This is a genomic window from Rhizobium sp. YAF28, assembly GCF_052113285.1.
GTDB lineage: Bacteria > Pseudomonadota > Alphaproteobacteria > Rhizobiales > Rhizobiaceae > Rhizobium.
On sequence record NZ_JBFRCX010000006.1, the window covers coordinates 279,684 to 332,410 of the forward strand.

The window sequence follows — 52,727 nt, forward strand, 5'->3', positions numbered from 1 at the left end:
TCCTGATCAATCCACCAGGATATGAACTCGGCAACCCAGCTATCCGCATCAGGATTGCAAGTCGCTCGAACGTAAGGCCGGACGCCGCACATGGAGCGGTTTCGGCTGAGCATGTACCAGAACTGCTTGGCGCTGAAATGCGTCAGCTCATCGAAGCAGATCAGCGGGATCTGCGACCCCTGCCAGTTATAAATCGTCTTCTCGTGCTCAAGGTGGGCGAAGGAGACCCCTGCCCCGGATGGAAAGGTCCAGCTCAGGTCTGGCGCCGATCGCGGTGATGCGCTCAGGTGCGGATAGAGCTTTTCACTTTCGTCCCAGAGACCGCCCTCGTTTCTGACCTGCGTCAGGTTCCGACGGAAGAAGACCGCACCGAAGGCTGGATTGCCGACATGCCGCAGCGGCTCCATGAGGAGCGCCCATGTCTTCCCGCCGCCAGCAGCACCGCCATAGATCGCGATATCAGCCGGAGAAGAGAGAAAGGTCGTTTGCGGTCCCGCTTGCGGCCGGATGACTGTCTGGGCTGCCGCGCCCGTCTCAACTCCTGCCATTATCGGGCAACTGGAAGATCGTCACCGGCGAAACGGGAACCGGCAAGTCCTTTCCATCCTTACCTGTCAGCTCGCGCCGATTGGTGTAGCTGCCGCCGACTTCTTCGGCCGCCTGTTTGAGCAGCGAGGAGGCCAGCACCATGTTGCCCTGGTTTTCGGCCTTGTCTGCCATGCGCTGAAGAGCGCGGAGACGGACGGCGCGATGACTGATGGCGATCGATGCAGTGTCTTCGAGGAACGTTTTGCGGGTTTCCTCGAAAAGCGCCTTCCATCTTGCAGCCAGGTTGCGGCCAGCCTTCTTGGTCGGATCATAGCACTCGATCGCCTGGGGACTGAGAGCTGCGCCGTAATCCTTCTTGAGAGCAGCAGCGACGACCGTGGGCGTATCAAAGCACGCCAGCGCCTGCACCACATAGGTTTGTTGCTCCCGAGTAAGCTTTGCTTTTGCCATCGACCTATCAGGATGCTTTCAAGATACGGATTCAAATCAAATGAGGATTGATTCGATGTGGTATTGGGCTTGGGTCGCGTCGACGTGGCTTTCGATCATCGCAGCGTTCGCGGCAGCCTTATTCTGGGCAAAATCGTCAGCCGTGAAAACGCCCCATCGGAGCACGGGGGCGGTCGGCTTGGGGCAGACAGCAGATGCTCTACGCACCCAAAGCATTTTTAGCGGCCGCGGCGCGGCGTGCGCGGCGTTCGCTGCAATTTTCCAAGGCATAGCCACGCTCCTAGATTTCATCGGCTGGAACGTCCTTTAAACGACACGTAACTGGCATGTGCCGCACACATGGCCGATGCTAGCCTTGGATATCTCGGGCGGCCGGTTTGCCGCATCAACGAGCGCGCGGACGTTAGCCGCGTCTGCCCCGTAGCGACGGACGACGCCGACGAACTCTTCGACATCGTGCCCCCGTAAGCCGAAGGCTGGCGAACCATCCCGTCGGAACTTGGGAGCGCCGAACGCATCCTGCTCTTGCCCCGCGTGATAGAGCTCGTGCTCGACCAGCGCGCAGAACTCGGCGTCCGAGCATGTCGATGCATAGTGAGCATCGAAGGTGAGCAGGAAGTGCGGCACGGCACCAAACCACTGCTGCAGCTGCAACTCGATCCGCGAGCGCGACCATTTACCGGCCGGAGGCAATCCCATCTCGCACTGGCCGATGATGCGGCGACCGGCTCTACCGTTGGGGACGTTTGTCCACAGAGCACCGATCGAGGCGAAGCGGAGATGCCGGTGATCCTCATTCACGAGTTCTGCGTTTTCATCGATGAAGGATGACCGAGCCCACTCGACGAGATCGAAGGCGGGCTCGAAACGGATGCTAGTGTCTTCAAGCATGTCCTCTGGCGGAATGGGCCTGGCTGGAAGATCAACCATTGGATGCTCTTGCACTCGATCGCTCGTTGTGCGTTTTTGATGTCACACACACGAGGAGGGGAAATTGAAAATAACCGCGAATGGGTACCTTCGAAACGTTGTCGGCGACCATGTTGTTACAGACAAGCCTCTTGAGGACAGTGTCTTTCACCCTGTCGACGGTGGCATCGAAATAGTAGTTTCGAGGACAAACAAGATTGCACTTAGCGGCAACTTTACACTTCACATTAGGTTATCGACGGCAGAAGTGCACCAAGCAATGCACTGCGCTACCATCAAGAGACTTGAGAACAGAATTAAGCAACTTGAGGCGAAGATCACGAAGAAGTAACTGCCCGCCAGATCCCATCTCCCAGCGGCTAATACGACTGGCAGGCGGTAAGGAAAGCGGCAGCCATGCACGAGATGGCAATGCAAAAGAGAACGACGATCACAGCTCGCTCCATCTAACTCTCCCATTGGGCCACTGACTTGCGTTTGCCTTGGTCTCATGCGTTCCTTCACGCCGACGATTTCAGCGGGGAAGGACATTCGATGGGGCTCTGGGAATGGGTAGCGGGGCTAGCGCCAGCGCAAGCAACTGTTTTTGGAACGGCGATAGGGGCGACATTAGGCTTTATCAGCTTAACAGGCGGCGCACTGTTCAATGCCAAACTGAACCGTGATCGCGATGACCGTCTAAATGAACTGGAGAGGTTGGCGCTCCTGCGTTCTTTGGCGACGGAAATAAGGCTGATCAGAAATCTGCTAGCATACCAAATTAAGGAGTATCAAAGTCCAGCTGCGCAAGGCCAGACGTGGCGGTCATCAGTGAGCCCGAAACTATTTTCGCTTTTATATCCAGCAAACCTGTCCAAGCTGCTAGGGCTCCCACATGACGCGCTAACTCAAATTATTATCTTCCACGCCGCAATCGACGAGTACGAATACAATCTGAAAGCCGATGGAGCCGAGTTTCCAGATAACTCGCCACTTACGACCAGATCGTTCAACTTTCCTCTATCCGTGACGCCGCAGATTATCGCTCGAGCCAACACGCTTAGGAGTGGCGCCGATAGCGCACTGTTACATTTGGAGGTGGCGGTATCCGAGCTCGAAAAGCGGCTCAAAAAGAGACCTGAAACCAGCAAGCTGGTATCCAAGCTCGATTGATCAAACGCTTTGGCCCATCAGACTGTGCTTCGCCAGACCGTATTATTTCAACCGGAAGCCGTCCGATCTCAATTTTTGGCAGCGTTCTTTTTGTGCGATTGGCGGTGATGACCAATCCGGGGCCCGGCGAGTATTCCCTCTTAGAGAGGTCCGCGATCAGAACAGCCCAAATCACCTTGGGCTGGATATTACGCAACACGATCTACGGTTTCAAGGCCCTCGTAGGCTTCCAACGCCTCCAATTGCAGCAACATCCCCATGACTTTGCTCTGCATCTCAGGTTTCATGTCCTTGATGGTGAGAAGAGCTTGATCTTTGAGGTTGATGCGATTGCCCCTGCCCTTGGGTAGTATCTTGCGAAGGTTGCCGCGGAGCTGCATCGCCTGGCTGGCGGTCTCCTTCTGAATGCGGGTGATCCGTTCGCGTCGGAACTCCTGCCTGCGCGTCAGCTCTTCGGCTGCGATGACGGCAAGATCGTCTCCGCTGAACCGGATCGGCCCGAACTCTGACCGTAGGAAGCAGACGACGCCATCGACATCGCGCACTTTCTCGAAGTTCATGTTTTCGAGGTTCACGAAGGCATAGCCGACAAGCAGCGGTAGACGGCGCTGGATGATCTTGCGGTTGCGGTGGTGAATGCCTTCGTACCAATAGGCCGGCATATAGACGCTGATGCCCTCGTTTCGAAGGTTGCGCTCGATGATGCTTTCGCCGACGCGATGGATCGGAGCGTCATCGATATGGCGGGCCATGCGTTGCGTGCCGGGGGCAGCTCGGATTGCGTACCAGTCGCGGCCGGCGAGCTTCTTTCGCCTTTGCGCGACGATATCGCTAAAGTCTCGCAGGTCTTGCTCTGTCAGTTTAATCGCCGCCATTTTCATTTCCTCTCGTGAGCCGCCGCTCGGTTATCGAAATTTCGGGTGGGTGATCGCCGAGAGGATCATGTCCATGGCGATCATCTTGTTGATGTGCTGGGATCTGCCGATGTCGACGTAGGCGTGAATACCGCTCGGCAGATGCGTGATGCGGACGCCTGGGCATGTTCCGACGTGCTGCCCGCCGCGATGGTGGATGCCGGGGATGGGATAGACCTCGACCTTGATGTCTTCGGCGGGGATTTCGGTCACGCTGGGCTCCCCTTGTCCCACCAGTTGCCGAAATGAACGCGGCCGCCGGTGCACTGCCAACCGTTCTTTCGAAGATGGGCGAGGAGCCTTTTCGCCTCACCGCGCTTCATGCGGAAAGCGTCCCAGCACCAATTCCCGACCCAGTAGGAGTGGCCGACGATCTTAAAATTACGGCGGTGGATGCGGATGAAGTCTTCACCGACAGTAAACTTCACTTCCCGCATGCCGTTGGTCTCAAGATCGTTCTCGGCATAAGCGGCAGCAGCAACCCTACCGGCAAACGAACCGTCATCGCCATCGTTGCAGGCGAAATGGATCGAGGCGTACTTCTTCATCGCGCCGCCTCCATGATCGCCTGCGCAGCTGCTGCGGCTTTCTCCTTGTCGTGGTAGCCGAGCTGCAGCTTTCGCGATTTCAGGCACCACAGGCACATTGCCTCGTGCGTCTCGCCAATCTCGCCAGACACGCACTTCCTGATGTATTTCGACTTCTTGACCTCATAGGAGCCGCAGACGCAGCGAACGACCCACCGCCGGTTTTCCTGCGTCGAGAACGCAGCCAAGCCAAGAACGGACAGCCGACCGACCTTGACGCCGGTCAGGTCTCGGTAGCTTGGGTCTTTCAACTCCCTCGGGGTTGCCGCCCTGAGTTGGATTGGAAGGTCAGAATGGTGGGCATCGTTCGGTGTGAACTCGAAGTGCTCGCCGCGGGATGCCACCCGGCCGGCAACCTTGTCGGAAGGGTAAAGCGGGGCAACGCAGTCGAGATCGACACGGGCGAAGCGGGTCATGCCTCACCGCCTTTCATGAAGCCGTGAGCCCAGCCCTGGGTGTAATCGCAGAAGGGGCAGACCCAGCCGCGTACGGTCGGCACGAGCGCGCCGACATCGCCGAAGAGATTTCGGTGATTGCCATCTCCACGGTTGGCGCAGGTGAAGGGGTGGAAGGTGCCGGCAGTCTGGTGCTTCGCGAGGTTAACCACCTCATCGGCAGAGAAGACGCTGCTCATGCCTCACCCCGCTTTGCTTCGACCCTGCGGACAGAATGCAGCATCGTTGTATGGTCACGGCCTCCGAACAGGCGACCGAGAGCCGGGAAACTCATGCCGAACTTGTGGTGCAGCTCCCAGATCAATTGCTGCCTCACCTGGACGGTCGGGCGGCGCCTGTCAGGTCCGATCATGTCGCGATAGAGAACATCAAGCTCTCTGCACCGGTCCTTGAGATAGGCGAACGGCCGGTTCCCGACGCGGTCCCGCCATTCGACGAGGTGCGCGTCGAAGTGGATGTCCTTCACCAGCCACAGAGGAACCTTCTTGGTCACGAACCTGCCAGCCGCTTCGATGACGACGGGCTCCGGCGGAACGACCACCGGATTGAAGCAGCGCTGATGCACCGCCGCATAGTGGGCTCGCATCTCGGCTGCGCTGGTGAACTGTCTGGCTGCGATCATCGTTTGAAACTCCGGTTCGAACGCTCGATTTCCTGGGCTAGGTATTCGGCTCGCGACTGCGTGGTTTGCAGGTGAGCGATGCCGTTCGGCTTTGGAGGCGGCTTGTCGGGCGGCTTTGCCGGCTGGTCCTTCCAGCGGTCGTCGGAAAGCCACTTGACCGGTGAGCACCACTGGCGGTCGTCGGTCTTGGCCGCATAGGCCCGGACACCGGCCATGATCTCGTCGAGGCTGGCGCGCTTGATGGCTTGGGAGAAGGCTTTCTCCGCCGATGGCCTGCCGGTCTTGTTTGGGAAACCATCCCAGAAGATTTCGAAATCCGGCCCGCGCGCGTCTTCCGAACGAAGAGAGGAAGATTGGTTATCGGTAAAAGGTGGCACGCCCGTATCACTGCATTTGCTCTGCACATGCATTGCATTTGCATCTGATGTCTGGGTTTTCCCCTTCGAATAACGGGACTCTGCGGCGGCACGGCGCTTCTCGATGATCTCGTCAGCCTTCGAAAGCTCGGCATCGATGCGCTTGTGTGTCCAGCCGGCGCCGAAGAGCATGGCGAGCATGTCCCGGCTCTCCTCCCACTGCTCTGGTGAAAGCTTGGCGATGCGAGCGATGATGCGCTCGTTCTCCGGCAAGCACCCGTTCTGCCAATAGTGCATGATCAGCAGGAGGTAGGCGCCATGCTCGGTCGCCGTCAGGTGCCCGGTATCGGCGAGATAGTCGCCTATGTGGAGCGGCATCCATGCGCGGTTACTCATGCCGGCCTCCGGCGATACTCGACGCGCTTCTGATACCGGCGGTCCATTGCCTCGTTAATGAGGCGGTCAGCTTCCGGAGGAGTGATGCCGAGGGCTTCGGCGATACGCTCGACGTCAGGACCGAACTTGGTGAAGGCTTCGAGGAAGGTCATAGTCGGACACCCCGGCCTTTAGTCGCATACGCACCAGGGACCTCAGTCCGATTGCCGGAACGAGTGGATTGGCTGCGAATTTCTTCCGCGGTGAATACCTCTGAGGTGAAAAGATGAGCGACGATCTGTGGGACAAGCCAATCGAATTGATGATCGAAAACTCCGATCATTTCCGGAGCGTTGGCAGCACGCGGGATGCTATGGCGTGTCTGATGACCTCTTGGCCCACAAAAGGAGGGAAGTCCTTTTCGGCTGCTCGGCGAGCCTGTCTGGCCTCGATCGATGGGAAGGTCGCCAGAGAAAAAGCAAAGCTCGCCTTCATTCGCGCGGCTGAGGAAGCCGGCATCCTTAGGCGTTGATCGGGCTTCAGCATCCATTGACATCATGCGGCCACCTCGCGGAGATCAAGGCCGGCCTTCGTCAAGCCGTAGCCTGCGCCGCATGGAACCCCTTCATCTGTCCAAGAAACCCGATGAAATTCGACAAGACCTTTGCGAGCGAGGCCGCGCACCGCACGGCGCACCTTCTTCGGATCAAGCCCGGCGCGTGACGCGACCGTTTTAAATCCGAGGATGCTGAAATCCTCCTGGCAATCTTTCCATGCCTTGAAGGCTTGCGCCTCATATCCCGCGAGCTTCATGCGGCCACCTCGTCGAACTTACTCGCCTCGTTGCCGAAAGAGTGCCAGCCGGCGCGGCTTTCCCGAGCGAAGACGTCAGCGCGGCGCGCATGCGGCATGACGCGATCGCAAAGCGAGTAGAACTCGTCAGGCTTGCGGCTGTGCTCGCGAGCAATACCGTCGAAGATGGTCTGGGGGATTGCTGCCTGCTTCGGATTGCCGAGCGTGGCGACGACGATCACCTCGCCGGTCGTTCGGACACGGTAGCCCGTGCCCATTCGGATCTTGCCGGCGGGTGTCGTTTTGCGCCAAACGAGAAGGGATTTGTACTCGAAGCCCCACGCCTTGACGCACTGGATAGCCAATGGAAGCTGTGGAGCTGTCGCCCAGCAATAAAGAAGGCAATCCATGCTAGCGAGCTTTCCGACCGGAAGCGCCAGGATAGTCGCATCGTTCATCAGCTCATATTTCGCCAGCGCTGATTTCTTCGCCCCCTCCTTGCTGTAGAGGTCGAATCCCCACGGCGGATCAATGACGATATGCTCGTAGTGAAGAGGAAGGAGCGGGTCGAAAAACCAGGTCATGCCGCCTGCCCTTTCCGCTCGATCGCCTTCAGGTACGCCGCCTTGATCTCTTCAAATCTGGCGATGTCGTATTCCTTGGTTTCGATCTCGTGCTGAGGACGAGGACGCTTTGAGCCCTTGCCGTGATCGTCTAGCCAGGTCATGGCGGAGGCGATGCGGCGATCTAGCCAGGCGATCATTTCGGAGGGATCGGTCATGCAGCCTCCAACTGAAACTGCTCGAAGGCATATCCGCCCCACTGATCGGCCATCGCCGACGCCATGCCGGGAAAGAAGCGACTGCGCTCCTTGCCTCGATCGGCACTGGGCGACATGCGCCAGACCCGGTTCCAAGTCTTCCAGTTGTCGCTATCCTTCTCGGGCTCGCGTAGGCGACTGGTTTCCTGAAGCGATGGAAGATTTTTGAGATACCAGCCCGTTCCCTTGTATTCCGGGTGGCCGAACCAAAACGGCTGGACGATCCGGGGACGCGGAAGGTCCTTCGGCATCCGGGCTTTGGCGAGATCGTGCATTTCCGGATTTTCGATGGCCACGCGATCGATCGGCGCCCGCCAACACGAGACGAAGAGGTCAACGCCGTCTTCGAACTCGGCCTTCATGCTTTCCCAAGTGCGACCGTTTGGCAGCTTTTTCGGAGGGGTCATGTTCCCGGGACCGGACAGCCAGCGGCGGCCAGAGCGGCAAAGCCGCGTGCACGGTGGGTGAGCTACGATGAGGAGATCCCAGCCGTCGGCGAGGAAGTCGCGTACGTCACCTCGAATATGTCGGTTGCTGCCGTTCTCTGCCGGGAGAAGGTCACAAGACCATGCATCATGACCACGATCGAGAAAAGCGTTCCGGACCGTTCCGGTGAACTCGCATCCCACGAGAACGCGAAGCGATCGGGTGGCGCTGGTCCGTGGGAGAATGAGGGGAAGCGAGTGCTGCATCATTTTTCGTCCGTCAATTCGGGGCACACCCACTCGGCCAGGCCGGCTGCCTTATCTCGAAGCCACATCGCCAGAGCGTGCCGCCGATCGAAGCTGAGCCATCTGACGAAGACGCTCGGTCTTGGCTTTGTATTCGGCATGGCTGTCCCTCGCGTTCCTTAGTGCCTCTGCCGTCTCGTAAAGCTCGACCATCTGGAAGTGCCTCACGGTACGGCTCTCGTTGTTCCACCACCCCCGCAGGCGGCGTTCTGTCCATTGATTTTCCGGGTCTTCGCGGTGGGGAAATCGCGCCCGCAATTCCCGGCAGGCAGTGCGGAACATGTCGCCGATGTGGCGCCTCGCCCCGATCTCCGCGATCAAGAAATTCGCTGTTGCTACGTCATCCATCTGCCTACTCACGCCCTGTTTTAGTTTCCCCGAATTTCCGGGTGACTTTTCCGACATGTGGTTCTCGCCCTGTGCAAAGTTGCTCTTGTCGAAGGAGCACACGAATGCGCAGGACCGATATTGATGACGACGGGGCTGATATCCTGGCAGGGACATCCGTCCCGTCGTCTGGTCCGCCGCTCGGGCCAACCGTCATTCCATTCCGCAGAGCCGACACATCCGCCGCGTCAGTCGGCTCTGCTGCAGCTGGCGATCCGCCGTCGTCACCTGCGTCTTTCGAAAGTCTTGGTTCCGCCACTCAAGCCGTCGTCATGCGACTGGCGAATAAGCGGATCCGCATAAGGGTGACTGGTCCCGGCGCCTTGGGAGGTGAAGACCGGGACCAGTCGTGACGATCCGAGGGGGTGAGACCGTCAGTTCGTGTTTGCTGGATGTCGGCGACGGAACGGGACAACGATACGGTTCCCATCTTCGTCGCAGTGGGGCGCCGTGCCGGCTAAGTGCCTGTAGATGGCGTAGATGCCGAAGAGGTAGATCGCGCCGAAAACCACGATGCTCATGCTGCGCTCCTGAAGTTGGCTTCTGCTTCCTTGAGATTTCGCCCCGATGCAGACTTCCCGGTCTCGGCATCGACGATGATGACCGTGCCGTCCTCGGTGAAGGTGATGGAGCGATACCGACGTGCCTGAATGTCTTTCAGAGCCGACACGATCTTTTGAGCGGAGGGCGTCATGTGCGCGCCTCCGGAAACTCATGCTTGGTGATCATGAATGGCTGAAGGCCGTTGGCGACGAGAACACGATCGATCTCGCGGATGGCCTGGACGCGGGTGAGGCGCTTCGGCCTGCCCTTCTCGTCAATCTTCCTGACGATGTAGAAGGATTTGTCCGTCTTCAGCTCGTAGCCGAAGCTCCTGAACAGATCCCGCAGATAGAGCCATTCACTGCTATGGCCGCGCTTGAAGGTGCGGACCTCGCCGCCCTTTGCCGTGAAGTCGATGATCATCGACGTCAGTTCGGAGCGGGATGGGCCGGGTTGCTGTTTGTGGTTGGTGAAGTTCATGCCGCCACCTCAGCCTGCTTGGACGCACGGATGCAGGAGGCACAATGCGTGCTTCCATAGCCGCCGCAGTGTTCTCCAGGGTTCCGGCAGAGTGGACGAAGAGGTTTGTGGGCAGGAGCAGGTTTGACGAGAGCCCCTGCCCTCTGTGCGGCTTCACTCTGCGCGTTTACATGACCGCCTCCTGCGTTGGCGTCGGCGTTCCCGTCGAGGCTATGGCCTTCTCTGCGATCCTCATTTGGATCGATCTCGGAATTGGTGTTGGTGGCTCGCTCCGATTCAGCGTTGCTATGAAGCGACTTGACGTCGCGCCGGCCTGGAACGGGGTTCGATCCCGTTTCCATTTTTACGCCGCTATCATCGGAGCTTGGTATGCCCGGGTCGCCACCGGAACCCGCCGGATCCGCGGGCCGGCTTCCATTCGAGACGGGGATGCCTTCTGCATAAGCGCCAGCATCCCCTACCGGTGCAGCGGCCGCAGCCGACTGCTCTTTGCCTCCGGTTCGGCAATCGTCAGCAAAGCCGACCATCGAGGCGCGCTGACGCTCGCTGTCCTCAGAGGTCCTACTAGCCGGATCATCAGAAACTGCGGCGCTCTCGTCCGCAGCCCCCTCCTCGACGTTCGCTCGGGATTCTTCCGCCTCTTCCTGCTCGATAAGGATATCGACAGCAGCGATCAGCGCGGCGCGACCGGCTTCGGTCTGCATGCCGTCGACGACCTGCTTGGCGAGGCGTGGGTTGATGTCTTCGAGGATTTCGCCGGTTTCCGGATCGTGGGCCTCGGGTGCATGCGTGTGCGTAGCAACTGGCGTGCCAGATGCGCGCTGATATGCATGCAGGTACGTGTCGAAGATGCTTTCGGCTTCCGCAACCGCGCCTGCACCTTGCTTCAATTCCCTTCTCAGATGGGCGACGAGCTTGCCCATGATGGTCTTGTCGTAGCCTTCGGCCTTGGCCTCGGCATAGATTTCCCGGATATCGTCGCCGATCGTGTCCTGCTCTTCCTTCAAGCGAAGGACGCGGTCGATATAGGCTTTGAGTTGCTTGTCGGCGCTCATGCTGCGGTCTCCGAAGCTTCGACGCCTCGAACGGCGCAGTTTGCCGCATGCAGTTCTTCAGCGCTCGTGTCCGTTAGGGACATGAGGAGCGTCCAATGGCGATCAGGGATACCGGTGATCGACCACTTGTATATGGCGTCGATCTTAAGAGGCCACTTGCTCTTCTCACTCAGGCTCGCCGCGCTGATACGGCGGGCCCCGCCGCAGTCTTTGACAATCTCGGGGATGGTTCGGAACGTGCTCATTCCTCATCTGTACAGGATTTTAAATCCAACTTCAATGGATGATAAATCCAAAACGGATAAAAAATCCCAAAGTATGATCGCGGCATGAAATGGTGGGAAAGACTTCAGCAGGAAATGGACGCGCTCGGCTGGAACAAGGCCGAGCTGTCGAAGCGTTCCGGCGTCTCTTACGATAGCATCAACAAATATCTCAGAGGCGAGACAGATAACCCGCGGGGGAATGTGATCGACAAGCTGGCTGACGCGATCGGCAGGTCGCGTGTCTGGCTTCGAGATGGCGTCGTTCTCGAACCCCAGTCTGAAGTGTCCCCATCATTGGCGAAGTGGGTGCAGGCTCGGAAAGTCGGCATCGTATCCGCTAGTCTGTTCCGGGAAGTCGATGAGTTCGACCAATCGGAGCCGGAAGAGATCACAGTCCCGCGTGACGAGAAATTTCCTGACGCACGCCAGCTGACATTCGACGTCGAAGGCGACAGCATGAATGACCTGCGCCCTCGCCCGATTATGCCAGGCGATACTGTGGTCGCGACAGCTTATGAGGATATCGCGGGCCGCGTCGTGCTTCGCGATGGAATGGTCGTCGTCGTGCAGCGGACCCGCGACGGCGGCCATATGCGCGAATGGTCAGTAAAGCAGATCGAGATCTATGAGGACCGGACTGAGTTCCATCCTCGGTCCAACAATCCAAAGCACAAGCCGATTGTCGTTCAGCGCCAATTCGACGCTGACGACGGTGTGACTGTCGAGATCATAGGGCTCGTCCGTATGGTCCTCAATACGATGCCAGGATTCTAGGCGGCGAAACTCCGCCTACCCTTAAGATCGAACTCATTGCATGCGTTCGCTATATCCTGCAGGAGCCAGCGTGCCGGCTGGTCGCACATGTAGCTCTTGCCGTCATCACCCACGAAATTCATGATCGGCAGGACGCAGAATGTTTCGTCATCTCCGACGGGGGCGAACGGACCGACTTTGAAGTCGTAGCCTGGGAACCGGTGAGACAGATAATTCTCCAGTCGGTCCTTCGCAGCCGCTACGGCCGCCCGCCACGCAAACGGCGGCACGATGATAAAACTCAACACTTCTCTACTCATTCAATCCTCCCACCACTAATTGCAAAAAGCTTGCCGATCGAGCTTTCACAGTGTGCGCAGAAGAACTGGACGTGATCCAAATATCCTTCCTGCGCGAGGTCGCACATGTCGTTCGGAACATAGGTGTCCGAAGGCACCTCCAGAACCTGTGAACCCTCCCGAAGGCAGTTCTCGCACCGGATATGCAGCCGCATCGGCGACTGCGATCTAACTGCTGCTAACCCCATAAACGTTCTCCTTTCGTTCCCATGAAGCCAGAACGATCGGAGTGAGTCGAGTCGATTCGTTAATATGGAAAATAAATCCAATTCCCGCTTGACTGGATTTTAAGTTGGATTTATTCTCCAACCATCAACGAAACGCCACGGCGACGAGGATGGACGAGATGAGCAACGCAGATCTGACGGCGACCGCCCTCCGCGAAAACATCAAGTGCCTGAATGAAGTGATCGGCAAAGTCCGGTCGCTGCATCAGTCCGGCAAGGGCGCTCCGAAGTCTGCCGCCCGGTACGTCGAATACCTCCGCGCAGCTCACGATCTCCGCGAGAAGGCCGAAGGGTTGGACCTGACAGGCTCGCTCGTCGAGGCTATGGCCCCGATCCCCTTCCGTGACCAGCTTGTCGGCCACACCGCAGAGCAGCGCCGCCGCATCGAGTGGAAAGGCGTGTTCGCCTTCCTCGGCCCGGTTGCCCGTGCCTTCATCACCAAGATTGCAGCCTGAGGAGTGAGGGCATGACTTATCCAGAAGCAATCCGTGCCTTGAACAATCTGGCCTATGACGCGGCCAAAGCCTGCCCGACCGAAGAGGAGAAGCGTCAGCTTCGGCAGATTTGCTTTCAGCTCGACGCGCTCGTCGAGGCTCTGCCGAGCCGCACCGCTGATTTCCGCGGCGAGGTTCCGGCGCTTCAGTCCGCTCTCGTTCAGGGGGCTCGGATCTGATGGCCGACGTCAACATCATCCCTCGCATCTCCTGCGACAACTGTGGCCTGACGGTCGACAAGCAGGCGGAGTTTCCGAGCGCAAATAAGAAGTTCCAGAAGCCTCGCGATTGGGGCTCGCTGAAGATCGAAGGCTCTCGCTCCACCGATAGCTACGGCGGCAAGGACCGGCTGGACTTCACCGACCTTTGCCCGAAGTGCGCAACAGCGGCGCTTGAGGCTGCAGCTACCGTTCTCAAGACGACGCGGGGCGAAGAGTGATGACCGACATCCAAGCCCGCCTCGCTGAAATCAACGCCCGCGCCGAGCCTGTCCTCGAAGGATACACCCGCCTTCACGCTGCGGTCAGCAAGGCAATCACCCTCATCCTCACCTTGGCCGCCGTCGGCGTCCTCACCTTCGTCTCTTTCGCGCCGACCGAGCAGCAGCTCAAGGCGGACGCGCTTTCCAACCAGGAGCAACTGACATGGCAGAAGTGAACGTTTGGCTTTGGTGGCAGAACGCCCTCGCCGGCAATATCGGCCCGATCCACGACGGCGATCCTCAGCAGGGTTATTACCGCACCCGCTTCAAGGACAAGCCGTGGGAGCCGGTCGCCATCTGGTTTGAGGATGGCAAGTGGCACGCGATGCGCGGCGATCATCAGGTCGATGCTTCTGACATCTGGACATGGTGCTGCCGCAACCCGATCAGCTACGAGGCCTATAACAAGGCTATCGAAGGCGCTGGCTGGGATGACGAGCCGGAAACTCCTGCCATCGGCCACAACCTGCCGACCGACCCCTTCGAAGCCCTGCAGGTCGAGTTTGCCGCCGAGCGCGAACAGGCCGAAGCCTTTATGAAGAAGCCGATCACGACGCAGGCGGAAGCCGACCGGGCCGCGATCTGGTCGAAGCGCCTATCGACGATCGCGAAGAAGGCGACCGACCTGCATAAAGTCGAAAAGCAGCCTCACCTCGACGCCGGCCGATCGGTCGACGACAAATGGCGCGCCCTCAAGGATGAGCCGGACGCGATCAGCAAGAAGCTCAAGCGCCATATGGACGCCTTCCTGCAGGAGGAAGCGCGCAAAGAGCGCGAGCGCCAGGCAGCCGCCCGTGCCGAAGCCGATCGCATCCAGCACGAAGCCGACGCAGCCCGTGTCGCAGCCGAGCAGGCAGCCGCGAAGAACGACAACAACGCCGCTTCCGATGCGGCGGCCGAGGCTGAGCGCCTAGCCCAACAGGCGGCAGCAGCGGAGCGGGATGCTCAGGCCCGCAACGCCTCGGCAGGCCGGACCGGTGCAAAGGTATCGCTCCGCACCTTCGTCTTTGCCGAAATTACTGACTTCGACGCACTCCTCATGGCGTTGAAGGACCGGGCAGAGATCAAGGAAGTCGTCGAGACCCTTGCCAACCGTGCGGCGCGTTCCGGCGTCGAACTGGCCGGCATGGCGATCCGCAGCGAGCAGAGGGCGGCCTAATGACCGAAGCAACATCACTCCTCGTCGCCGCTATCAAGTTCAAGTGGCAGAAGGACGAGAAAACCTACGACTACTTCATTCCGACCGGACTGACCGTCAACGTCGGCGACAAGGTCGTCGTCGAGACCGCGCGTGGCGAAACCACGGTCGAGGTCGTGGCGATCAAGGCCGCATCCGAGATGGCGCAGAAGAAGATTGTTCGCGTCGTCGAGCGGGAAGCCGAAGGAGAAAAGGCATGAACAGTCATGTCCCAACTCTCACCGGCGGCGGCAATGTCCTCGCCATCGTGCCTCAGACCTTCGAGGAGACTATGCGCATCGGTCGAGCCGTGGTCGCCTCTGGCCTCGCTCCGGCAGCGCTCATCGGCAAACTAGAAGGCGAACCAGCCGCAGCGGCCGTAGCCGTCGCTATCATGTCCGGCGCCGAGCTTGGCCTCAAGCCTATGGTCAGCCTTCGCAGCTTCACCGTCATCAACGGTCGGCCTGCTCTTTACGGCGATGGCCTGATCAACGTCGTGCGCATGTCCGGCAAGGTCGCCTATCTCCGGACCGGCTGCGAAGAGCGAGGCGGCAAGATGGTCGGTTTCTGCGAGGCCAAGCGCCTCGATACCGGCGAAGACAAGCGCGTCGAGTTCTCCCAGGCTGACGCCAAGCGCGCTGGCCTCTGGCAGACCAAGGCTGTCGTCACGAAGTGGAACAAGTGGGACAAGAAGAACGAGGAGAAGCCGAACGATAGCCCATGGTACCGCTTCCCGCAGCGCATGCTGGCATGGCGCGCGGCTGGCTATTGCCTTCGCGAACTCTTCGGCGACGTTCTTGGCGGTATCCGAGACGAGTTCGAAGTGGGCGAGATCGCCGAAGCCGAAGCTATGCGCGACATCACGCCACCGGCTGAATCGGTCGAGAGCAAGCCAACTCCTCCCAAGCCTCCGAAGCCGCCTGCTCCGCCGTCCGCCAAGACGATCGAGGCCGATCCGGTGACTGAACAGCCAGCCAGCGAGAGCGAGTTTGTTCTCGGTGATTTCCTCGACGAGATCGAAACGGCTTTGGGCGGCGCGAAGGACGAGGCCGACGTCGAGGAGATCTGGAACGACTTCGACGCGCCTGCCGTGCTTGAGACGGAAGGCCACGCCGACATGATCGACGCAGCCTTCGCGATCAAGACGCGCCGGCTCGCTCAGCTTTCGCTAGCGTGGGCACCAACAACCGTATCGTCGATACCGACCAAGCCCGCGACATGCTGGTGAAGTACATCATGGGCAAGACGATGCCCTTCACCTGCTCCATAACCGATGGCAAGCACCGGACCAGCGACCAGAACCGGCTCCAGCGCCAGTGGGTGTTGGAGATCTCGGCGCAGCTCGCCGACCAGTCGCCCGAAGAGGTTCGCGGCTACTGCAAGCTCCATTTCGGCGTGCCGATCCTCCGGAACGAGAACGACGTGTTCAAGGCGGAATATGACGCCGTGATCATGCCGCTGCCCTACGAGCACAAGCTGAAGCTGATGATGGTGCCGTTTGATTTCGGGGTCACCCGCATCATGACGACGCGCCAGAAGACGACCTATCTCGACGCCGTGCACCGGCACTTCTCCGAGCAGGGTCTCATCCTCACCAATCCAGAAGATTTGAAGCGGAGAGCGGCATGATCCGCCCCTTCCTCATCTGCGATCTACGCCCCGAGTGGAGCTGGCGCCCATACGTGACGTTCTGGCGCCCGAACAACGCCAATTATGCCTATCCGCTCGTTTGGTCCGGTGACTACACCGAAGCCGAGGTCATGAAGGGCGGCAGTTATTACACGACGGTCGAGAGCGGGATCTTGATCCGCTTCCCGGTCCTGCGCTCGCTCGTCGAGCCGATGGCGGTCGCGCCGGAGCGCGGCCACATCGATGGCGATACCGGCCCTGTCGTTCTTCAGAATCCCGCAACCTGCGCGAAGTTGAGAGAGCTTGCCTATAACCCGGCGATCTTGGCCTTCGCCAATGCGGAGTTGGCATCATGATCGACTGGCAGAAGACTGCTTCTCATGTCGTCGGCGAGGTTCACCGGAACCTGCCGGCAGATGCCGACCTCGCCACCCGCAAGAAAGCCTTGCGTGCCGCTCGCCCTTGGGAGTTCGCCTCGACAAGCTGGGGCAAGAAGGTCTGGGCGAAGCACTCCCGAAAGTACCTCGAAAAGTTCGGCCTGCCGCCTCTGAAGGCGAAGGCCGTTGAAGGCCACATGTCGCCGCTTGAGCGGCTGATGGCGAAGGGAAAGGCAGGTGAAGCGTGAGCAACGCCCTCTATGGAAAGTGCCCGGCCTGCTCGCAGGTGTTCCTCGTCGCCAAGCTTCCAATGCCATTGGGCAAGGCCGCGAAGCTCATGAAGCGGGCCGCCTGCTCATCGTGCGGGGAGACGAAAGGCATCAAGCTTCCGAACGCTGATGAGGTTCGCGCCTTCGAGACGGGAGGTGCAGCATAATGGTTGCTTTCAATTTTGCCGAAGAATTCTCCGGCCCGGTTGAGCGGCGCGTAAAACGCCAGACCATCCGCCAGACCCGCCGCGCGAATGTCGGCGATCGCATCCAGCTTTACACCGGCCAGCGCACGCCGCATTGCCGGAAGCTGACGGAAGACGACCCGATCTGCACTCGCGTCACCTACGTCGCCATCCGGACCAGTGGCATCACCTTGGGGAACGTCGAAGGTCTTCACCGAGACCGGGATGAGTTCGCCCGCCTAGATGGGTTCGTCGACTACGCCGCGATGCTCCGCTGGTTTCAGCAGCGCTACGGCGCCGGCGAGTTCGTCGGATATCTGCATCAATGGGAGTGGCAACCATGAGAACCGCAGCCGAATACCTCCGGTCCAAGCCCCACGCCCGCGCCAGCACCCTCGCCAATCGGGAGAAGGTCGCCGAGAAGCTGGACCAATTAAAGCGCGAGACCGCCTCCGGCAACCGACCGACACGCAAGTCGATCATCGAGCGCTTTATGCCGTGGTTCAGCGGGAGGCGCACATGAGCCGTTCCGTCCCTGAGTGGATAGCCAAGCACGACGATCAGAAAGTGCCCGATCGTGTCCGCCAGCGCGTGTTCGATGCTCATGACGGCATCTGCCACCTCACAGGCCGCAAGATCGCTACGGGCGAAGCCTGGGAGCTTGAGCACATTCACTCGCTCATCCTCGGTGGGCAACACCGCGAAAGCAATCTGGCGCCAGCCTTGAAGGAACCTCACAAGGCAAAGACCGCCATGGAAATGGGCGTCAAGGCGAAGATCGCCCGAGTGCGCAAGAAGCACCTCGGCATCAAGGCCGGCCCGTCTCGTCTTTCCAACAACCGTTTCAAAAAGCTGATGTCCGGCGAGGTCGTCGACCGGCGCACTGGGGAGATCATAAGCCGATGAAAAACCCGAACCCGGTCAATCTCCAAACGAGCGCAGAGATCCGCAAGGCCGGCTGGCAGGCGGAATGCCGCGATGCCGACGGCCACCTTTGCCGAACTCACGTTCCGTTCGAAACAGACGAGGAAATCGTCTGGCTGGTCCGCGAAGCGCTCGATCACGGCGAGACGGTCACTATCTGGCCGCTGTCCGCAACCCCAACGGCTGGCCTTTCGCGTTCGCCAAACGTTCAAGTTGCGCCGCAACCCCCTAATGTAGATCAACTAGATGGAGAACAAACAGGGCCGGCCGCACTCGCAGAACATGTGCTGAATGGCAAGTTTGCGTTCGGCGCGAGAGTGCGCAAGACAAAGGGCACTTCGTGGCACGGTCGCGTCGTCGGCTTTTACAGCACGGAGCTGACGCCAATCGGCTACGCAGTGGAGAGTGAACGCGAGCCCGGATCTGTCCAGATCTATCCGGAAGCCGCCCTTGCCAACGCAACCGACCTGGGCGGGAGACGAGCGCCGTTTCCACGCGACCTCTCGTCTCCCTGCGCTGTGGGTAACGAAACCCCGTTCTCAGCGCCCGGTAATGATGAGCGGCCACCCGCAGAATACTATCCGCAAAATGTCGGGGATAATGAAATTTCTTCCACCCGTTCAGCCGCCGAACGCTGCCGTTCCGATGGTCGCAGCACCCCCGCTCCCTCGAAGGGGATGGTGGGGAGCGCGCCTGTGGAAAACCCCTGTGGAAACCGGGGAGACAATGACTAAGCACGCTGAAATCCCCACTGGCTGCTGGCCTGCTGTCCTCAGGGACGAGCACGCGGCCGCCTATGCCGGCGAGAAGACGGTTGACGCCTTCTTGAGCCGCGTGGGAAAAATATGGCCGAAGCCGTTCATTGACACCGGCACAGGCAAAGGGAAGTTCAGGGCGTGGCGGAAGATCGATCTGGACAGGGCGATCGACCCAGGAAGCGTAAGCGGCGTGCCGGAGGCATACTAATGGTGCCTGTGGAAATGCCGCGGTACACGTCGTTCAAGACGCTCGCCAGTGGCTCGACCGGCTATTACTGGACCTGCCCTAGCCTCTACCGGAAAGCCGGCTGCCCCTACCTGAGCGCAGCTTTGGGCGAGAACCTTCCGCAAAATGAATTGATCGCCGCAGCGAACGTGTGGAACGACCGCCTTGATGCCTGGAAAGCAGAACGAAACCCGATGGCGCCGGCCGAGCCGCTGTCAACGTACGGCACTGTCGAATGGCTCCAGAACGCCTACCTGAAGCACGATTCGTTCCTTCAGCGCGTGGCCGAGTTCAGTCGCCCAGACTATAAGCGCGTCCTCGATCGCGTGTGCGATACGAAGATCAAGCGGGAATCAACCGGCGAAGAGCTGCGCGTCGGTGACATCAAGATCATAAATATCGCCGTCAGCACGGCAGAGAAGGTCTACCAAGCGTTTTCGGGCGACGGAGGCAATCGGACAGGGGAAAAAGTCGTCACCTACTGTAAGGCGATGTGGAAGCGAATCCAGCCACATCATCCGGAGCTATTTAGAGCCGACACGCCGAATCCCTGGGAAGGCGTCACCCTCAAGAGGCGGAAGAAGCAGACCAAGGGTCATGTCGACCGGGCGACTGTCTATGCTTTCGCCAACGGCGCGATCGCAAACGGTCGCGGGGAATTGGCCGCGGCTGCCGTGCTGGCCTTCGAGTGGCTCATGCGCCCCTCCTCGATCGGCGCGGGCTATGCGCCGTGGACCGGCTACCGCGCTTCCGATCACCCCGACAAGATTCGCCTGAAGCACCGGAAGACAGACGAGCTCGCCCTGCACCCGCTCGAATATCTCGACGAGGAGACGGGAGAACTCGTCAAGCTTTATGAAGACGCAGAGAAGATCCTCGCCCACACGCCGCGCTACGGCACCTCTATTGTCTGCAAAAAGAACGGGGTGCTGTTCGGTGACGGGACCTACCTCGCCCACGAGGTTCGGGAGATGGCCGACAAGCTTCGCGACGATGGCGAATCAATCCCGGTCGGCTTCAGCCTGGATAAGTGCAGGCATGGCGGGATGACGGAATTGGAAGAGAGCGGGCTGACCGAAGGACAGGGTCGAGTGCTGTCGAAGCACAAGACGGCGGCCGCATATCGTGGATATGCGAAGGAGACGGAAAAGCGCGTCCTGGAGGCCACGAAGAAGCGTTTCGGCCATTCTGAACAGCCGAAAATTGCGAACAAAAACAATGATGGTAAAGAAGAGAAAAAGGCGTGATTTCGACGCTCTTATTCAGAACGGCCATTGATTCTATTGCATTTATCAGGGATTTGCAGTCCTCTGCGTCACCACTCCGCCACGAGGCCTCACAGGCTGTCATGTTAGCCGTGGCGAGCGTTTAGAATGATCGTAAGGAAATCGCAAGAGGGCTTTCCAAAAACATTTCCTGCAATTTCAAACTCCGGCCACATCCAGCGCATATAGAACAAGGGCCGATCCAGTCTCGAAGGGCGCCGCGACAGCCGCACGCATAGCTGATGATAAAAGACCCATTCTGCTGGAAATTCGCGCTCGGTTGAACAACAATTAGGCTAACAGCTGCTCAGACAGGCCTCCAGGCTATCCGAATTGCACAATAGGCATATCTCAATGAGTTTAGCCTATCACTTATATTCATCCAGGAGGTGCGATCTGCGATCGCAACAACGCCCTCACTTCCATTATATTAGATAAATCGAAATATCACCTCAAACATTAGTAACGAATTCTTAACTTGACTTTCAGAATCGTCATTCCATGCTGCCTGTGGGAGAGACAGGAGCAGAGATGAATTGGGTGCCGTTGAATTCCAAACAGATCCGCGCCGTATCCTACGATCCAGAAACCCAGGTTCTTCATGCCAAATTCGCCGGCCGCCGCCCAGTCCGGCATGTCGGAGTGCCGTCGCATATCTATGACAATCTCGTCGAAACCAGCGATCCGGAATTTTACTATAAATATTACCTCGAGCCTTCGCGTATTCAGACCGGCTGGTGGCGGAAAGCCAACCTCAGCCCCAATGCGGTGAAGCTGCTGATCATTCTCGTCGGCACACTCGTGATTACGGCGACGGCGCTTGAGGAAAATGGCGAACTGCCAATCCACCTGTCGGAGATCACAGAGTCGGGCACGACCTCTCCCGCCTCTGGCGAAAGGCCCGCCGTCTTTCCGCAGTGATGGTGCCCACCACCGCGCAACCGCAGTGCGCCGATCTACCGGCAGGCAGTTCAATCAGCGCCCGTCGTCGGCATGGTCGGTTATGGCTTCCTTGGCGACTTCACGCAGGGCGCTTTCGGCGATGCCACCAGACCGCGACGCGTCGCCGCCATCTGCGTGCTATCGGCAGGTCGTGGGATAAGACGAGGAAGCCCAGCGGCAGCATCCAGAACCCGAGGACAGGCAAAAAGCCCAGAATGCCGCCGAAAATGAGCAGCGCTCCGGTCGTCATGCGTGCGATGCGCGAGCGCGGCATCGGCACCCGCAGCGAGCCGAGAACCAGCTTGCCATCCTTGTGATCGATCCCGAAACGTTTTTCTCCGGCCTTTTTCGGCCCATTTTTCCTGCTAGTCATCCACAAAAGATGGGCTCAAGCGCCGCGAATACAAGCTGATTTCATTTTTTTGAAAAAACTGCTTGGCAAATCGGGAAAGCATTTGTATTACCCCGCTCACGCCGCGGCCAAGCGGTGATCCCTGGTAGCTCAGCGGTAGAGCATTCGACTGTTAATCGACAGGTCGCCGGTTCGAATCCGGCCCGGGGAGCCATATTTGAAGATAAGCGCCTGTTTTCGTTGAATATTCCGAAGCAGGCGCTTTCTTCCCCACTTCCCCTCCCCACTTTTGAAACACGTTTTCTTAGGTTCGACTCCTGTGGATAACCGCACCTCACAAACAGTTTGCCCTCCGGCTGGTGAGACCGAAGGGCGCGCTTGTGGTGGCCTTGGTAATTTGGTCTGGCCGTCGGCACTGCGGAAGATGCCAACGGCCAGCGTCAGCCGACCGCCATCGGCTGATAGGAGCCGGCGACTGCCGTTGTGAAGCAACAGCCGCCGGCCAGCCGGCAAGAGTGTTCAAGCTCTTGCCGCTTACCCGTGCCTGCTCAGAGGCGACGGGATGGAAACTATAGGCAGCGCGATGGGTCGTCGCTGATTTCCTGCGCGAATACGCGCAATGGCTTGCAGCGGGCGCCGACGATCTGGATAGCGTACTCGTCTTCGCAGCCCACGACCTGCATGCGGCCAGATATGATGGCCTCTTCGCCAGTGCAGACCAAAAACACGGTTTGCCCAATTTCAAAATCGAACTCGTATGCGGGGTTGAAGAAGCGTCTTCTTCTTCCGATGAGCGAACGCGGCAGGCTGTTTCTGTCGATTTTGTTCATGGCGGCTAGCATGGGCTGGATCCTCGTTATCTGTGGGGTCAACGAAAATAACCCTAGCGGTTATCATTGAAACCGTCAAGCAAAAAAATAACCCTGGAGTCTATTTTCATTGCCTTTACGGCTGCTACAATGTATCTAAGGGCGTGATTACAAACGCACAAATTCGGGCCGCCCGGGCCCTTCTTGGCTGGAAGCAAACCGAGCTTGCCACTGCCGCGAGGCTGTCGGAGATGAGCGTTAAGAACATTGAGCGTGGCGACACGGATCCCCGCGTCAGCACACTTCACGCTATAAAGTCTGCGCTCGAAACTGCCGGCATCCGTTTCATCGATGGAAACTACTCCGGTTCTGGTGGGCCCGGCGTTCGGCTTGCCGCTCCGACTGGAGCATCGATCGACGTCAATGAATCGCAGACCGTGCAATACGAAGAACACTTGACGAACGATGCGCCTCCTGGCGCCGGTGGTTGAAGTCTGGGAGTCGTACATTGAACAGCATTCCGGACCTCTTAGCTTCCGCTAGAACTGTTCACGACCGTTATAAAGCCGGCCAAATGGAGCGCGAGACCGTGCGGGAATGGATCGGCAGACTTGGCACTTACGATGGCCCGACTGGCGAGCGAGTTAGGGCAGCCGTAGAGTGGTTTCGCATCAACAACGGCGAGCCGATCTCAGAGGAAATCAGGCATGGGGACGTCCAGCGAATCGCCGCGATATTTCGAGGTTGATGCATGTCCAACACCGACACAGCCACGCTCCTTGAAGACGCCGCCAATCGGATCGCGGATATATCGAGGCCAGATCTTCAGATCATGCTGCGCCGGGCAGCGCTTAGGCTGCGAAACGCCGCAGCCGTATCCATGGACGACGATATCGAAGAAGCGTTGCGCGATCTTGCCGGCGAGTTCGGTCTAACGCGCAATGACACCATCCGTTTCATCGTCCGCGAATGGTTGGAGAAGAACACGTATTTGCCGGTTCACGATCTTGATGAAGATGGCGACGTCGATGGCAACGCATAGCTGTCTTGACCGGACTAATTTGCTTCAATAGCTTCTAACTGCGGCCCACCAATCCGCAAAGGCTCTCCCGCCTACCCACCACATAAAGAGGATCAATAAGCTTTCGGCATCCGTGCCGGTGGCGATATCTTCTCATTTGTGGATGTGCCAATGGCTCCAACCATTCCGCTCGATACCATTTACACCGCGGCCGAGGCGGCTGAACGCTTGCGACTTACCAATCGTGGCGTCATCAAATTGGCCAAGGAGTACGGACTGTGCTCGCGACGAGGACGCGACTACCTCTTCTCAGAGGCCGACCTTTTGGGGCTATGGGAGGTTCTCCGCGAACCCGCGAAATCGCAAAAGCCCGCGCCTGCAAAGGCGTACATCTCTGATTTCAGGCTTTACGAATCTCTCCAGAAGCTGACCGCAAAGAAAAAAGGCCCGGGCCGCAAAAGATGGGAGGCGACCAATGAGAAAAATCGAGTTCTGCGAGAGGCGACGAAGGCAGAGCTGAAAAAGTGGGAAGGCTTGGAACCGCTCGATCATTCAAATCGTGATCCGGAGTACTGGACGGCGGAGCGCAGGGAACGTCGGCGAATTGAGAGCTTAGCGAAGAAGAAAGGTTGGATGGTGCGAACGTGACCGACCTCCTGGACAACCTTCGCACTCCGCAACAGATCGCCGAGCGCATCACGGAGTCGACCGGCGTCCGCATCACGGCCCGAACCGTGTGGGAGAAAGCTAAACGCCTCGGCGTCGCCAAGAAGATTGGCCGATCAATGTTGGTCTCCGTGGAGGACATTCCGCGGCTACTGAAGGAAGAAACCAATGCCGATAAGCGAGAAGTGATCGTGAAGAGCGCAGTCGTGACAAGCGATCAGGCGTTAGCGATGCTTCGAAAGGCCCGGCGTGCGCACGCTAGAGCCAGCAAATGACGACAACCCCTCGCCTCAAAGGCCTCACCAAGGTCCGCAAGACGTTAGCCGACGGTCAAACCGTCTATTATTGCTATCCATGGCGCAGCAAGGGTGCTCATCTTCTGAAGCACAAGGACGGATCGCCGATACAGCCCGACGACCCGGCTTTGCCTGCAGCCTTCATCGCCGCACACGAACAGCGACGAACCCCAACGCCAACGACAATGGCAGGCTTAATCACGGCTTTCCGCGGCTCTTCAGACTTCAAATCGAAGGCGGCCCGTAGCCGGCGGGAATACGACCGCTATCTCGACGATGTACGCGCCATGTTTGGCGATCTCACGTTTCCTGAACTGGAGTCGAAGGTCACTCGAGGAAAGCTTAAATCCTGGCGGGATGGCTATGCAGAGCATCCTCGTGCCGCTGACTATGCGTGGACCACTCTTGCGCGCGTTCTGTCGTTTGGCAAAGACCGCGGACTGCTGTCGACCAACATCGCTGAGCGCGGCGGTAGGCTTTATAGCGCCGATCGCCGTGAAAACATTTGGAGCGAAGGCGACGTTGAGAAGTTCAATACCGTCGCATCGCCGGCGCTTCGTCTGGCCATCACGATGGCGTTGGCCACCGGCCAACGAAAAGGAGATCTGCTAGCGGTCAAGTGGAGCGCCTACGATGGTGAAGTCATCCGCTTTAAGCAGAGCAAGACGGCGGCGAGGCTCGTCATCCCGGCGACCGTTGCACTACGGACTGCACTAGACAAGGCGCCACGGCCCGCTGAAACGATCCTCGTGAATTCGAAAGGCACATCATGGAGGTCAGCCGGCTTCGACACCAGTTGGCGCCGGGCTTGCGCAGCGGCCGGCATCGAAGGATTGACTTTCCACGATCTGCGCGGAACCGTCGTCACGCGTCTGGCCATTGCGGGCTGTACGGCGGCCGAAATCGGCGCGATCACCGGACATTCAATGCGGGATGTAGCGCAGATCCTGGATGCTCATTATCTCGGCGCCAAGGAGCAACTGGCAAGACGCGCTATTGAGAAGCTGGAGGCAATCGCAGTAGTGGATGAGGACTAACTCCAGCGAGTCGACCTGTGTCCACCCAACGTTGGAGCTCGGGTTAATTGTGATCTCTTTGGTGGAACGCCTATAATCTGACTGTTCAGCTTTAGGAAAGATGAATGCTCAACGATTATCAGCGCCGGTTCCTTGCACTCTTGGTCGAGCACGAAGCGCGCTTTCTTGTCATCGGTGGCCAGGCCCGGGAACATTATACCGACACCCATACTCGCGACCTAGATATTTTGATCGATATCGAACCACCGACCGACAATGTGGAAAGAGCCCTGCAAGAATGGAAGCGGCGCTATCCGATCCACACCATGCTGGATCTGGAACCTCCGTTGGCCCTGCGACCGATGGTGCAGATGCAGTTCCCAGACGATGTATGCGCTTACCAAGACGACAATGGCAATGTGAGAGAGATAGAGCCGAAGGATGGCGTGGACGTTTTGACATCCCTTCCCGGCTTTCGGTTCGCTGACCTCTATGCTCGTGGCAATGACGTAGATATCGGCGGCATTTTCGTTCGCATCTTATGCGAACCCGACGTCACGCAGACGACCAAGCGAGGAAAGTTCTACTTCGCCCGATAAACCGCTTCGTTATCCCAATCTATCCGTAGCCCCTTATAGGAAGTATGCCGCATCTTTTCGTCATGCGGCGAGGCGTCTTCGAGCTCAGGGATGAGTGTCGTCTATTGACGGTGGACCTTACGACTCCAGATCCGCCCCATGAGCAAGATCCCATCGCCAAAAGTATCCGAGAACCATCCGGATCGTTTTCTACAATGCCAGGATGCGATGCACGTGGCCTTCAAAGAGCTGATCGAAAACGCCGTAGAGGCGGGATGGCGCCCTCAGGAAGCTCTAGTCTCCCTCATCGAACTTGCCGACAATGAAGCGCTGATGATGGAAGCGAATGCCGAGGTCGAGGCGGCGTTGAAAATCCTGAAGCGTAAGGGTCTGTTCTAGGAATCAGATGCGCTTGACTCCTGCAAAAACGAGAACATAATAAGAACACCTTGCAAGGTGAGCGGGCCGCGCAGCCGCCTCCTAGTTTCGACACCGAAGAGCGCTGCGCGGCCTGCCTTTGAAGAACTGCACCACTTCGAACATAGGACGACGGCTATGAGCAATCTGCCGAGCGACATTTCATGCGAAGAGTATGAAGATCCGACGGGCACCTACTGGACGCCACCAGAACCTTTGACGATCGACCAGATCCATCCCGACATTCGTGCGGTTCTGGTCGGGGCTTTAGGCCGCCGCGGTCCCGCTTTGCTCGTGACAACAGAAGGGCATGGAAAGTTTGAATTCTATACAGCCGGTACTGTCGACATGGCATCTTGCGTTCCAGTAGGAAGCTTCACCATCGCGATCGACAGAGAGACTAATCGAGCGTGCGGCGTATGCCATCGCGACGGAGAGATCGGCATTACCGAGCCGATGAAATTCACGTTCAGGGGTGACATCGATCTCGCTTTTGCCGACTTCTATTGCCTGGCCAAGGACGAAGGCCACGTGTCTTGATGCCGCTCTCCGCCAATTCAGCCTGACACGTGTATCAGCCGAAATACAAATGGCGAGAAACGTGGCCTGGCGAAGGCAAACAGGATTTTTGCGGCTATGAAGGGGATGACCTCGTCGGCCGCGTTCGGCTCGACACCACGACCTCTGGCAAAGAGCACTTATGGCGCTGGAACGGTGGCTTTGCCTCATGGGTGCTGCAACGGATCATGCCGCAACAAGGATGGGCGGACACCGCACGAGAGGCGTGCCGACTGGCTGAAGAGCACTATCAGAGGCTTAAAGAAAGAAATGGGCGGTGAACCGGAACAAACGGGGCGCCACTGTAGTTTGACATGGGATCGTGCGGCGAGACTGTCTCCAACAGTGCCCTCTATGGCCATCGCTGTGCTATCCAATCCCTGTGAACTCCCCCCAGAAAAACTAGCCCGCTTCGGCGGGCTCTTTTTTTCCACGGGTGTCAGGCTGCATTTCTCCGACATTTTACGGATATCATTCGCCCTGGCCGAAAGCGCCAAATAAACTGGCGTCTGACTTTGGTCCGATTGCACACCGTGGTTCGTCCGCTAGTTTCTGTCCCGCTGATGACGCGAACTCAGCACGAAAAGGGTGTCTCTCCCTGACCGGGAGGCACCCTTTTCAATTCGCCACTAAGAGATCCGACCGAGCGGGGAAACCCGATCTTTCGTCATTTTGCGACCTCCCCTCGCACTGCCAGCGCCGCGCTGTTCTTCTCTCCTCGCGTATAGGAGGGCATTTCACATTGCAGCGCAGATCTACAGCGCATACCGAGGTGCGGCCCGATCAGCACAGGGATCATGCCTCTGCCTTACCCCATCATAACGTGTCAGTCCCAACATACTATTTTCAGTTGTCTCTCGCTAGCTTTCGCGCGATAATGCGTTTGGAGACACGTTACCCATAAGCGTGGGGTTCAGACATGAACGATAGAAACTCCGTTACAGACCGTGTGATCGATGGCCTTGTGCCGTCGAGCTTTTTCTAGGTCTGGCGACCGTCGTTGCGCTGGCAGCAGCAGTCGTATCAACGATTGGTCATGTTGCGGGTTTTGGCCATGAGGTGAGCGTGACCGCCACGCTGTATGCGACCTCGGGTGTCTTGCTGCTCTTTACTTTTTTGACATTCCTAGCGTCAATCGAAGTACAGCATTTCACCTCAGATTGATCATGGTAGCGCGCGCCCGGCGATGAGGTAGGGATCAGCATTTTGGCTGTTGCCAACTACAGGTATTCTGATATGGGTTCGGCGCCACCTTCGTTTTCCTGCGGAGGTTAGCGAGTGTGGCTGGGATCGGGAAGAATACCGACCTTCCCGTTCCTTTATGCCTCCTAATGATGACCGCAGAGACGAGTCATCATCAGGAAGTTCCGCAGCGCTCCTGGATTGAGCGACATCTCTCCTACTGGTCGATCGTGCGGGTGTACTGGAACGTTCACATTAGAGCTTTGCGGTGCAACTTGGACGTTCCAAGAACATTTGCGGAACTACACCAGGAGACGATGGAGGGCGGCGACAGCTCAGCTGATGATGCTCGATCCGGTTGGGGTTACCGTCTTGCCGGCTTAAACCGAAAAAAGGCACGCTACCGGTCAAATGGAAGCGGCTGGGCGGTCGCATGTGATGAACGGCAGGTCCTCCGCGGCCGTGACGGCTCCGACCTGCCATGCAGCACCGATCGCGAGATGTGGGCCAACGGTTACAGTGTTCGTATAAGCGATGAAGGAAAAGGTCGAGCGTCTGCTATTTGGAATGAAATTCGCTTCGCAGGACATATGAACGGCGACCTCGGAGAACTCAGGCAGGAAGGTAACTGCTGGATCAATAAACGCGTTCGAATGTGCGTAAATGAATAAAGCCTCGGATAGGTTACAGCATGGGGATCGTCGCAGATTTGCGGGTGATGTAGCTACTACATCAGGTGATTCTTAATGGCGAATTTTCGGAAACGTTAGTTCCAACTATTTCGCAAAGTGGGACTGCGCGGTCCAGTAAATCAATGTGCTTATTACTACCACCGATAATAGTAAATTCCGCCCGCGGGAGGCAACGGAAAGCGATGCTGCAATCTCACGACCCAATAACTACCGTAATTCCCAATAGTTAAGGTAAAAAGAATTTTAACCAAGAGAGGCGAGCCAATTGGCGCGCAGCTTCGGGCATGTTCGGGCGCTTTAATGCAGCTTTTTGTTGAATAAAGCTTACGGCACCCTTGTGCGGGAGCGAATTTTTTGAAACAGATAAACTTAAGGTTAAGAAAACAACTGCTCACGTTTGAGGTGGGGGCTCTCGCAAGTTTCGGTGATTAGCAGTTGCGTCGACCGGATGCCGCTGGGGGCAGGGATTGACGTTGGTGGCCCGCGAACTCGGACTGCTTAGGTAGAAAAGGACTCTTTGGCGAGTGAGCCGCAGCAAAGCAGACAATAGTCTCAAAAATAGCTGAAGACTTGTCTTTCTTGGTTTATCATCACGATATGACGTCATCTAAAGGGAAGAATATGCATTCAGCAGCTAAATATCTTAATGTAGATGGCTTCGTTGGTGCCGCGATAATATTGTTGTTTCCATTTTTATTTCTCATAATTCAAGAAACTAGAGAAATTATATTTTATAAAAAAAATAATTGGAATTTCGATTTAGACAGTAATATTGGATCCAAGATGTATAAGGGAGAGTCGACCGATGAGAGGGATCTTGTTACAAACAGATCTAGGGTCTTGTATGGTAGGCCGTTTCTTATTGTATTGTTTTTGGTGCTGCTGATTTCGCTTTCGACAATTCTCTTGTCGAAGTAAATTTCATCTTATCTGAACAGGTGATAATATGGACATTAAGAGCTTGTTGAGTGATCAGGAATATACGAATTCAAGTTGGGGATTTTCAGCCAAAGGGCAATTCGTGCATGCCTACAACGGGCGATGGGGGGCTGTTTCGGTTACGGCCTCCTTTCCCGTTTCAAAGATTGGCTGGCCTAGTTCAGTGCAAGTTACAGCGGGCAATTTCGGCGCACTCGGACTGTTCGATCCCGAAACAGGCGCCCCAAAGGGGTTCGGGATTGGTTTCGCTCGCACAGAAACCAATGCGACTGGCTATATCTCAGGCTTCGCTGGCCCTGTGCTGAGTGGGGACGGGCTGGGTTTAACCACCAGAGTATCGTTTGGAGGGCACCTGCGTTATAATGGAACAAATATTCGCGCCTTGGGCTACAGCATCTCCGTCTCGCAAACCGTCATTTCTGGTGACCCCGTCAATGAACCGTTTTTCTATGGCGCTGCCGCAAACCCTACATCGGTGTGGAGCCCGGAAGTGCTTCATACCCGCCCCAACCCGCAATGGGCGTATGATGCTACATCACTTCAACAGAAATTTGCGGACACCCTCGTTGATTGGACTGGATGGGATACCCCCAAGGAGCAGATGCATCCCGAGGATTGGGGTGGATTTCAGATAGCACCGGCACTCGCGGTTTCCCAGAGGGCCCCACTGTCAATTGAAGCACGGGATGAGCGCGCGGCGGCCGTACTTGCGGCCGACTTGAGATCCGCGCTGTCAATTGAAGCACGGGATGAACGCGCCGCTAACTTTACACCGAGGCCCATACCCCGCGTTTCAGAGGCGCCCAACATCCAGACACAACGGCGGGAGCAGTTGTCGGTTCGACAATCCGGTGGTTATTCACAAACCCCGTCGAGATCAAATGGTGGCCTTTCCCCAACTGAGCGAGATGAGCGCAATTCGACGACAAGGTCCCGGAGCACTCCGCAGACTTATGCGGGTCAGGAGCGCGCTCCTTCAAAATCTTCTTCGTCCCGAGGAAACATCCAGGACCAGCGTCGCGAACAGGCTGAGACGCGCTCGTCTCGGAGACCTGTTCTCCTCGATTTGAGCGGCACCGGGTTAAGCGTCGAGACATTGTCAACCTCCTCCAAATTCCTGGATCTCAACGGCGATGGCTACCAACATCGTACCGCCTGGGCGGGAGCCGGCACCGGTGTCCTTGTTCTTGACGCCGACAGTGACGGTAAGATCAGCCGGTCAAGCGAATTCGCCTTTAGTGAATGGGATTCTACGGCGACGAGCGATCTTGAGGCGCTGAAACATATCTTCGACACTAACGGCAACGGCAAGCTCGACGCGGGCGACGCGCAATGGTCAAAGTTCCGGGTGGAAGTCAACGGGCAGTTGGTAACCCTAGACAGTCTCGGCATTACCTCGATCGACCTAACGCCGACCGGCAGTGGTCAGACGTTCGAAGATGGGTCCACCATCACCGGAACAACCACGTTCACCCGCGCCGATGGCACAACAGGTACCGTCGGCGACGCCAGGCTGGCGAACGATAACGATGCCTATATCGTCAAGACGACCAGCACCACAAAGGCTGACAATTCGATCGAGAAGACGATCCTCGCCTACAATTCCGACGGCAGCCTCGCCTTCCGCAACGTCGTAACCACAAGCGCCGATGGGAAAAGTATCCAGACGCAGTTCGACGATGACGGCAACGGCACGTTCGATCGCTCGCAGAACAATGTCCTTGTTGTCGATGCTGCCGGTGTGCGGACGAAGACCGTTTCGAACTTTAATACCGACGGATCGCTTGCGGATCGCACCACGACGGTCACCAGCGCCGATCATCTGACGGTGACGACCACCCTGGACGATGACGGCGACGGCGTTGCCGATCAAAGGCAAACCTACGTCCGCAATGCTGACGGATCGAATACGACCACGACCGAGAAACTCAGCATCAACGGCACGGTCATCATGAGGACCAAGGTCGACACCAGCGCCAACGGCTTGACGAAGACCACGTCCGTCGACGTGGATGCTAACGGCACGGTTGAGGACATCATCACCGAGACGACCGTAGTCGGCAGCGATGGCTCCCGAACCAAGACCGTCGATGACAAGAGCTCGGCCGGCAAGCTTCTCAGCCGCACGATTACCGTTACCAGCGCCGATAACAAGACCAGTACGGTGACGGAAGATGAAGACGGCAATGGCACCGTTGATACGAAGAGGGTGTCACTGACGACGACAGGATCGTCGGGCGACATCTCGGTTGCGACCTCCGTCTATAACGGCAACGGCACGCTCCGAGGCAAGGAGGTCATGACGACATCGGCCGACGGGCGCTCCACAACGACCTCATCCGACCAGACCGGCGACGGTATCTATGACCTGGTCGAAAGCGACGTCACTGTGGTCGGCACGAACGGAGCGGTAACGCAGACGGTTCAACAAACAGCTGCTAATGACAGCCTGCTTTCGAAGGTCGTGACGACCAGAAGCGCCGACGGCAAGACGATAACCGAAACCGCCGATACCGACGGCGATGGCGTCGCCGACCACCTAACAGCATTCAGTACCAATGCCGCCGGCTATAAGAATCAGGTCGTCAGCGTTCTGAATGCGGACGGCTCTCTCGTTTCCAAGGTGTCAAGCCTCGCGTCTCCCGACGGACTCGCACAAACGATAGACACTGATGCAGACGGGGACGGCACGGCCGAGCTCCTCTATGTCGCTTCAACCACGGCCAATGCCGACGGCGGCAAGACCGAGACATCTTATTCGAAGAGCGCAAACAGCACTCTTCTGAACAAGACGATCACTATCACCTCGGCCGACAGCCTCACGCAGACGGTCACGACCGACAGCAACGGCGACGGGGTCATCGATCTGCGCAGCAGCGATACGCTCAGCCTGCTCGCCGATGGCACGCGCACGGAGACGGTGAAGACCACAAGCGGCGACGGAACGTTGTTCAGCCAAGTCTATACCGTCACTGCCGCAAACCGCCAAGTAACGACGGTCAACACCGACGCCAATGGCGACGGGGTCTATGACAAGATTGTCAGCAGCACCAAATATGTCGGCGGCAACACGGATTCCTACACCCGTAATTTCGCGGCCGATGGTACCGTGATCAGCAAGACGGCGACGGCTGTCACTGCGAGCGGCCTCGCCACTCTGACGAGCAGCGACCTGAATAACGATGGCATCATGGACAGTGTGGTCCAAGACCTCACGTCCTTTTGGTCCAACGGAACCAGGACGGATTCCCACTATGTGAAATCCAGCAATAACACCGTGCTTAGCCTGGACTCTATAGAGACCAGCGGCAACAAGCTTTCCATCCTGACCAAGCGCGATTTGAATGGCGACAGCACCTTCGATATTCTCATTCAGGACACCACCGTGCTCGGAACCGATGGTTCTCGCACGCAGACGGTGACGACGAAGAGCGCTGACAGCACTCTCTCCAGCCAGACCAGAACCGTGACTAGCGGCAATGGCCTGCAGGTGCGCAGCGACGTTGACGCCAATGGCGACGGCAGCTTCGAACGCAGCACGCTGTCGACCAAGACGCTCAACAGCGACGGTTCGACGACGCAGACGAATACTGTCACCGCGGCCGATGCGAGCCTAATCGGCAAGTCGGTCACCACGGTCAGCGCCGACGGCAAGTCCAGCCAGGCGACATTTGATATCGATGGCGATGGCTCCAACGATCGCAAGGAGACAGTGTCTGTCGCGACAAACGGCCTGCTGACCGACACCGTCGAAACCTACAAGGCGGACGGAACGCTGGCGAGCCGCGCGGTTTCGACGGTGTCAGCAAATGGCCTCACCATGACAACCAAATCCGATCTCGATGGCAACGGCACCTTCGAGGAGTCGACGTCGAGCACGCGTACTGTCGGCGTAAATGGCGCAACGACCGAGGTCTTCTCCCGCTTCGACGCCAACAATGCGCTCGTCGAGAAGACGACAATAGTCACCTCGGCGGATGGAAAGACAAAGTCGACGAGCTGGGCGGATGCGAGCGGCGCTACGAAGCGTTCGATGACCGATGCGATCGTCCTAGCCCAGAATGGTTCGACGACGGAAACGCTGTCCTACCTGAAGGCCGATGGGTCGCTTGAAAGCAAGACAATCACGACGACCGACGCCCATGGTGTCTTGAAGACGACGACCAAGGACGTCGACGGCAACGGCGTCATCGATCAACGCATCACCGAGACGATCGCCAGCAACGGCTCCAAGCAGCAGAAATTCCAGGATCTGACTTCGACTGGCACCGTCAAGAGTTCGGCGACGATAACGACTTCGGCCAGCGGCTTCAGCACCACCGCGGACTATGACACCAACGGCGACGGCACCGTCGATAGGCGGATCGCATCCGCCCTCGCGATTGCCGCTACCGGCGTGCGCACGACCGTCGTCCAGGAATCGGTTGCCGGTACGGGCGGGCTGGCGCTTGCCAATAAGCTGACAACGACAGTCTCCGGCAATGGCCTGCAGATCCAGACAGACTTCGACAAGGGTGGCGATGGCACCATCGATCAGTCGCGCAGCGATACGACGACCCTGAACTCCGATGGATCGCGTGCACAGGACGTGAAAACCCTCAGCGGCACCACCCTCACCAGCCGCTATATGACGACGACCAGCGCCAACGGCCTGACGGTCAACCAGCAGTGGGATCCTTCCGGGACGGGCACCTACTCGCAAACCTCTGACGACGTTACCGCGCTGAATGCCGACGGAACCAAGGTGCGCACCGTAACCAACCTCAGAGCGGACGGTTCGGTCATCTCCAAGTCGGTGACCACGGTCGACAAAACCGGCAATGTTGTTCGTACGACCGATACGCGCCCAGCCTTCGGTGACAAGGGGACGAAGACGGAGACGACGCTGCTTGCCGATGGGGCGACACGCGTTACCGTTACCAGCACCGACGCGAACAATGTCCTCACCGACAAGACGGTTATGCTCACCAGCGCGGACAAGGCGCGTGTAACGATCGAGCGCGATATCAACGGCGATGGCACGGTCGATCAGCGCCAGCAGACAACGACCGCCAATACCGGCGTCCAGACGTCCGTCATCACCGATCTCAAAGCAGACGGCACGCTTGCCGACAAGACTACCACGACGGTTTCGGCGGACGGTCGCCAGACAACTATCGTCTGGGACTACGACGGCAACGGCACCAACGAACGCCAGCGGATCATAAACGATACGATCCGCGCCGACGGCGGTCGCACGACGGTCAGCACTGACACCGATCTTGTGACCAATAAGGTGGCGGCCGTCACGACGACCGAGTTGTCGTCCGACGGCCAGATGACAACAACGACTAAGGATGTCAACGGCGACAATATCGTCGACCAAACCGAGACGGTCACCAAGGATCTCTTCGGCAATACAAGGAGCGTTGTAAGCAACAACACGACTGCCCGCAACGCCTCCTATCTCTCCTCCGGCGGCGTTTACTGGAAGCAGGCGATTGCGGCCAAGCTGGAAACGTCGACATCGGCCGACGGCAGGACGAAGACGACGCGCTACGACTATGACGGTGACGGCATCTTCGAGGTCACCATGCAGTCTACTCAGCAGATCGACGGTTCGGTCGAGACGAAAGTGACCGAAACGACAGCGGCCAACGCCGTCGTCGGAACAGGCACCATCTCGACGAGTGTCGACGGCTTGATCACCAAACTGGTCAATGATGCTGATAACAACGGTACCACCGATCACACCGAGACCTCCGTCAAACATATCGATGGCTCGATCACGCTAACGAAAGTCGATCTTGGCAGTGGTGGTTCCGTAACGAAGACCGTAATCGATATCGTCAATGCGCTTGGATCGCTCTCCTCCCGCACGACGACGGATTCACTTGGTCGCAAGACCGAACAAACAATCGTTGCTGCTGACGGAAGCTCAGTGACGACGAAATATGATGCAGCAAGTGGATCAGTGTTAAGCATCACGAACGCAAATCAGGCCGGACTTCCCGTCAGCGCCAAGTTCTTCGACGCGACCAACAAGGAGTCGTGGCGCCAAATCGATCAAACATACAATGCTGCCGGGCAGTTGACGATTTACGATCGGACCAATGACAATGGCACGCGCTACCGCGAGGACTATGATCCCGCGGGTGCGTGGGAATGGAACTTGATTCAGTCATGGTACGATGTTGCAGGGAACCTTAACCCGACTGCCCAGACCACCCACAATGACAACGGATACACGTATTACTACACTTACGACGTGGCGAACTCCCTGCCCCTGTCAAAGAGTATAATTACACAAGATGGATCAAACTCGACGATCCGCGAACAATATTACTACGACAACGGGGTATACCACGACTACAACGACGACCCCCATAATGTCGCCCCTTATAGTTATACTATAAATTCCTATCAGCTTGTATCTGGAAAATATTTGTTGGTCTGGTGGGAGGATTTCAGGGATGACAGTAAGAAGTCAGTATATAGTCACACCGATAATGACTACCTCTTGCAATACAGCTGGGATACTATAGTTACGAATTATGATCCCTACGGACACCCACGATACAGAGACTACTATTACGACGATAAGTCCCATGTTCACGAAGACCTTACTAATCCAGTTCTGCTAGATCTAAACGGCGACGGCCATGTCGATCTCCGCCCCCTTGACCTGGGCAATGGCGGCGCAAACGCGTCCTTCGATTGGGACGGCGACGGGGTAATGGACGAAACCGCCTGGGTCGGTCCGAATGATGGGTTCCTTGCCATCGACCTCGGTGTTGACGGTGTGGCGGGAGCGGACGGCTTGATCGATCAGGCACATGAACTCGCCTTCGCAAGTTGGGCTGACCCGGACGATAGCTTGGGCCTGTCCGATCTCGACGGTCTCCGCCTCGTCTTCGACACGAACCACGACAACGTTCTTGATGCCAACGACGCCCGCTGGAGCGAATTCCGGATCTGGCGCGACAGCAACCAGAACGGGGTCAGTGACGCCGGCGAACTGCTCACCATGTCGGAAGCCGGTGTCAAGCTCGTCAACTTGATCCCAAATCCAGGAGGCGCCCAAGCATTCGACGACGGCTCCTCGATATCAGGCACAAGCAGCTACGAGACAACGAACGGGCAGACCCATCTTGTGGCGGATGCAAGTCTTGGTTGGCTGAAAAACACTAATGGTGTTGCCGCGTGAGCGTTGAAATGATCGCCTGCACTATGGCGACGCACAATCGATTGATGTGCGTCGTTTCTCCGATCGATGCGCAGGGCAGCGTCAGTGATCGTCAGCGCTGACCCGGCCGTCGCAGAAACAGCCAAAACCGTAGAGCATGAAGCCACCGCCGAGATCATCGACAGCGGGCTTGCGGCTCTGTGTGCGATTGCTGGGTATTTCCGGATTGCAGCTCAGCCGGCCACACTTGCTAGAGATCTGGCGGTCACGGGTCCATCTGGCGCAACTGACCTGCTGCGCGCGGCCAAGAGCCTTGGCCTGAAGGCACGCATTGTACCGGCCCGCGATGCCGCCAAACTCGCCTCGCTTCCCGCGCCATCCGTTGCCATGCTTTTGGACGGCTCATTCGCGGTCTTCGGCGGCCCGATGGGCGACGGAACGTTCCGGCTTGTTGACCCCGTCGCCTTTTCCGCACGCAGTGTTTCTGCGGAGGATCTGCTCACTGCAACCGCTGGCCGGTTCATCCTTGTACAGCGGCGCTTCTCCGGACCGGGCGCGTCGCCAAAGAGCTTCGGTCTGCGCTGGTTCCTGCCGGCGATCTGGCGTTACCGTCAGGCTTTTGGTCACGTTCTGATCGCGTCGCTGATCGTGCAGATCTTCGCGCTGATCACGCCGCTATTCTTCCAGGTGGTCGTGGACAAGGTTCTCGCCCATCGCAGCTATTCGACCCTCATTGTCCTCGTCGTGGGGCTTGCCGCCGTTGGCCTCTTCGACGTCGTGCTGCAGTATCTCAGGACCTATGCACTGTCGCATACGACGAACCGGATCGACGTGGAACTTGGGCGCCGCCTGTTTCGCCATCTCCTCAATCTGCCGCTGAGCTATTTCGAGACCAGGGCCACGGGTCAGACGATCGCCCGGGTGCGCGAGCTTGAGACGATCCGGGCCTTCCTGACCGGCCAGGGATTGTTCTCGGGCCTCGATCTCATCTTCACCATCGTCTTCATCGCGGTGCTGTTTTCCTACTCGTCGAAACTCGCCTGGATCGTGGTGGCCTCGATCCCGGTCTATATTGCCATCGGTGTGCTCATCCGTCCGCTCCTGAAGGACCGCATCGACGAGAAGTTCGAGCGCGGCGCCTATAGCCAGCAGATGCTCGTCGAGACCGTGGTCGGCATCCAGACGATGAAGGCTGCCGCCGTCGAGCCGGTCGTGGCGGCGCAATGGGAAGAGCGTCTCGCCGCCTATGTTCAGTCCTCGTTCGCCGCGACCATGCTTGCGGCCAAGGGCCAGAACGCCATCCAGTACGTCAACAAGATCACCTCGGCTGCCCTGCTATTCCTCGGCGCGCAGGCCGTCATCGATGGGGAACTGACCGTCGGCGCACTCGTCGCCTTCAACATGATTGCCGGCCAGGTTTCGCAGCCGATCCTGAGATTGTCGCAACTCTGGCAGGACGTCCAGCAGGTCCAGGTTTCCATCGACCGGCTGTCCGATATTTTGAATGCACCTGCCGAACCGCGCCCCGCGGTCGCAATCAGCCTGCCGAAGCCGAAAGGCGCGATCGCCTTCAAGGGCGTGAACTTCCGCTATACGCCCGAAGGGCAGGATGTCCTGAAGAATATCAACTTTGCCGTTCGGCCCGGCGAGGTGATCGGCATCGTCGGGCCGTCCGGTTCCGGCAAGTCGACGCTCACCAAGCTCGTGCAGCGCTTCTATATCCCGAACAGCGGTCAGGTGTTCGTCGACGGCCAGGATATCGCCCAAGTCGATCCTGCCTGGCTGCGGTCGAATATCGGCGTGGTGCTGCAGGAGAACATGCTGTTCAACCGGACGATCCACGACAATATCTGCCTGGTCAATCCGGCAATGTCGCGGGCCGCCGCCATGCAGATGGCCCGGCTTTCCGGTGCTGACGAGTTCATCTCGAAGCTGCCGCGCGGTTATGACACGATCATCGAGGAGCGCGGCGCCAACCTCTCAGGCGGTCAGCGTCAACGGCTGGCGATCGCGAGAGCGCTGGCCACCAACCCACCCATCCTCATCCTCGATGAAGCGACCAGCGCGCTCGACTATGAAAGCGAGCGGATCATCCTTGCCAACATGCGAGAGATCGTGCGCGGGCGCACCGTGATCATCATCGCCCACCGTCTGGCGACCGTGCGCCACTGCGACCGCATTATCGGCATGAAGGATGGCCGTATCGTCGAGGAGGGCACACACGAGACATTGCTGACCCGCGAGAACGGTCTTTATGCGCATCTTTGGCAATTGCAGACGGCGCCGGTCCAGCCATGAACCAGACCGTCCGCCCGCCCAAGGTGCCGAAGAAGCCACCGCGCAAGCCGCGCGATCATACCGCATTCTTGCCAGCTGCCCTTGAGATCCTGGAGACACCGGCATCACCGATCAGGGCCGCCCTCATCTGGTTCATCTCCGTCTTCGTGATCCTGGCGATCGTCTGGAGTTACTTCGGAAGGTTCGACATCGTCGCGACCGCCCAGGGCAAACTGCAGCCGACGGGACGGGTGAAGGTCATCCAGTCGCTGGAAACCGGCAAGACAGCGGCGATCCCCGTCGCCAACGGTTCAAAGGTCAAGGCCGGCGACATCGTCGTCGAACTCGATCCGACGGAGACCAGGGCAGAGGTCGATGCGCTGCTGGCAAGCCTGCGATCGCTTCGCGCCGAGGTTACCAGGCGAACCACCGCGAGAGCGCAGGTCGAGGCCTGGCAGCGTGGCGGCCTCTGGACAAGTTCGTGGACGATTTCGGCGCCACTTACCTTCGGAGAGGATATCCCTCTGTCCATCAGAACCCGAGAGGTAGCGCAGTTCGAGTCATCGCTGGAGCAATTGGCCTCGTCGCTTGCCAATCTCTCCTCGCAACGAGGGCAGCAGCTCGCATCGCTTGGTCGGTTCAATCGCATGGTTGCCGCCCAGAAAAACCTGATCGCCACCATGGACGATCGCGTGGCGATGCGCTCCCAACTGATGGAGTCGAGCGCCGGCCCGCGCGCCGGTGTCATCGATGCGATGGAAGCTAAACAGCGCGCGGAAGCGGACCTTGCTGAACAGATCGGTCAGGCCGATGAAGCGGCCGCAGCTCTGGCCGTTGCGACCAGTGAAGGCGAGAAGGCGATCAAGACCTTCATCGCGGAGAATGTCGAAAAGCAGACCGAGGCGGAGCGGCAGATCGACGAACAGGAGCAGCAGCTCATCCGAGCACAGAAGAAGCTGGACGCCATGACGATCAAAAGCCCGATCAACGGGACGGTGCAGACATCCGCCATTACGACCGTTGGCCAGGTGGTCATGGCCGGCTCGGAGCTGATGCGGGTCGTGCCGGAAAATGCGGTGCTGGAGATTGAGGCTTATCTGCCCAACCAGGACATCGGCTTCGTTGCGCCGGGTCAGACAGCCGTGATCAAGGTTCAGGCCTTTCCGTTCACGCGCTACGGGGTGATTGAGGGGAGAGTGACGCGGGTTGCGACGGATGCCATTCCGGAGCCTGATGCACAACAGCTCGAAGGCCAACCGGACAAGCAATTACAGAGCTCAATGCCGATCGGTAATGCGCAGAGGGTTCAGAACCTAGTGTTCCCGATCACCGTTGTGCCCGACGTCAACAGCATCGACGTAGACGGCACCTCCGTGGCGCTATCCCCGGGCATGGCCGTGTCGGTAGAGATCAAGACGGGCAGCAGGCGCATCCTAGAATATCTGTTCTCGCCAATGGCCGAAGTGTCGTCGGAGGCGATGAAGGAACGGTGACTCGCCTGATATCGTTGCGGCGGTCGTTACTCGCCACCGGCGCCCTCGCCGCTTTCAGCTTGTCCTTCAGTCCCGAGAGGACATCTTCGGCCGCGTACAGTCCGATACGACGACCATTTGATTGACTTGGACGCGACCGATGCAACCGCATCGAGTAACACGAATTGGAGCCGCCATGACCCCTGCTCGTTTCACAGAATGCCTTTTGCACATCCGTTGGACGCCAATAAATCTTGCGAGTGCGTTGCAATGCGATCTGTCGTGGGTGGAGGCACTGGAATCCGGGAATGCTGAAGTTCCGTCGGGGTTAGCTGCATGGCTGGCGACGCTTGCTCAGTGCCATGAAGCAGCTGGCATCCCTCAGACATACCGCGGGCGCGGGCAGGAGTGAGAAAAGAGATGCAACTGCTGAGCAGATTCGTGTGCCTGTTTATGGTGGCTTCCGTTCTCGGCGGCTGCGGCTTTTTCTATCCAGCGCCCCCGATCAAGGATCCGGTGATCGTCTACAACTCTAACTGCGGCGATTGCCCCAGAGAATCACGGTCGGCCGAGAAATGATCACATGCCATAGCTCCCCTTCTAGAAGACGCCGCCAAGCGAATAGAGGGCATTTCCACGCGGGATTTGCAGATCCTACTGCGCCGGGCCGCACTGGTCGTTCGGAACGCCGGTTCGAACGCCTTGGATTACAGGACCGAAACAGTGCCGACTGGGAGAAAATTCAATGCGATTTTTAGCTGCTATACTAGTTGCCGTCGCGACCGCCGGCACGGCGAATGCAGAGATGACGATATCATATCATTGGAACAAGGAATGCGTTGACGGCAAATCTCCGCCGATCACGTTCTCTGCTGTTCCCGAAGGAACAGTCAAGTTTGATATTGTTGGGGATGCCGCGAACGCTGGCGAGTTCTTTCGGGGTCTCGCGAGGCCCGATTACGCCCGGAGAGAAATGCCCCACGGGACATTCCAGTACAACTTTCCGTGCCCGCCGTTTAGCAGCCGATTCTACCGTTGGACGGCCAAGGCACTCGACGCGAAGGGAAAAACGCTCTCTATCGCTAGAAAGGAGAAGTTGCCGCTTCCCTCTTCAAGGGGTGGCCACAAGCGCCCATCCCCACCCTACTGAGATTGTTGCTTTTCTCAGCGCTCGATGTCCTCCCACCAACTCACCAAAGGCTGCGGTCGATGAGCTAGACGAAAATGGTGAAGTGGATGGGACCGCTTGACTAAGATGGAGTAATTTCGACGAGCACCATGGTCGCGGATTCGGTGGGGGAGTATCAGGAATGTCGATCGTGTTAAGAAGTTTGTCGCTACTGGTTGGAATGACATTGGCAGCGCCAGCCTTTAGCAATTGCTTAACCGCCAATGAGACCAAACAGGGCGTGCTGCTGACCAGAAAAGTGCCTTTCTATTCCGTATTCTACAAGCCAAACGGTCCAGGCCTCACAGAACAGCGACTGATGGAGAGTAACCACTCGCTGCAGCCGGTGTCGGCTGTATATCTGCATCCCTTGCTCGTCGAAACGAGAGTTGGTGCCACCAAGCAAGAACTGAAATACGCGAATGCGATTGCGTTGGACGATCTACCACAGAAGAAGAATTGGCAGTCTGACACTACGCTTTTCCTCAATGGCCAAGAGTCCGTTTCGGGTACGACTTTTATTAGGTTCGACGGCTGGGGAGAGGAAACTATTGCAGGTTGTTCGTACAAAGTTTGGGCCATCAATAGCCGTCTGGAATTGACCGGATTACCTCCGATAATTTTCGAACAATATTATTCCCCTGAGCTTCGTCTCGTTCTTCGTTCGGTAAGACTAGACCCTTCCAACCAGCCAATGAGCGAGGTTCGCTTTGATCGATTTGAAATTGGCTGGGGCAACTAATTGACCTTGACCTGATTGTCGGCACAAAAGCTTGATAGCTGCATTTGGGCCCACTTGATCTCAACCGCCAGCATTATTTTCGGAGCTCGGTTCGGCCCTTTTTGGAGTGCCGGCGGTCTTGAACTGCACCCAAGCGAATACAACAAGGGAAGCCAGAAAAGGAACGCCGAGAAGAACCGCGAGATAAGTCATCAGTGGAGCATCATGGATTCCGAAGAACAGTTCCTGAGCGGCGCATTTGTCTGCCATGTACCCCGTGAAATGGTCGCACTTGCCGGCATCAGGGAATAAAAACAAAACCCCGTCAAACACGACGAGGCCGCCAAGGGCGGCTGCTGCGGAACAACACTCTTGCCTCAAGGCGCTTGAGAGACAGCTCCGGCTTCGTCTTTTGAACAGACAAAAGTAGCTTGCCGAACAGAAAGCACACGACTGTTCCCGCAAGCTGGGCAATTATGATTGTATAGATCTGGTCGATCGCGGGGTTTAGGACCTGGGCAGTGAATGCTGCCAGGAACGCCACCAGCCCAAGCAGTGAAACTGCCGACACCGCCGTAAGTCCGGCTCGGGTCACGACAGCACGGTAGAGCCCATATAACGCCCCGGCGATCAGCGCTATTGGGACGAGACCAATGGGCCAAGGAAGGGATAGATCAAGCATGCTGCGACTATGCCTGATCGAATGCGTTACTCAACCAAATTGTGCACTAGGTACAAACAGGACCCGTGTTCGTGCCGCGGCTGCGGAGCGCGACTAGTCAATCTTCAGCCAATGCCGAACGGCAGCCACAGCGCCATCCCCACGTAGGCTATGATGCCCCCGATCGTCAGACCGGCGAAGGCTATCAGACCTGATATCCCTACCCCGAGCGTCTTCATGCGTTTCCACTCCTCAAGGGCCGGCTGAACAGACGCGTGGTTCCTGTCCACGGTTTCCTTGAGGGCTTTGATCTCCTCTCGTATCTGGGCGTCGACACCGCCACTAATTGCGACTGTGGTGTCGAGGTGACCGATCTGCTTGGCCTGGCTGTCGAGCCTGGAATGGATGACCGTCCTGCTTTCGTGGGCATTCTGCTTCTCCTCCTGGAAGTCTTCCCGAATTCGCTTTACCCCCTCCTCAACGCGGCCGAGAGCGCGAAGGATATCGTCATTCGAAGTCATTAAGCCCCTGCCCTTTCAATGCCATTTCAACCAGTGCTCCCGCGCCGGCATGCGGATAATGAAAAGGCCGCCAAAAAGAGCGGCCCGGATTGACGATAAACGATGATGCGCGTATTCGACCCGCCGCCACGCTCCGCCCGACGCGGTGGCAACGGGGAGGCCCGGTCAGCACGAGGGATCGGGCCTTTGCCTGACAACAGGCTCATCTCAAATTCCATTACCAGTTTCAGGGGGCGACTTTTCGCTCACCACATGTGAGGGTTAGTCCTTCTGCCCACGCCGTGATGTTCTCCTGACAAACAGGAGGCAAAGCGATGAACTGGTTCCATATCGCAATACAGCTCGACAGCACGCATTGGCTTGTCATTTTCATCCACGAGAACGGCGTCGTTTCGCCGGTGTTGGACAGCGACGATTTCGTTGACGTGATCCTGGATCAGGCCAACAGCCCGCTGCATGACGACTGACCCATGTCACGCCTTTTTCACGCGACAGTATGCATCTTCACGTTTAGTTTTTCGCGCGAAACTGGTCAGCCAGGCGATATTGCTGTGGGGTACTGCGTTATGAAATTCGACATGTCGACCGAATTTGATCAAGTCATCCTCATCTTCGAGGATCCAGGCCGCCGGCTGATAGTTCGAACTGTTCTTGAGGCTGCCAACGCTTTGATCGAGGAGTGGCCATCAGATGATGGCGAGGAATTTCTAACCGCGGTGAAAGCGTGTCTCGACGTTATGACCGGGAAAGCCAGCAGCGACGAGCTGAGAAGTGCAATCCTTCGAGCGGCTAATGAAGCCGGTGTCGGCGCGGTCGCCGTACTTCATTGAAATCTCCGCACGTATCGAGCCGCTCGTCGGGCCGAACCGAATGGCCGCCTTTATCCGCGACGCGATCGAGAACGAGTTGGCTCGCAGAGAAGGCGACAGGGAGAAATAAGCATGACAGCAGTGCTAGTGGTGCGTCAGATTTTCATCCGGCTGCTCCTCGTGATCCCCTTCATTCTGGCATTTTACACCATAGCCACGCCGCTCAATCTGCTCGTTCTCTGCATCTATGTTGTCAAACTAAGGTTGCCTGACCCCATATCAGTTTTCGAACTTTCGATCGTGTCCCGTTTCACAGCTAAACAATTGTCCGATCAGCGAGAAGGGAGCGATGAGTTTCGATCGATAGCGGAAGCTTTCGGTTTCGCGGGAGAACGGATCACTAGCGATGACGTGAGATTTGGTCCTGCAAAAGTCGCGGTAGATACAGTCTTCGACATCATCGAGGCCATTATCTTTTTGGTCCTCCTGGGTAGCGGCATTCTAATGCTTCTATTCCGATAACTTGCGCCACGTCGCATAACCGTCCCCTCTTATGATGATGGGGCGATGGGCTATACACGGTTCAGCGGAATTCGCTCGCTTAGATACATCGGATGTGACCTAGTAACGCGCTTGGTCCGTTTGGTACCTGTTCCGGCATCTGAGCTTTTTGGAGCCCGCTTCTTTCACCCTTAGCGGGCTCCTTCTTTCAGCATCGCGTGATGATCGGGTACGGGGATCAGCCATTGTGAGGAATTGCACTTACAGGTGTATTCTAAGCATAGTATACACGCCGGCCTCGCTTCTCCGACAGCTAGTTCTTCCAATTCCCAGCAATTAGTTCAAGGAGCGGCGCCGGCACTTAATGATGACTGGACTCCGACCGCTTCCAAGGAAACCCCGCGCTTTCGCGGAATTCTTTGTTCTGGCGAAGGGACGAAGAGGAGGAAGATAATGGTAAGCGCGATTTTCGATGCGCATTGACGGCTGCGGCAGCGCTAAACCGCCCTCGCATCGGTGGCGATATCCAGCTCTATTAGGTGGCAGCAGTTTTGGAGAAGTTGAATGGTAGCAGGTCGCCGATGTCGGCGGCTTCATCGCGCTGCGGTAGCTGAGTTAGCACGTGGCGCAGCCAGGTGAGTGGGTCGACGCCACAGGCGCGGCAAGTCAGCATCAGACTGTAGATCACGGCGCTGGCCTTGGCTCCGTCGGCGGTATCGCTGAACAGCCACGATTTTCTTCCGGTCGCAAAACTCTGATCTCGCGTTCCAAAATGTTGTTATCGATCGGCATCCTGCCGTCGCTGGTATAGCGTGTCAGGTAATCCCATTGGTTCAGGGTGTAGGACACCGCATCGCCGAGCTTGGTATCCGGCACGGCTTTTGGCGCGATATCGTCGAGCCACGTCTTTAGGGCGTTCAGGACAGGCAAGCTGTGCTGTTGCCGGAAACGGTGAATGCAGTCGGCCTGCGTTTCACCGGCGTCAGGCTTTTTGTCTCGCGCCTGCTTTTCGATCCGGTAGAGCTGCTCGAAGAACCGGAGTGCCTGCTCCGGCGGTCCGCCTCCATTCTTCCTGGTTTTGAGGGCCTCGACGAAGCGCCGCCGGGAATGGGCCATGCACCCGACATGGGTTGCGCCATGCAATGTGCGCCATGCGGTGTAGCCATCAGTCACCAATATCCCGCGGTAGTCACCGAGGAAGGTCTGCGGGTGGACCTGGCCGCGGCCCGGTTGATAATCGAGAAGCACGATCGGCTGGTCACTGTTCTCGCCGCTGCGGTATGCCCACATATACGACGTGCTGGTGGCTTCCTTGTCCTTTTCCTTCAGGACCTGAACTGTCGTCTCATCACCATGAATGAGAGGCTGCGATCGCAGCCGCAGCTTCAGCCCATCATAGATGCGGTGCAGATGCTTCTGGCTTGAGCCGATGACCCAGTGAGCGAGAGCGCCACGGCTGATCGGTACGCCGGCCCGCTCGAATGTCTGAGCCACACGATATAGCGGTGTACCGTCGACGTATTTGTGGACGAGCGCGAAGGCTAACGTCGAGGCGGTAGCAATGCTGCCTGGCAGGGGCTGCGTCGGCATCGGTGCGACCACGACAGGCGTGTTGATCCCGGTGCGGTCGCAGCGGCGGCAAGCGTACTTGAACCGCACATTCTGCAGGACTTTTGCCTTGACCTCGATATGGAGCTGTTCGCTAACGGCCTCGCCCATGCGATGCATTTGGCCGTTGCAGCAGGGACAAGCCTTCTGATCGTCGGCAAGGTCATATTCGACACGCTCGCGTGGCAGGTCTTCCGGCAGAGGTCTGCGGCCCCGCTTTTTACCCGGGGCCCCCTCGACCGCCGGCAGGCCCGTGTCCGGGAGATCGGCGACGTCGTCGCCATAATCACGATCATCCTCGTCCGAGGCCTCTTCGGCTTCGTTGAACAGGCGATCAATATGCTTTTCGCTGCGGGGGGCAAAGCGATGCAGCCTTGCCAGTGCCAGCTCCTCTTCCAGCTTGACGACCCGTCGCGAGAGCGCGTCCTTCTCGGCTTTGAGCACGGCGATTTCGGCAGCATTTGCCGCCAACTGCGCCATCAGCTCTGCAACGCTTGGTTCGCCGGTCCGAGTCATCAGAGTCTTGAATCTGAACCGTCCCTTTGCGTCAACAGCTCAATTCGCCACCTTCAACCGGCGATCTGATATTGCCGCACCGGATGGCGGATCATCGCATCGATATCAATGCCGTCGAGAATCCAATGCAGTTGTTCTGTCGTCAGCACAACGACCGGCACCTCGCGGCGGGGCCATCGGAACTTGTCCTCTGTCAACCGCTTCAGGACAAGCACGAAGCCGGAGCGATCGAAGAACAGCAGCTTCACCCGGTCGTGACGGCGATTGCAGAAGGCAAATACCGCAGGCGCAAAGGGATCCATCGCCATCGTCTCCTGGACCAGGACCGCGAGGCTATTGATGCCGGCCCGGAAGTCGATCGGCTCCCGATGCAGGTAGACCTTGAGATCAGCGCCCAGTCTGAACATGACCCAGAGCTCCGATTATTGCCGTCAATCCGCTGAGATCGCTGCACTCCAGCGTCAACCTCACACCATTCGGCAGTGACGCGCTCACCTTTGCTGGAGAGGACAGCGGGCGGCTCCTCTCCGCCGCCGGTAATTGCTCTTCGCGATCCATGGCAGGCATCTCGATGTCGAACTTGCTGCTCGCGGCGGCGATCTGAACCGGAATAAACGCAGATGTCGAAGACGGCGATAATGGACGGGCCTGGGTGTGTTTCCTGATCCATTTCCAAACAAGGTTCGCGTTGACCCCGTGTTCTCGCGCAAGTTTCGATACCGATGCGCCGGGTTCAAGGCAGGCCGCAACAAGGCGATCTTTCGAACTTTGATCGAAACGGCGTCGCCCATTCCGACCAACCAGCCGCACGGCAAGTTTTTGACCTTCATCCATGATTTGGTGTCCACCTCTTTTAGGGGGACACCTCATGCCAAAGCTCACTCAAATAAAGAAGGTGCGGAGAAATTCGCGCTTACAGATAATGAACTCATTTCAACTTTCCATCAGACCAGCCTAGCCGACGGCAATGACGTTCAGCAGCCTTCATCCCCGTTTGCTGATCGGGAAATGGTCCGTCAAGGTAACGTGGCACGCCTCGAAACACGATGGCTACTCCTCGTGAGACTTGATCCCAGACTATTATCATGCCGTCTTCATAGGTCATTGCTACACTATATGCGTTACGCATCCGGTGTGCGGTGGTCTGCTCCGGTATTGAAGATGTAGGGCCCGATGCGCGAAAGGCACCGGCCCAATAATGGAAATGGCCTGAGAATTGCGCTCGGTCTACACGTTGGGGCTGTTACTCTGGTCCAGCCCGATATAGCGAGAAAGGGCGTCCGCAAGCGCAGAAGCGGACTTTTCACCAGACAAAATAAGACGCACAGTTGCGGCCATCGCTGCCTCGCCGTGCGGGCTGTCGATGTCCACATGATTGGCGGAGCACCATTCTTGAATAACCGCTATGGCGATATCAATCTCGTCATCTTGCAACGAAAGGAGATTGAGTAGGGACATTCGGCTCCTCCGTAACGGCAAGAGCACATGTCATCTCCCGAGCGGCCTTCACCGTGATAATCCGGGGCCGACTACTCATGATACGCCCCATCCATCAGCGGAACCATTTAATTCGCCCTACGCGTAGCTCCGAGTGGCGTCATTTGATCGTGGGCCGATGGGCACTACGAACGTTCAGCCGAATTCGTTCGCTAATTCAGGTCGAGCATGAGCCTCGTAGCGCGCTTGGCCGCTGCTTCGGTGCGCGTCGTGCGGCGCGAAGTCCGGCCGCTTGCGGTTCGGCAGTTATCTCGACGACTGAAACGAAAAAAAAGCGCCCTCCGCGGTTAAGCAGAGGGCGCTAGCAAATGATGATGGGGCGGTGGGGTGTCTGGTTGTTTCTGCAGGCCGGGATATTATTTACAAAGCTGTCGGAACTATAGGCCATTGGAGGCGCCAAGTGACACGTGATGAATATTTAGAGGCTGTTCGGAATGCGGAATCTGACATGCTGGTGTGGCAGGGAGTTGAGAGGGAAAATGTTGGGGTATTGGAAGAAGATCAGCTTCTTCCCGCCATCACCAGTAAGCGGCAAGAAGTGCTTAAGTTGCAGCACGAGCAGGCTCTGAAGTATGCGCTGCGCGGCGTCGATCAGTGGGTCGCTGCGAATGCCGGGGATAGTCGAAACGCGCGGGTGAATATCTACATGCAGCTGGCTACCGAACTGCTGCAGATGAAGCTCACGATCAAGAAAGAGGAATTGCACGATCAATTCGCAGCAACTCCGAAATAAGGGCACCCGAGCGGCGCTTTAAGCGCCGCTCGATTATAGGCGTTTGGTATTAACCAGTTCCGAACATTGAAGCTTGCTTCATGGCAATGACACCAAGGGCTATCTGCTTTGCCATTTGCGGGCCTGGATGCGTGCCATCGTTATTGCCGACAGCCTTGCCGGCCGTGCTGGCGGCATAGGTAACTGCTTTCCCTGATCCAGATTGAATGTTGTATGTGTACGGCCCTGATCCGCTCTTGCTGACGACGGGCCCGAGAATGTTGGCGCGGACACCATCAAACGACAAGAGAGCGCCGAGCGGTATATCCTCGTTTAGCTGGAACGTCGTGGCGCTGCTGGCGTAGCCGGAACCGGCCAATGTCACGCTATCGAACACAGGTGCCGCCGAGCGGTATTGATTGTAGTTCGGATCTCCGGAATGGTAGCCAGGCTGATATGCCGCTGTGCCGTAGTACCCGACATCAAAGACTGCATCGAAGTGCGCGCCGGCATCTGCCATGATCTGGTCGTTGTAGTACTGGCGATAGCCGTTCTGATAGGATGCTGCGGGGTAAACATCGTTCACGCCGGGGGTCTGCAGCGTCGGGTCGCGATAATCGCCGCCTGTTCCGATGCGGGCAGGCAGGGTTGCCTTCACATATCGGATACCGGGGAAATAGCCTTTGAGCACACTTACGCCCTGGTAGAGCGCAGACATCGTCATGCTGCCGGAATTCGCATCGCCATTGTTGCCGTGCTGATCGAAAATGCACGTGAAAGGCAGGCGTCCGCCGTAGAGGCTTTTCAGTTCCAGCAATGGCGTGACACGGTGCGCAATGCCTGGCGTATAATCGACGCTCCCGAAAACGCCATTTGTGTTCTGGGTCGAGAAAGAGCCCGGCAGACCGATGTGGCCACTCATAATCCGACCATTCGTCGGGTCATCGAGACCACGTTCCATCCAGCCAATGGCACCTCGCGGTTCCGATGCCGGTATGCCAGTGGTGAAGTCGCCCACGCCGTAGCCGATGCTATCGGAATGGATCAAGACCACCGGGGAGCGATTACCGTCCGTGCGCTCACCCACCATGAACATTGGGCAGAACTGCTTGGTGGGAGCCGAGCCCGAGGAAGTAATTGTGCCGCTCGCCAGGAGCGAAAGAAGGGTGGTGGGATCGGCTGCGTTTTTGCACTGATCGCCGACTAGCGTCGCGAGATACTGCGAAGCCGGGAATAGATCGCCAACCGCCGCCATTGAAAGCAATGCCACGTGGCGAATGTTGCTGTTGGCAGTGACCGTGAGTGGGATCGCCCCATTCATGATGACGTCCGACCACTTGCCGCAGTCGAAAAGTGTTGACCTGCCGTTCGTGGAGCCTGGGCCGCCCAAGGTGGCTAACTGCTGGCCGCCGAAAGTTGCTGGATAACGAACACCGCCGACTTCTAGACTATAGCCAGCTTGGAATGTGGCGGGGATCTGCTGCTCGGAAGGCGTTGCTCCGCCGTTGTTGCATGCGAAACCGGGCAGGAAAACTCGAATGTTTGTGATGTCGAACGGTGCGGAACCTGCCGAAAGCGTATTGATCGCACCCTTGAAGGATGAGGCGACGTTGAGCTGTGCCGTCCGATCCGGCACCCTCAAGCGAGAAGAACCAAAGGCGAGCTGTTGCTGCTGTCCCCCACCGCCCTGACTAGGGGCGCGCACGCCCAGCGAGGTGAGAGACGTCGATAACGACGTCCCCCTCCTCAACGAGTGCCTGAGCCCCGCCATGTTATGCGGCAATCCACTGGAACTTGTCGTTCGGCTTCCCGAAGCAGTCGGGTGGCACGCGGTTCGGTAATGATGCGGGTCATGAATCTCCTCTCGCCGGCTCGCGCCGGTCGGCAAAATGGGTGTGGTGTGGTGGCGGTGCTATTTCGGCGCTGGGTGCCGAGTTGTCCAGAAAATGGCCTAGGCGGCGGCGCGGGCGGAAATCTTGGCCTGGATCCAATCGGCCACTTCGTTTCGCACGAACGCGACACGTCGGTCGCCGAGATCGACAGCAACTGGAAAGCGCCCTTCGGCCCGGTATCGATTCAACATGGTACGGCTCATCGAAGTGAGACGGCACGCGTCCTTGAGGCTGATGAGTGCGGGAATGTTGTCATTCGCTATGGTCATGGGTCTCCTCTTTCGACGAGGACGGAATCCTGGCGTCGATCAAAATGGTTTCGTTCATGGCTGAAGAGATCCGGCAGTGGCCGGGCTGTGGTTGACCGACGCTGATGCGCCGCGTGCCCAGCACGCTCGGCAGCTAGGCTGCTGGTTGTCAGCATGGACTTACGTGGCAGCCATGCCTGTGACGATCAAGTTGTGAGCGTTTTACAAATTAGTCAACTTGGTCTTCGTAGAGCTATGTGGTCAGACCATTGCCGGCATAGCGGCGGCGACCGGGATATATATCCCCTCAGCGCACGGACATACATTTATGACTGGGACTGGTGGGAAGAGTTTTCCCACCAGTCTATGAAATATCCCAGGCTGCAGAAAACAGCCTCAATCCGCGTCTGCGAGATGCAATTCAATCTGCGTTCCGGGTTTTGGAAAAGCCTCGTCGAAGTTTCTTTTGAATGCATCCCACGTTCGAGATACGCGCATTACGGCAATCACCTGGAGAAGGTGATCTCTCAGGTCTGGCTGACCAAAATCCTCTGAAAGGAACTGGTGGTGTTTCCACTTCCTGCGCTTTGTTCCATCCTGCGTCGGATTGCGCTTTCTAAGTTCGGTGAGCACGCCTGGTGGCAGTCGGTCATAAACCACGTCGTTTGTAATATGGCCAAGAAATGGCGGCTTCGCACGGCCTTGCGGGGGCCATTTCCAATTTTTTAATCGATAAATTTGTTTGTAAAACTCGTCTGGAAATCTTTTTGCCCAAGCCAACCTTTCTTCGGAAAGGTACGCCTCAAGGATACGATGTAGCTCGTCCCTGTCGCGGTCGACTTGGTATCCTGTCGCCTCGTCTACCAAGGCGATGATGCCTACTCGCGCGAATCCCCTAACCAG

68 protein-coding genes, 1 tRNA gene and 4 pseudogenes (2 of these 73 cut by a window edge) are annotated in these 52,727 nt (G+C 57.8%); 40 read left to right on the plus strand and 33 right to left on the minus strand.

What is annotated here, in order from left to right; genetic code table 11:
• The 4 genes in view from terL to AB4Z13_RS16005 are tightly spaced (at most 36 nt apart) and all read right to left on the minus strand, a layout consistent with a single transcriptional unit that may run on beyond the window.
• Positions 1-548: the start of a phage terminase large subunit gene (gene terL / locus AB4Z13_RS15990; RefSeq protein WP_442206291.1), read on the minus strand. Its footprint begins 841 nt before the window's first position; only the first 548 of its 1,389 coding nucleotides appear in the window; it begins with the start codon at positions 546-548; the stop codon falls past the left edge of the window.
• Positions 535-999 carry a DUF2280 domain-containing protein gene (locus AB4Z13_RS15995; protein ID WP_442206292.1) on the minus strand — a complete coding sequence of 155 codons (465 nt, stop codon included), beginning with the start codon at positions 997-999 and terminating at the stop codon, positions 535-537. Before AB4Z13_RS15995 ends, terL begins: the two co-directional genes overlap by 14 nt.
• A gap of 36 nt (positions 1,000-1,035) precedes the next feature.
• Entirely contained in the window at positions 1,036-1,269 is a 234-nt protein-coding gene (locus AB4Z13_RS16000) for a hypothetical protein (RefSeq protein WP_442206293.1), read from the minus strand.
• A 36-nt stretch (positions 1,270-1,305) separates the two neighbouring features.
• On the minus strand, positions 1,306-1,890 hold the full coding sequence (locus AB4Z13_RS16005; RefSeq protein ID WP_442206294.1) for a putative metallopeptidase: 585 nt from the start codon (positions 1,888-1,890) through the stop codon (positions 1,306-1,308).
• A gap of 573 nt (positions 1,891-2,463) precedes the next feature.
• Here AB4Z13_RS16005 and AB4Z13_RS16010 point away from each other — a divergent pair.
• A complete protein-coding gene (locus AB4Z13_RS16010) occupies positions 2,464-3,081 on the plus strand; it encodes a hypothetical protein (RefSeq protein WP_442206295.1) in 618 nt (205 codons plus the stop codon).
• A gap of 188 nt (positions 3,082-3,269) precedes the next feature.
• Here the strand turns inward: AB4Z13_RS16010 and nusG are convergent, their stop codons facing one another.
• Genes nusG through AB4Z13_RS16050 form a run of 8 tightly spaced genes read right to left on the minus strand, consistent with a single transcriptional unit; the run spans position 3,270 to position 6,563 of the window.
• A complete protein-coding gene (gene nusG, locus AB4Z13_RS16015; RefSeq protein ID WP_442206296.1) occupies positions 3,270-3,956 on the minus strand; it encodes a transcription termination/antitermination protein NusG in 687 nt (228 codons plus the stop codon).
• Between the two features lie 30 nt (positions 3,957-3,986).
• Entirely contained in the window at positions 3,987-4,208 is a 222-nt protein-coding gene (locus AB4Z13_RS16020) for a peptide chain release factor family protein (RefSeq protein WP_442206297.1), read from the minus strand.
• Positions 4,205-4,543 carry a hypothetical protein gene (locus AB4Z13_RS16025; protein WP_442206298.1) on the minus strand — a complete coding sequence of 113 codons (339 nt, stop codon included), beginning with the start codon at positions 4,541-4,543 and terminating at the stop codon, positions 4,205-4,207. The genes AB4Z13_RS16020 and AB4Z13_RS16025 overlap by 4 nt, the downstream gene beginning before the upstream one ends.
• On the minus strand, positions 4,540-4,998 hold the full coding sequence (locus tag AB4Z13_RS16030; RefSeq protein ID WP_442206299.1) for a hypothetical protein: 459 nt from the start codon (positions 4,996-4,998) through the stop codon (positions 4,540-4,542). The genes AB4Z13_RS16025 and AB4Z13_RS16030 overlap by 4 nt, the downstream gene beginning before the upstream one ends.
• Positions 4,995-5,216, minus strand: a complete 222-nt coding sequence (locus tag AB4Z13_RS16035; RefSeq protein ID WP_442206300.1) for a hypothetical protein — start codon at positions 5,214-5,216, stop codon at positions 4,995-4,997. Before AB4Z13_RS16035 ends, AB4Z13_RS16030 begins: the two co-directional genes overlap by 4 nt.
• Positions 5,213-5,659 carry a helix-turn-helix domain-containing protein gene (locus AB4Z13_RS16040; protein WP_442206301.1) on the minus strand — a complete coding sequence of 149 codons (447 nt, stop codon included), beginning with the start codon at positions 5,657-5,659 and terminating at the stop codon, positions 5,213-5,215. The genes AB4Z13_RS16035 and AB4Z13_RS16040 overlap by 4 nt, the downstream gene beginning before the upstream one ends.
• Entirely contained in the window at positions 5,656-6,411 is a 756-nt protein-coding gene (locus AB4Z13_RS16045) for a YdaU family protein (protein ID WP_442206302.1), read from the minus strand. Before AB4Z13_RS16045 ends, AB4Z13_RS16040 begins: the two co-directional genes overlap by 4 nt.
• Positions 6,408-6,563 carry a hypothetical protein gene (locus AB4Z13_RS16050; protein ID WP_442206303.1) on the minus strand — a complete coding sequence of 52 codons (156 nt, stop codon included), beginning with the start codon at positions 6,561-6,563 and terminating at the stop codon, positions 6,408-6,410. The genes AB4Z13_RS16045 and AB4Z13_RS16050 overlap by 4 nt, the downstream gene beginning before the upstream one ends.
• Positions 6,564-6,676: 113 nt before the next feature.
• Here AB4Z13_RS16050 and AB4Z13_RS16055 point away from each other — a divergent pair, with 113 nt between their 5' ends.
• Entirely contained in the window at positions 6,677-6,922 is a 246-nt protein-coding gene (locus tag AB4Z13_RS16055) for a DUF982 domain-containing protein (RefSeq protein ID WP_113324066.1), read from the plus strand.
• A gap of 23 nt (positions 6,923-6,945) precedes the next feature.
• Here AB4Z13_RS16055 and AB4Z13_RS16060 read toward each other — a convergent pair whose 3' ends face one another.
• The 9 genes from AB4Z13_RS16060 to AB4Z13_RS16100 form a co-directional block, all read right to left on the minus strand.
• Positions 6,946-7,203, minus strand: coding sequence for a hypothetical protein (locus AB4Z13_RS16060; protein WP_442206304.1), 258 nt, complete (start codon positions 7,201-7,203; stop codon positions 6,946-6,948).
• The gene (locus tag AB4Z13_RS16065; protein WP_442206305.1) at positions 7,200-7,766 is read right to left on the minus strand and encodes an MT-A70 family methyltransferase; all 567 of its coding nucleotides are present in this window, start codon (positions 7,764-7,766) and stop codon (positions 7,200-7,202) included. Before AB4Z13_RS16065 ends, AB4Z13_RS16060 begins: the two co-directional genes overlap by 4 nt.
• A complete protein-coding gene (locus tag AB4Z13_RS16070) occupies positions 7,763-7,963 on the minus strand; it encodes a hypothetical protein (RefSeq protein ID WP_442206306.1) in 201 nt (66 codons plus the stop codon). Before AB4Z13_RS16070 ends, AB4Z13_RS16065 begins: the two co-directional genes overlap by 4 nt.
• The gene (locus AB4Z13_RS16075) at positions 7,960-8,364 is read right to left on the minus strand and encodes a hypothetical protein (protein WP_442206307.1); all 405 of its coding nucleotides are present in this window, start codon (positions 8,362-8,364) and stop codon (positions 7,960-7,962) included. Before AB4Z13_RS16075 ends, AB4Z13_RS16070 begins: the two co-directional genes overlap by 4 nt.
• 381 nt (positions 8,365-8,745) lie before the next feature.
• Entirely contained in the window at positions 8,746-9,138 is a 393-nt protein-coding gene (locus AB4Z13_RS16080) for a hypothetical protein (RefSeq protein ID WP_442206308.1), read from the minus strand.
• Between the two features lie 356 nt (positions 9,139-9,494).
• Positions 9,495-9,641, minus strand: a complete 147-nt coding sequence (locus tag AB4Z13_RS16085) for a hypothetical protein (RefSeq protein ID WP_442206309.1) — start codon at positions 9,639-9,641, stop codon at positions 9,495-9,497.
• Complete coding sequence (locus AB4Z13_RS16090; protein WP_442206310.1) at positions 9,638-9,814, minus strand: hypothetical protein; 177 nt, start codon at positions 9,812-9,814, stop codon at positions 9,638-9,640. The genes AB4Z13_RS16085 and AB4Z13_RS16090 overlap by 4 nt, the downstream gene beginning before the upstream one ends.
• Entirely contained in the window at positions 9,811-10,143 is a 333-nt protein-coding gene (locus AB4Z13_RS16095; protein ID WP_442206311.1) for a hypothetical protein, read from the minus strand. Before AB4Z13_RS16095 ends, AB4Z13_RS16090 begins: the two co-directional genes overlap by 4 nt.
• Complete coding sequence (locus AB4Z13_RS16100) at positions 10,140-11,198, minus strand: DUF2312 domain-containing protein (RefSeq protein WP_442206312.1); 1,059 nt, start codon at positions 11,196-11,198, stop codon at positions 10,140-10,142. Before AB4Z13_RS16100 ends, AB4Z13_RS16095 begins: the two co-directional genes overlap by 4 nt.
• Positions 11,199-11,527: 329 nt before the next feature.
• Between AB4Z13_RS16100 and AB4Z13_RS16105 the strand changes: the two genes are divergently transcribed.
• Positions 11,528-12,238, plus strand: coding sequence for a helix-turn-helix domain-containing protein (locus AB4Z13_RS16105; protein ID WP_442206313.1), 711 nt, complete (start codon positions 11,528-11,530; stop codon positions 12,236-12,238).
• On the opposite strand, the gene AB4Z13_RS16110 is transcribed toward AB4Z13_RS16105, so the two are convergent.
• Complete coding sequence (locus AB4Z13_RS16110; RefSeq protein WP_442206314.1) at positions 12,235-12,537, minus strand: hypothetical protein; 303 nt, start codon at positions 12,535-12,537, stop codon at positions 12,235-12,237. The two genes, AB4Z13_RS16105 and AB4Z13_RS16110, sit on opposite strands and share 4 nt — an antisense overlap.
• Before the next feature lie 385 nt (positions 12,538-12,922).
• Here AB4Z13_RS16110 and AB4Z13_RS16115 point away from each other — a divergent pair, with 385 nt between their 5' ends.
• The 18 genes and pseudogenes from AB4Z13_RS16115 (at position 12,923) to AB4Z13_RS16200 (ending at position 21,509) form a co-directional block, all read left to right on the plus strand.
• A complete protein-coding gene (locus AB4Z13_RS16115; RefSeq protein WP_442206315.1) occupies positions 12,923-13,258 on the plus strand; it encodes a hypothetical protein in 336 nt (111 codons plus the stop codon).
• Positions 13,259-13,269: 11 nt separating this feature from the next.
• Positions 13,270-13,476 carry a hypothetical protein gene (locus AB4Z13_RS16120; RefSeq protein ID WP_442206316.1) on the plus strand — a complete coding sequence of 69 codons (207 nt, stop codon included), beginning with the start codon at positions 13,270-13,272 and terminating at the stop codon, positions 13,474-13,476.
• Positions 13,476-13,736, plus strand: a complete 261-nt coding sequence (locus tag AB4Z13_RS16125; protein WP_442206317.1) for a hypothetical protein — start codon at positions 13,476-13,478, stop codon at positions 13,734-13,736. The genes AB4Z13_RS16120 and AB4Z13_RS16125 overlap by 1 nt, the downstream gene beginning before the upstream one ends.
• Complete coding sequence (locus AB4Z13_RS16130) at positions 13,736-13,954, plus strand: hypothetical protein (RefSeq protein WP_442206318.1); 219 nt, start codon at positions 13,736-13,738, stop codon at positions 13,952-13,954. Before AB4Z13_RS16125 ends, AB4Z13_RS16130 begins: the two co-directional genes overlap by 1 nt.
• Positions 13,942-14,937 (plus strand): hypothetical protein, encoded by a 996-nt coding sequence (locus tag AB4Z13_RS16135; RefSeq protein WP_442206319.1) that lies wholly within the window; start codon positions 13,942-13,944, stop codon positions 14,935-14,937. The genes AB4Z13_RS16130 and AB4Z13_RS16135 overlap by 13 nt, the downstream gene beginning before the upstream one ends.
• Positions 14,937-15,176, plus strand: a complete 240-nt coding sequence (locus AB4Z13_RS16140; protein ID WP_442206320.1) for a hypothetical protein — start codon at positions 14,937-14,939, stop codon at positions 15,174-15,176. The genes AB4Z13_RS16135 and AB4Z13_RS16140 overlap by 1 nt, the downstream gene beginning before the upstream one ends.
• Positions 15,173-16,183: a hypothetical protein gene (locus tag AB4Z13_RS16145; protein WP_442206321.1), complete on the plus strand. Its 1,011-nt coding sequence runs from the start codon at positions 15,173-15,175 to the stop codon at positions 16,181-16,183. Before AB4Z13_RS16140 ends, AB4Z13_RS16145 begins: the two co-directional genes overlap by 4 nt.
• Positions 16,129-16,584 carry a hypothetical protein gene (locus AB4Z13_RS16150; RefSeq protein WP_442206322.1) on the plus strand — a complete coding sequence of 152 codons (456 nt, stop codon included), beginning with the start codon at positions 16,129-16,131 and terminating at the stop codon, positions 16,582-16,584. The genes AB4Z13_RS16145 and AB4Z13_RS16150 overlap by 55 nt, the downstream gene beginning before the upstream one ends.
• Entirely contained in the window at positions 16,581-16,940 is a 360-nt protein-coding gene (locus AB4Z13_RS16155) for a hypothetical protein (RefSeq protein WP_442206323.1), read from the plus strand. Before AB4Z13_RS16150 ends, AB4Z13_RS16155 begins: the two co-directional genes overlap by 4 nt.
• A complete protein-coding gene (locus AB4Z13_RS16160) occupies positions 16,937-17,209 on the plus strand; it encodes a hypothetical protein (protein WP_442206324.1) in 273 nt (90 codons plus the stop codon). Before AB4Z13_RS16155 ends, AB4Z13_RS16160 begins: the two co-directional genes overlap by 4 nt.
• Complete coding sequence (locus AB4Z13_RS16165; RefSeq protein WP_442206325.1) at positions 17,206-17,397, plus strand: hypothetical protein; 192 nt, start codon at positions 17,206-17,208, stop codon at positions 17,395-17,397. Before AB4Z13_RS16160 ends, AB4Z13_RS16165 begins: the two co-directional genes overlap by 4 nt.
• Positions 17,397-17,759 carry a hypothetical protein gene (locus tag AB4Z13_RS16170; RefSeq protein ID WP_442206326.1) on the plus strand — a complete coding sequence of 121 codons (363 nt, stop codon included), beginning with the start codon at positions 17,397-17,399 and terminating at the stop codon, positions 17,757-17,759. The genes AB4Z13_RS16165 and AB4Z13_RS16170 overlap by 1 nt, the downstream gene beginning before the upstream one ends.
• Positions 17,756-17,938: a hypothetical protein gene (locus tag AB4Z13_RS16175; protein WP_442206327.1), complete on the plus strand. Its 183-nt coding sequence runs from the start codon at positions 17,756-17,758 to the stop codon at positions 17,936-17,938. Before AB4Z13_RS16170 ends, AB4Z13_RS16175 begins: the two co-directional genes overlap by 4 nt.
• Positions 17,935-18,321 carry an HNH endonuclease gene (locus AB4Z13_RS16180; RefSeq protein ID WP_442206328.1) on the plus strand — a complete coding sequence of 129 codons (387 nt, stop codon included), beginning with the start codon at positions 17,935-17,937 and terminating at the stop codon, positions 18,319-18,321. The genes AB4Z13_RS16175 and AB4Z13_RS16180 overlap by 4 nt, the downstream gene beginning before the upstream one ends.
• Positions 18,322-18,623: 302 nt before the next feature.
• A pseudogene (locus tag AB4Z13_RS16185) lies at positions 18,624-18,791 on the plus strand (hypothetical protein); the annotation flags it as partial.
• Between the two features lie 274 nt (positions 18,792-19,065).
• Positions 19,066-19,305: a hypothetical protein gene (locus AB4Z13_RS16190; RefSeq protein WP_442206329.1), complete on the plus strand. Its 240-nt coding sequence runs from the start codon at positions 19,066-19,068 to the stop codon at positions 19,303-19,305.
• Entirely contained in the window at positions 19,305-20,570 is a 1,266-nt protein-coding gene (locus AB4Z13_RS16195; RefSeq protein WP_442206330.1) for a hypothetical protein, read from the plus strand. Before AB4Z13_RS16190 ends, AB4Z13_RS16195 begins: the two co-directional genes overlap by 1 nt.
• A gap of 549 nt (positions 20,571-21,119) precedes the next feature.
• Positions 21,120-21,509, plus strand: a complete 390-nt coding sequence (locus tag AB4Z13_RS16200) for a KTSC domain-containing protein (RefSeq protein WP_439014821.1) — start codon at positions 21,120-21,122, stop codon at positions 21,507-21,509.
• A gap of 100 nt (positions 21,510-21,609) precedes the next feature.
• Here the strand turns inward: AB4Z13_RS16200 and AB4Z13_RS16205 are convergent, their stop codons facing one another.
• A complete protein-coding gene (locus tag AB4Z13_RS16205; RefSeq protein ID WP_037106437.1) occupies positions 21,610-21,903 on the minus strand; it encodes a membrane protein in 294 nt (97 codons plus the stop codon).
• 118 nt (positions 21,904-22,021) lie between these two features.
• Here AB4Z13_RS16205 and AB4Z13_RS16210 point away from each other — a divergent pair.
• A tRNA-Asn gene (locus tag AB4Z13_RS16210) sits at positions 22,022-22,096 on the plus strand.
• A 355-nt stretch (positions 22,097-22,451) separates the two neighbouring features.
• On the opposite strand, the gene AB4Z13_RS16215 is transcribed toward AB4Z13_RS16210, so the two are convergent.
• The gene (locus AB4Z13_RS16215; protein ID WP_442206331.1) at positions 22,452-22,724 is read right to left on the minus strand and encodes a hypothetical protein; all 273 of its coding nucleotides are present in this window, start codon (positions 22,722-22,724) and stop codon (positions 22,452-22,454) included.
• 131 nt (positions 22,725-22,855) lie between these two features.
• On the opposite strand from AB4Z13_RS16215, the gene AB4Z13_RS16220 reads away from it, so the two are divergent.
• From AB4Z13_RS16220 to AB4Z13_RS16285, 14 genes and pseudogenes are all read left to right on the plus strand, one after another.
• A complete protein-coding gene (locus AB4Z13_RS16220; protein ID WP_442206360.1) occupies positions 22,856-23,182 on the plus strand; it encodes a helix-turn-helix transcriptional regulator in 327 nt (108 codons plus the stop codon).
• A 260-nt stretch (positions 23,183-23,442) separates the two neighbouring features.
• Complete coding sequence (locus AB4Z13_RS16225) at positions 23,443-23,733, plus strand: CopG family transcriptional regulator (RefSeq protein WP_442206332.1); 291 nt, start codon at positions 23,443-23,445, stop codon at positions 23,731-23,733.
• A gap of 150 nt (positions 23,734-23,883) precedes the next feature.
• Positions 23,884-24,360 (plus strand): hypothetical protein, encoded by a 477-nt coding sequence (locus AB4Z13_RS16230; protein ID WP_442206333.1) that lies wholly within the window; start codon positions 23,884-23,886, stop codon positions 24,358-24,360.
• On the plus strand, positions 24,357-24,653 hold the full coding sequence (locus tag AB4Z13_RS16235; protein WP_442206334.1) for a hypothetical protein: 297 nt from the start codon (positions 24,357-24,359) through the stop codon (positions 24,651-24,653). The genes AB4Z13_RS16230 and AB4Z13_RS16235 overlap by 4 nt, the downstream gene beginning before the upstream one ends.
• The gene (locus AB4Z13_RS16240) at positions 24,650-25,711 is read left to right on the plus strand and encodes a tyrosine-type recombinase/integrase (RefSeq protein ID WP_442206335.1); all 1,062 of its coding nucleotides are present in this window, start codon (positions 24,650-24,652) and stop codon (positions 25,709-25,711) included. The genes AB4Z13_RS16235 and AB4Z13_RS16240 overlap by 4 nt, the downstream gene beginning before the upstream one ends.
• 104 nt (positions 25,712-25,815) lie before the next feature.
• A complete protein-coding gene (locus AB4Z13_RS16245) occupies positions 25,816-26,289 on the plus strand; it encodes a hypothetical protein (protein ID WP_442206336.1) in 474 nt (157 codons plus the stop codon).
• 213 nt (positions 26,290-26,502) lie between these two features.
• Positions 26,503-26,667, plus strand: coding sequence for a hypothetical protein (locus AB4Z13_RS16250; RefSeq protein WP_442206337.1), 165 nt, complete (start codon positions 26,503-26,505; stop codon positions 26,665-26,667).
• Positions 26,668-26,823: 156 nt separating this feature from the next.
• The gene (locus tag AB4Z13_RS16255) at positions 26,824-27,225 is read left to right on the plus strand and encodes a hypothetical protein (protein WP_442206338.1); all 402 of its coding nucleotides are present in this window, start codon (positions 26,824-26,826) and stop codon (positions 27,223-27,225) included.
• Between the two features lie 3,927 nt (positions 27,226-31,152).
• Positions 31,153-37,242 (plus strand): hypothetical protein, encoded by a 6,090-nt coding sequence (locus AB4Z13_RS16260; protein WP_442206339.1) that lies wholly within the window; start codon positions 31,153-31,155, stop codon positions 37,240-37,242.
• Between the two features lie 153 nt (positions 37,243-37,395).
• The gene (locus AB4Z13_RS16265; protein ID WP_442206361.1) at positions 37,396-39,519 is read left to right on the plus strand and encodes a type I secretion system permease/ATPase; all 2,124 of its coding nucleotides are present in this window, start codon (positions 37,396-37,398) and stop codon (positions 39,517-39,519) included.
• Positions 39,516-40,991, plus strand: coding sequence for an HlyD family type I secretion periplasmic adaptor subunit (locus AB4Z13_RS16270; RefSeq protein WP_442206340.1), 1,476 nt, complete (start codon positions 39,516-39,518; stop codon positions 40,989-40,991). Before AB4Z13_RS16265 ends, AB4Z13_RS16270 begins: the two co-directional genes overlap by 4 nt.
• A 175-nt stretch (positions 40,992-41,166) precedes the next feature.
• Positions 41,167-41,382 carry a hypothetical protein gene (locus AB4Z13_RS16275; protein WP_442206341.1) on the plus strand — a complete coding sequence of 72 codons (216 nt, stop codon included), beginning with the start codon at positions 41,167-41,169 and terminating at the stop codon, positions 41,380-41,382.
• 176 nt (positions 41,383-41,558) lie between these two features.
• Positions 41,559-41,678: pseudogene (locus AB4Z13_RS16280) on the plus strand (CopG family transcriptional regulator); the annotation flags it as partial.
• Positions 41,679-42,280: 602 nt separating this feature from the next.
• Complete coding sequence (locus tag AB4Z13_RS16285) at positions 42,281-42,880, plus strand: hypothetical protein (protein WP_442206342.1); 600 nt, start codon at positions 42,281-42,283, stop codon at positions 42,878-42,880.
• A 60-nt stretch (positions 42,881-42,940) separates the two neighbouring features.
• Here AB4Z13_RS16285 and AB4Z13_RS16290 read toward each other — a convergent pair whose 3' ends face one another.
• A complete protein-coding gene (locus tag AB4Z13_RS16290) occupies positions 42,941-43,192 on the minus strand; it encodes a hypothetical protein (RefSeq protein WP_442206343.1) in 252 nt (83 codons plus the stop codon).
• A gap of 442 nt (positions 43,193-43,634) precedes the next feature.
• Positions 43,635-44,041 (minus strand): annotated as a pseudogene (locus AB4Z13_RS16295) (DUF1515 domain-containing protein).
• 314 nt (positions 44,042-44,355) lie between these two features.
• On the opposite strand from AB4Z13_RS16295, the gene AB4Z13_RS16300 reads away from it, so the two are divergent.
• The 3 genes from AB4Z13_RS16300 (at position 44,356) to AB4Z13_RS16310 (ending at position 45,372) form a co-directional block, all read left to right on the plus strand.
• Positions 44,356-44,508, plus strand: a complete 153-nt coding sequence (locus tag AB4Z13_RS16300) for a hypothetical protein (protein ID WP_442206344.1) — start codon at positions 44,356-44,358, stop codon at positions 44,506-44,508.
• Positions 44,509-44,607: 99 nt separating this feature from the next.
• Positions 44,608-44,871 carry a DUF982 domain-containing protein gene (locus AB4Z13_RS16305; RefSeq protein ID WP_442206345.1) on the plus strand — a complete coding sequence of 88 codons (264 nt, stop codon included), beginning with the start codon at positions 44,608-44,610 and terminating at the stop codon, positions 44,869-44,871.
• Between the two features lie 111 nt (positions 44,872-44,982).
• Positions 44,983-45,372 (plus strand): hypothetical protein, encoded by a 390-nt coding sequence (locus tag AB4Z13_RS16310; RefSeq protein ID WP_442206346.1) that lies wholly within the window; start codon positions 44,983-44,985, stop codon positions 45,370-45,372.
• A gap of 514 nt (positions 45,373-45,886) precedes the next feature.
• Here the strand turns inward: AB4Z13_RS16310 and tnpC are convergent.
• The 4 genes and pseudogenes from tnpC to AB4Z13_RS16330 all read right to left on the minus strand — a co-directional run bounded on the left by tnpC (position 45,887) and on the right by AB4Z13_RS16330 (position 48,933).
• A pseudogene (gene tnpC / locus AB4Z13_RS16315) lies at positions 45,887-47,475 on the minus strand (IS66 family transposase).
• A gap of 53 nt (positions 47,476-47,528) precedes the next feature.
• Positions 47,529-47,882, minus strand: a complete 354-nt coding sequence (gene tnpB, locus AB4Z13_RS16320) for an IS66 family insertion sequence element accessory protein TnpB (protein WP_442206347.1) — start codon at positions 47,880-47,882, stop codon at positions 47,529-47,531.
• Positions 47,863-48,312: an IS66-like element accessory protein TnpA gene (gene tnpA, locus AB4Z13_RS16325; RefSeq protein WP_442206362.1), complete on the minus strand. Its 450-nt coding sequence runs from the start codon at positions 48,310-48,312 to the stop codon at positions 47,863-47,865. The genes tnpB and tnpA overlap by 20 nt, the downstream gene beginning before the upstream one ends.
• A 390-nt stretch (positions 48,313-48,702) precedes the next feature.
• The gene (locus AB4Z13_RS16330; protein WP_442206348.1) at positions 48,703-48,933 is read right to left on the minus strand and encodes a hypothetical protein; all 231 of its coding nucleotides are present in this window, start codon (positions 48,931-48,933) and stop codon (positions 48,703-48,705) included.
• A 439-nt stretch (positions 48,934-49,372) separates the two neighbouring features.
• Here AB4Z13_RS16330 and AB4Z13_RS16335 point away from each other — a divergent pair, with 439 nt between their 5' ends.
• On the plus strand, positions 49,373-49,705 hold the full coding sequence (locus AB4Z13_RS16335; protein ID WP_439014582.1) for a hypothetical protein: 333 nt from the start codon (positions 49,373-49,375) through the stop codon (positions 49,703-49,705).
• Positions 49,706-49,754: 49 nt separating this feature from the next.
• Here AB4Z13_RS16335 and AB4Z13_RS16340 read toward each other — a convergent pair whose 3' ends face one another.
• From AB4Z13_RS16340 to AB4Z13_RS16350, 3 genes are all read right to left on the minus strand, one after another.
• Complete coding sequence (locus tag AB4Z13_RS16340) at positions 49,755-51,455, minus strand: hypothetical protein (RefSeq protein ID WP_442206349.1); 1,701 nt, start codon at positions 51,453-51,455, stop codon at positions 49,755-49,757.
• Positions 51,456-51,635: 180 nt separating this feature from the next.
• Positions 51,636-51,845 (minus strand): helix-turn-helix transcriptional regulator, encoded by a 210-nt coding sequence (locus tag AB4Z13_RS16345; RefSeq protein ID WP_442206350.1) that lies wholly within the window; start codon positions 51,843-51,845, stop codon positions 51,636-51,638.
• A gap of 375 nt (positions 51,846-52,220) precedes the next feature.
• A protein-coding gene (locus AB4Z13_RS16350) for a P63C domain-containing protein (RefSeq protein ID WP_442206351.1) crosses the window boundary here: on the minus strand, positions 52,221-52,727 show its end. The gene runs 513 nt beyond the window's last position; only the last 507 of its 1,020 coding nucleotides appear in the window; its start codon lies off the right edge, out of view; the stop codon is at positions 52,221-52,223.

What these genes read in the sequence shown, in the direction of transcription:
- AB4Z13_RS16330 (WP_442206348.1), bottom strand. Translation starts at nt 48,933, where the DNA reads ATGTCCCTACTCAATCTCCTTTCGTTGCAAGATGACGAGATTGATATC.
- AB4Z13_RS16055 (WP_113324066.1), top strand. Translation starts at nt 6,677, where the DNA reads ATGAGCGACGATCTGTGGGACAAGCCAATCGAATTGATGATCGAAAAC.
- AB4Z13_RS16100 (WP_442206312.1), bottom strand. Translation starts at nt 11,198, where the DNA reads ATGAGCGCCGACAAGCAACTCAAAGCCTATATCGACCGCGTCCTTCGC.
- AB4Z13_RS16245 (WP_442206336.1), top strand. Translation starts at nt 25,816, where the DNA reads ATGCTCAACGATTATCAGCGCCGGTTCCTTGCACTCTTGGTCGAGCAC.
- tnpB (WP_442206347.1), bottom strand. Translation starts at nt 47,882, where the DNA reads ATGTTCAGACTGGGCGCTGATCTCAAGGTCTACCTGCATCGGGAGCCG.
- AB4Z13_RS16010 (WP_442206295.1), top strand. Translation starts at nt 2,464, where the DNA reads ATGGGGCTCTGGGAATGGGTAGCGGGGCTAGCGCCAGCGCAAGCAACT.
- AB4Z13_RS16025 (WP_442206298.1), bottom strand. Translation starts at nt 4,543, where the DNA reads ATGAAGAAGTACGCCTCGATCCATTTCGCCTGCAACGATGGCGATGAC.
- AB4Z13_RS16305 (WP_442206345.1), top strand. Translation starts at nt 44,608, where the DNA reads ATGAAATTCGACATGTCGACCGAATTTGATCAAGTCATCCTCATCTTC.
- AB4Z13_RS16035 (WP_442206300.1), bottom strand. Translation starts at nt 5,216, where the DNA reads ATGAGCAGCGTCTTCTCTGCCGATGAGGTGGTTAACCTCGCGAAGCAC.
- AB4Z13_RS16070 (WP_442206306.1), bottom strand. Translation starts at nt 7,963, where the DNA reads ATGACCGATCCCTCCGAAATGATCGCCTGGCTAGATCGCCGCATCGCC.
- AB4Z13_RS16190 (WP_442206329.1), top strand. Translation starts at nt 19,066, where the DNA reads ATGACTAAGCACGCTGAAATCCCCACTGGCTGCTGGCCTGCTGTCCTC.
- AB4Z13_RS16090 (WP_442206310.1), bottom strand. Translation starts at nt 9,814, where the DNA reads ATGACGCCCTCCGCTCAAAAGATCGTGTCGGCTCTGAAAGACATTCAG.
- nusG (WP_442206296.1), bottom strand. Translation starts at nt 3,956, where the DNA reads ATGGCGGCGATTAAACTGACAGAGCAAGACCTGCGAGACTTTAGCGAT.
- AB4Z13_RS16115 (WP_442206315.1), top strand. Translation starts at nt 12,923, where the DNA reads ATGAGCAACGCAGATCTGACGGCGACCGCCCTCCGCGAAAACATCAAG.
- AB4Z13_RS16145 (WP_442206321.1), top strand. Translation starts at nt 15,173, where the DNA reads ATGAACAGTCATGTCCCAACTCTCACCGGCGGCGGCAATGTCCTCGCC.
- AB4Z13_RS16345 (WP_442206350.1), bottom strand. Translation starts at nt 51,845, where the DNA reads ATGACCATAGCGAATGACAACATTCCCGCACTCATCAGCCTCAAGGAC.
- AB4Z13_RS16105 (WP_442206313.1), top strand. Translation starts at nt 11,528, where the DNA reads ATGAAATGGTGGGAAAGACTTCAGCAGGAAATGGACGCGCTCGGCTGG.
- AB4Z13_RS16095 (WP_442206311.1), bottom strand. Translation starts at nt 10,143, where the DNA reads ATGAACTTCACCAACCACAAACAGCAACCCGGCCCATCCCGCTCCGAA.
- AB4Z13_RS16110 (WP_442206314.1), bottom strand. Translation starts at nt 12,537, where the DNA reads ATGAGTAGAGAAGTGTTGAGTTTTATCATCGTGCCGCCGTTTGCGTGG.
- AB4Z13_RS16040 (WP_442206301.1), bottom strand. Translation starts at nt 5,659, where the DNA reads ATGATCGCAGCCAGACAGTTCACCAGCGCAGCCGAGATGCGAGCCCAC.
- AB4Z13_RS16175 (WP_442206327.1), top strand. Translation starts at nt 17,756, where the DNA reads ATGAGAACCGCAGCCGAATACCTCCGGTCCAAGCCCCACGCCCGCGCC.
- AB4Z13_RS16140 (WP_442206320.1), top strand. Translation starts at nt 14,937, where the DNA reads ATGACCGAAGCAACATCACTCCTCGTCGCCGCTATCAAGTTCAAGTGG.
- AB4Z13_RS16120 (WP_442206316.1), top strand. Translation starts at nt 13,270, where the DNA reads ATGACTTATCCAGAAGCAATCCGTGCCTTGAACAATCTGGCCTATGAC.
- AB4Z13_RS16045 (WP_442206302.1), bottom strand. Translation starts at nt 6,411, where the DNA reads ATGAGTAACCGCGCATGGATGCCGCTCCACATAGGCGACTATCTCGCC.
- AB4Z13_RS16135 (WP_442206319.1), top strand. Translation starts at nt 13,942, where the DNA reads ATGGCAGAAGTGAACGTTTGGCTTTGGTGGCAGAACGCCCTCGCCGGC.
- AB4Z13_RS16030 (WP_442206299.1), bottom strand. Translation starts at nt 4,998, where the DNA reads ATGACCCGCTTCGCCCGTGTCGATCTCGACTGCGTTGCCCCGCTTTAC.
- AB4Z13_RS16180 (WP_442206328.1), top strand. Translation starts at nt 17,935, where the DNA reads ATGAGCCGTTCCGTCCCTGAGTGGATAGCCAAGCACGACGATCAGAAA.
- AB4Z13_RS16050 (WP_442206303.1), bottom strand. Translation starts at nt 6,563, where the DNA reads ATGACCTTCCTCGAAGCCTTCACCAAGTTCGGTCCTGACGTCGAGCGT.
- AB4Z13_RS16160 (WP_442206324.1), top strand. Translation starts at nt 16,937, where the DNA reads ATGATCGACTGGCAGAAGACTGCTTCTCATGTCGTCGGCGAGGTTCAC.
- AB4Z13_RS16080 (WP_442206308.1), bottom strand. Translation starts at nt 9,138, where the DNA reads ATGTCGGAAAAGTCACCCGGAAATTCGGGGAAACTAAAACAGGGCGTG.
- AB4Z13_RS16005 (WP_442206294.1), bottom strand. Translation starts at nt 1,890, where the DNA reads ATGCTTGAAGACACTAGCATCCGTTTCGAGCCCGCCTTCGATCTCGTC.
- AB4Z13_RS16205 (WP_037106437.1), bottom strand. Translation starts at nt 21,903, where the DNA reads ATGACTAGCAGGAAAAATGGGCCGAAAAAGGCCGGAGAAAAACGTTTC.
- AB4Z13_RS16215 (WP_442206331.1), bottom strand. Translation starts at nt 22,724, where the DNA reads ATGCTAGCCGCCATGAACAAAATCGACAGAAACAGCCTGCCGCGTTCG.
- AB4Z13_RS16170 (WP_442206326.1), top strand. Translation starts at nt 17,397, where the DNA reads ATGGTTGCTTTCAATTTTGCCGAAGAATTCTCCGGCCCGGTTGAGCGG.
- AB4Z13_RS15995 (WP_442206292.1), bottom strand. Translation starts at nt 999, where the DNA reads ATGGCAAAAGCAAAGCTTACTCGGGAGCAACAAACCTATGTGGTGCAG.
- AB4Z13_RS16310 (WP_442206346.1), top strand. Translation starts at nt 44,983, where the DNA reads ATGACAGCAGTGCTAGTGGTGCGTCAGATTTTCATCCGGCTGCTCCTC.
- AB4Z13_RS16255 (WP_442206338.1), top strand. Translation starts at nt 26,824, where the DNA reads ATGAGCAATCTGCCGAGCGACATTTCATGCGAAGAGTATGAAGATCCG.
- AB4Z13_RS16300 (WP_442206344.1), top strand. Translation starts at nt 44,356, where the DNA reads ATGAACTGGTTCCATATCGCAATACAGCTCGACAGCACGCATTGGCTT.
- AB4Z13_RS16340 (WP_442206349.1), bottom strand. Translation starts at nt 51,455, where the DNA reads ATGGCGGGGCTCAGGCACTCGTTGAGGAGGGGGACGTCGTTATCGACG.
- AB4Z13_RS16270 (WP_442206340.1), top strand. Translation starts at nt 39,516, where the DNA reads ATGAACCAGACCGTCCGCCCGCCCAAGGTGCCGAAGAAGCCACCGCGC.
- AB4Z13_RS16225 (WP_442206332.1), top strand. Translation starts at nt 23,443, where the DNA reads ATGTCCAACACCGACACAGCCACGCTCCTTGAAGACGCCGCCAATCGG.
- AB4Z13_RS16200 (WP_439014821.1), top strand. Translation starts at nt 21,120, where the DNA reads ATGAATTGGGTGCCGTTGAATTCCAAACAGATCCGCGCCGTATCCTAC.
- AB4Z13_RS16240 (WP_442206335.1), top strand. Translation starts at nt 24,650, where the DNA reads ATGACGACAACCCCTCGCCTCAAAGGCCTCACCAAGGTCCGCAAGACG.
- AB4Z13_RS16125 (WP_442206317.1), top strand. Translation starts at nt 13,476, where the DNA reads ATGGCCGACGTCAACATCATCCCTCGCATCTCCTGCGACAACTGTGGC.
- AB4Z13_RS16060 (WP_442206304.1), bottom strand. Translation starts at nt 7,203, where the DNA reads ATGAAGCTCGCGGGATATGAGGCGCAAGCCTTCAAGGCATGGAAAGAT.
- AB4Z13_RS16085 (WP_442206309.1), bottom strand. Translation starts at nt 9,641, where the DNA reads ATGAGCATCGTGGTTTTCGGCGCGATCTACCTCTTCGGCATCTACGCC.
- AB4Z13_RS16130 (WP_442206318.1), top strand. Translation starts at nt 13,736, where the DNA reads ATGACCGACATCCAAGCCCGCCTCGCTGAAATCAACGCCCGCGCCGAG.
- AB4Z13_RS16075 (WP_442206307.1), bottom strand. Translation starts at nt 8,364, where the DNA reads ATGAAGGCCGAGTTCGAAGACGGCGTTGACCTCTTCGTCTCGTGTTGG.
- AB4Z13_RS16230 (WP_442206333.1), top strand. Translation starts at nt 23,884, where the DNA reads ATGGCTCCAACCATTCCGCTCGATACCATTTACACCGCGGCCGAGGCG.
- AB4Z13_RS16195 (WP_442206330.1), top strand. Translation starts at nt 19,305, where the DNA reads ATGGTGCCTGTGGAAATGCCGCGGTACACGTCGTTCAAGACGCTCGCC.
- AB4Z13_RS16155 (WP_442206323.1), top strand. Translation starts at nt 16,581, where the DNA reads ATGATCCGCCCCTTCCTCATCTGCGATCTACGCCCCGAGTGGAGCTGG.
- AB4Z13_RS16285 (WP_442206342.1), top strand. Translation starts at nt 42,281, where the DNA reads ATGTCGATCGTGTTAAGAAGTTTGTCGCTACTGGTTGGAATGACATTG.
- AB4Z13_RS16000 (WP_442206293.1), bottom strand. Translation starts at nt 1,269, where the DNA reads ATGCCTTGGAAAATTGCAGCGAACGCCGCGCACGCCGCGCCGCGGCCG.
- AB4Z13_RS16065 (WP_442206305.1), bottom strand. Translation starts at nt 7,766, where the DNA reads ATGACCTGGTTTTTCGACCCGCTCCTTCCTCTTCACTACGAGCATATC.
- AB4Z13_RS16275 (WP_442206341.1), top strand. Translation starts at nt 41,167, where the DNA reads ATGACCCCTGCTCGTTTCACAGAATGCCTTTTGCACATCCGTTGGACG.